Source organism: Leisingera sp. M527 (assembly GCF_025141525.1).
In the GTDB taxonomy this organism is placed as follows: domain Bacteria; phylum Pseudomonadota; class Alphaproteobacteria; order Rhodobacterales; family Rhodobacteraceae; genus Leisingera.
Window position 1 is genome coordinate 1,112,316 of the sequence record NZ_CP081037.1, and the last position, 55,219, is coordinate 1,167,534.

General features: G+C 63.3%; 56 protein-coding genes (2 of these 56 only partly in view). 34 read left to right on the forward strand and 22 right to left on the reverse strand.

Annotated features, from left to right (window positions below):
• Positions 1-400, reverse strand: the start of a protein-coding gene (locus K3555_RS05520; protein WP_260007702.1) for a TraB/GumN family protein. 608 nt of this gene lie to the left of the window's left edge; the window shows 400 of its 1,008 coding nt (coding positions 1-400); the start codon lies at positions 398-400; its stop codon lies beyond the left edge, outside the window.
• A 148-nt stretch (positions 401-548) separates the two neighbouring features.
• Here K3555_RS05520 and K3555_RS05525 point away from each other — a divergent pair, with 148 nt between their 5' ends.
• The 10 genes from K3555_RS05525 to K3555_RS05570 all read left to right on the forward strand — a co-directional run bounded on the left by K3555_RS05525 (position 549) and on the right by K3555_RS05570 (position 10,530).
• A complete protein-coding gene (locus K3555_RS05525) occupies positions 549-1,235 on the forward strand; it encodes a DUF2161 domain-containing phosphodiesterase (RefSeq protein ID WP_260008495.1) in 687 nt (228 codons plus the stop codon).
• A gap of 163 nt (positions 1,236-1,398) precedes the next feature.
• Positions 1,399-2,400 carry an isopenicillin N synthase family oxygenase gene (locus K3555_RS05530; RefSeq protein ID WP_260007703.1) on the forward strand — a complete coding sequence of 334 codons (1,002 nt, stop codon included), beginning with the start codon at positions 1,399-1,401 and terminating at the stop codon, positions 2,398-2,400.
• 185 nt (positions 2,401-2,585) lie between these two features.
• Complete coding sequence (locus tag K3555_RS05535; protein ID WP_027258120.1) at positions 2,586-2,873, forward strand: co-chaperone GroES; 288 nt, start codon at positions 2,586-2,588, stop codon at positions 2,871-2,873.
• Between the two features lie 65 nt (positions 2,874-2,938).
• Positions 2,939-4,591 (forward strand): chaperonin GroEL, encoded by a 1,653-nt coding sequence (groL, locus tag K3555_RS05540; RefSeq protein ID WP_259990879.1) that lies wholly within the window; start codon positions 2,939-2,941, stop codon positions 4,589-4,591.
• Between the two features lie 205 nt (positions 4,592-4,796).
• The gene (locus K3555_RS05545; protein WP_260007704.1) at positions 4,797-5,384 is read left to right on the forward strand and encodes a GNAT family N-acetyltransferase; all 588 of its coding nucleotides are present in this window, start codon (positions 4,797-4,799) and stop codon (positions 5,382-5,384) included.
• Between the two features lie 87 nt (positions 5,385-5,471).
• The gene (locus tag K3555_RS05550; protein WP_260007705.1) at positions 5,472-6,785 is read left to right on the forward strand and encodes an alpha/beta hydrolase; all 1,314 of its coding nucleotides are present in this window, start codon (positions 5,472-5,474) and stop codon (positions 6,783-6,785) included.
• A 129-nt stretch (positions 6,786-6,914) separates the two neighbouring features.
• Entirely contained in the window at positions 6,915-7,799 is an 885-nt protein-coding gene (locus tag K3555_RS05555) for a DMT family transporter (RefSeq protein WP_260007707.1), read from the forward strand.
• Between the two features lie 52 nt (positions 7,800-7,851).
• On the forward strand, positions 7,852-8,616 hold the full coding sequence (locus K3555_RS05560) for an alpha/beta fold hydrolase (protein ID WP_260007708.1): 765 nt from the start codon (positions 7,852-7,854) through the stop codon (positions 8,614-8,616).
• On the forward strand, positions 8,613-9,761 hold the full coding sequence (locus K3555_RS05565; RefSeq protein ID WP_260007709.1) for an alpha-D-ribose 1-methylphosphonate 5-triphosphate diphosphatase: 1,149 nt from the start codon (positions 8,613-8,615) through the stop codon (positions 9,759-9,761). Before K3555_RS05560 ends, K3555_RS05565 begins: the two co-directional genes overlap by 4 nt.
• Before the next feature lie 145 nt (positions 9,762-9,906).
• Positions 9,907-10,530, forward strand: a complete 624-nt coding sequence (locus K3555_RS05570) for an RNA ligase family protein (protein ID WP_260007710.1) — start codon at positions 9,907-9,909, stop codon at positions 10,528-10,530.
• Positions 10,531-10,593: 63 nt separating this feature from the next.
• Here the strand turns inward: K3555_RS05570 and K3555_RS05575 are convergent, their stop codons facing one another.
• Positions 10,594-11,670 (reverse strand): 5-(carboxyamino)imidazole ribonucleotide synthase, encoded by a 1,077-nt coding sequence (locus tag K3555_RS05575; RefSeq protein WP_260007711.1) that lies wholly within the window; start codon positions 11,668-11,670, stop codon positions 10,594-10,596.
• Positions 11,663-12,151: a 5-(carboxyamino)imidazole ribonucleotide mutase gene (gene purE, locus K3555_RS05580; protein ID WP_259997856.1), complete on the reverse strand. Its 489-nt coding sequence runs from the start codon at positions 12,149-12,151 to the stop codon at positions 11,663-11,665. Before purE ends, K3555_RS05575 begins: the two co-directional genes overlap by 8 nt.
• Positions 12,152-12,421: 270 nt before the next feature.
• Between purE and K3555_RS05585 the strand changes: the two genes are divergently transcribed.
• Positions 12,422-12,736, forward strand: a complete 315-nt coding sequence (locus tag K3555_RS05585) for a DUF1272 domain-containing protein (RefSeq protein ID WP_260007712.1) — start codon at positions 12,422-12,424, stop codon at positions 12,734-12,736.
• 39 nt (positions 12,737-12,775) lie between these two features.
• Here the strand turns inward: K3555_RS05585 and K3555_RS05590 are convergent, their stop codons facing one another.
• Complete coding sequence (locus tag K3555_RS05590; protein WP_260007713.1) at positions 12,776-14,059, reverse strand: uracil-xanthine permease family protein; 1,284 nt, start codon at positions 14,057-14,059, stop codon at positions 12,776-12,778.
• A 239-nt stretch (positions 14,060-14,298) separates the two neighbouring features.
• Between K3555_RS05590 and K3555_RS05595 the strand changes: the two genes are divergently transcribed.
• Positions 14,299-16,338, forward strand: coding sequence for an FAD-dependent oxidoreductase (locus K3555_RS05595; RefSeq protein ID WP_311200023.1), 2,040 nt, complete (start codon positions 14,299-14,301; stop codon positions 16,336-16,338).
• Between the two features lie 179 nt (positions 16,339-16,517).
• On the opposite strand, the gene K3555_RS05600 is transcribed toward K3555_RS05595, so the two are convergent.
• Positions 16,518-16,742, reverse strand: a complete 225-nt coding sequence (locus tag K3555_RS05600) for a YdcH family protein (protein ID WP_129370208.1) — start codon at positions 16,740-16,742, stop codon at positions 16,518-16,520.
• Between the two features lie 181 nt (positions 16,743-16,923).
• Here K3555_RS05600 and K3555_RS05605 point away from each other — a divergent pair, with 181 nt between their 5' ends.
• From K3555_RS05605 to K3555_RS05625, 5 genes are all read left to right on the forward strand, one after another.
• Positions 16,924-17,337: an Hsp20 family protein gene (locus tag K3555_RS05605; protein WP_205877370.1), complete on the forward strand. Its 414-nt coding sequence runs from the start codon at positions 16,924-16,926 to the stop codon at positions 17,335-17,337.
• A gap of 5 nt (positions 17,338-17,342) precedes the next feature.
• On the forward strand, positions 17,343-17,567 hold the full coding sequence (locus K3555_RS05610; RefSeq protein WP_129370209.1) for a DUF1150 family protein: 225 nt from the start codon (positions 17,343-17,345) through the stop codon (positions 17,565-17,567).
• Between the two features lie 322 nt (positions 17,568-17,889).
• Positions 17,890-18,831, forward strand: coding sequence for a hypothetical protein (locus K3555_RS05615; RefSeq protein WP_260007714.1), 942 nt, complete (start codon positions 17,890-17,892; stop codon positions 18,829-18,831).
• On the forward strand, positions 18,828-19,712 hold the full coding sequence (locus tag K3555_RS05620; protein ID WP_260007715.1) for a PhzF family phenazine biosynthesis protein: 885 nt from the start codon (positions 18,828-18,830) through the stop codon (positions 19,710-19,712). The genes K3555_RS05615 and K3555_RS05620 overlap by 4 nt, the downstream gene beginning before the upstream one ends.
• A gap of 191 nt (positions 19,713-19,903) precedes the next feature.
• Positions 19,904-21,136 (forward strand): 50S ribosomal protein L11 methyltransferase, encoded by a 1,233-nt coding sequence (locus K3555_RS05625; protein ID WP_409201675.1) that lies wholly within the window; start codon positions 19,904-19,906, stop codon positions 21,134-21,136.
• Between the two features lie 71 nt (positions 21,137-21,207).
• On the opposite strand, the gene K3555_RS05630 is transcribed toward K3555_RS05625, so the two are convergent.
• The 5 genes from K3555_RS05630 to trxB form a co-directional block, all read right to left on the reverse strand.
• Complete coding sequence (locus tag K3555_RS05630) at positions 21,208-23,283, reverse strand: bifunctional sulfate adenylyltransferase/adenylylsulfate kinase (RefSeq protein WP_260007717.1); 2,076 nt, start codon at positions 23,281-23,283, stop codon at positions 21,208-21,210.
• A gap of 220 nt (positions 23,284-23,503) precedes the next feature.
• Positions 23,504-25,183 (reverse strand): adenylate/guanylate cyclase domain-containing protein, encoded by a 1,680-nt coding sequence (locus K3555_RS05635; RefSeq protein ID WP_260007718.1) that lies wholly within the window; start codon positions 25,181-25,183, stop codon positions 23,504-23,506.
• A 75-nt stretch (positions 25,184-25,258) separates the two neighbouring features.
• The gene (locus K3555_RS05640) at positions 25,259-26,317 is read right to left on the reverse strand and encodes a Hint domain-containing protein (protein WP_260007719.1); all 1,059 of its coding nucleotides are present in this window, start codon (positions 26,315-26,317) and stop codon (positions 25,259-25,261) included.
• A gap of 318 nt (positions 26,318-26,635) precedes the next feature.
• Entirely contained in the window at positions 26,636-26,974 is a 339-nt protein-coding gene (locus tag K3555_RS05645) for a ribonuclease E inhibitor RraB (protein WP_259997875.1), read from the reverse strand.
• 6 nt (positions 26,975-26,980) lie between these two features.
• Complete coding sequence (gene trxB, locus K3555_RS05650; RefSeq protein ID WP_259997877.1) at positions 26,981-27,922, reverse strand: thioredoxin-disulfide reductase; 942 nt, start codon at positions 27,920-27,922, stop codon at positions 26,981-26,983.
• Positions 27,923-28,162: 240 nt separating this feature from the next.
• Between trxB and K3555_RS05655 the strand changes: the two genes are divergently transcribed.
• A complete protein-coding gene (locus tag K3555_RS05655; RefSeq protein ID WP_027258143.1) occupies positions 28,163-28,663 on the forward strand; it encodes an Lrp/AsnC family transcriptional regulator in 501 nt (166 codons plus the stop codon).
• 89 nt (positions 28,664-28,752) lie between these two features.
• Here the strand turns inward: K3555_RS05655 and K3555_RS05660 are convergent, their stop codons facing one another.
• From K3555_RS05660 to lgt, 5 genes are all read right to left on the reverse strand, one after another.
• Positions 28,753-29,532, reverse strand: coding sequence for a Hint domain-containing protein (locus K3555_RS05660; protein WP_259990919.1), 780 nt, complete (start codon positions 29,530-29,532; stop codon positions 28,753-28,755).
• A gap of 328 nt (positions 29,533-29,860) precedes the next feature.
• On the reverse strand, positions 29,861-30,007 hold the full coding sequence (locus K3555_RS05665; RefSeq protein WP_260007720.1) for a hypothetical protein: 147 nt from the start codon (positions 30,005-30,007) through the stop codon (positions 29,861-29,863).
• Between the two features lie 289 nt (positions 30,008-30,296).
• Entirely contained in the window at positions 30,297-31,052 is a 756-nt protein-coding gene (gene pgeF, locus K3555_RS05670) for a peptidoglycan editing factor PgeF (protein WP_260007721.1), read from the reverse strand.
• Entirely contained in the window at positions 31,049-32,116 is a 1,068-nt protein-coding gene (locus tag K3555_RS05675) for a class I SAM-dependent methyltransferase (RefSeq protein ID WP_260007722.1), read from the reverse strand. Before K3555_RS05675 ends, pgeF begins: the two co-directional genes overlap by 4 nt.
• Positions 32,113-33,012: a prolipoprotein diacylglyceryl transferase gene (gene lgt, locus K3555_RS05680; protein WP_260007723.1), complete on the reverse strand. Its 900-nt coding sequence runs from the start codon at positions 33,010-33,012 to the stop codon at positions 32,113-32,115. Before lgt ends, K3555_RS05675 begins: the two co-directional genes overlap by 4 nt.
• A 97-nt stretch (positions 33,013-33,109) precedes the next feature.
• Between lgt and K3555_RS05685 the strand changes: the two genes are divergently transcribed.
• Together K3555_RS05685 and K3555_RS05690 are read left to right on the forward strand one after the other, a co-directional pair.
• Positions 33,110-33,355, forward strand: a complete 246-nt coding sequence (locus tag K3555_RS05685; protein ID WP_259990929.1) for an accessory factor UbiK family protein — start codon at positions 33,110-33,112, stop codon at positions 33,353-33,355.
• A 201-nt stretch (positions 33,356-33,556) separates the two neighbouring features.
• Positions 33,557-34,108 carry a 2OG-Fe(II) oxygenase gene (locus tag K3555_RS05690; RefSeq protein WP_259997891.1) on the forward strand — a complete coding sequence of 184 codons (552 nt, stop codon included), beginning with the start codon at positions 33,557-33,559 and terminating at the stop codon, positions 34,106-34,108.
• A 113-nt stretch (positions 34,109-34,221) separates the two neighbouring features.
• Here K3555_RS05690 and K3555_RS05695 read toward each other — a convergent pair whose 3' ends face one another.
• Positions 34,222-34,377, reverse strand: a complete 156-nt coding sequence (locus K3555_RS05695) for a hypothetical protein (protein ID WP_260007724.1) — start codon at positions 34,375-34,377, stop codon at positions 34,222-34,224.
• 399 nt (positions 34,378-34,776) lie between these two features.
• Between K3555_RS05695 and K3555_RS05700 the strand changes: the two genes are divergently transcribed.
• From K3555_RS05700 to K3555_RS05715, 4 genes are read left to right on the forward strand one after another with little or no spacing between them, the layout of a single operon-like run.
• Positions 34,777-35,277 carry a YbjN domain-containing protein gene (locus K3555_RS05700; RefSeq protein WP_129370222.1) on the forward strand — a complete coding sequence of 167 codons (501 nt, stop codon included), beginning with the start codon at positions 34,777-34,779 and terminating at the stop codon, positions 35,275-35,277.
• A gap of 39 nt (positions 35,278-35,316) precedes the next feature.
• Entirely contained in the window at positions 35,317-36,132 is an 816-nt protein-coding gene (gene proC / locus K3555_RS05705) for a pyrroline-5-carboxylate reductase (protein ID WP_260007725.1), read from the forward strand.
• Entirely contained in the window at positions 36,125-36,463 is a 339-nt protein-coding gene (locus K3555_RS05710; protein ID WP_260007726.1) for a tRNA-binding protein, read from the forward strand. Before proC ends, K3555_RS05710 begins: the two co-directional genes overlap by 8 nt.
• A gap of 1 nt (position 36,464) precedes the next feature.
• Complete coding sequence (locus K3555_RS05715; protein ID WP_260007727.1) at positions 36,465-37,418, forward strand: D-glycerate dehydrogenase; 954 nt, start codon at positions 36,465-36,467, stop codon at positions 37,416-37,418.
• 28 nt (positions 37,419-37,446) lie between these two features.
• Here K3555_RS05715 and K3555_RS05720 read toward each other — a convergent pair whose 3' ends face one another.
• Both K3555_RS05720 and K3555_RS05725 read right to left on the reverse strand, forming a co-directional pair.
• Positions 37,447-37,704 (reverse strand): hypothetical protein, encoded by a 258-nt coding sequence (locus K3555_RS05720; protein WP_237456217.1) that lies wholly within the window; start codon positions 37,702-37,704, stop codon positions 37,447-37,449.
• Positions 37,705-37,784: 80 nt separating this feature from the next.
• A complete protein-coding gene (locus tag K3555_RS05725; RefSeq protein WP_259990942.1) occupies positions 37,785-38,387 on the reverse strand; it encodes a thymidine kinase in 603 nt (200 codons plus the stop codon).
• Between the two features lie 373 nt (positions 38,388-38,760).
• On the opposite strand from K3555_RS05725, the gene K3555_RS05730 reads away from it, so the two are divergent.
• The 3 genes from K3555_RS05730 (at position 38,761) to K3555_RS05740 (ending at position 41,306) form a co-directional block, all read left to right on the forward strand.
• On the forward strand, positions 38,761-39,225 hold the full coding sequence (locus K3555_RS05730) for a hypothetical protein (RefSeq protein ID WP_129370227.1): 465 nt from the start codon (positions 38,761-38,763) through the stop codon (positions 39,223-39,225).
• Positions 39,218-39,946 carry an arsenical resistance protein ArsH gene (gene arsH, locus K3555_RS05735; RefSeq protein WP_311200024.1) on the forward strand — a complete coding sequence of 243 codons (729 nt, stop codon included), beginning with the start codon at positions 39,218-39,220 and terminating at the stop codon, positions 39,944-39,946. Before K3555_RS05730 ends, arsH begins: the two co-directional genes overlap by 8 nt.
• A 649-nt stretch (positions 39,947-40,595) precedes the next feature.
• A complete protein-coding gene (locus K3555_RS05740) occupies positions 40,596-41,306 on the forward strand; it encodes a serine protease (RefSeq protein ID WP_260007728.1) in 711 nt (236 codons plus the stop codon).
• Between the two features lie 113 nt (positions 41,307-41,419).
• On the opposite strand, the gene K3555_RS05745 is transcribed toward K3555_RS05740, so the two are convergent.
• Positions 41,420-41,995 (reverse strand): cytochrome P460 family protein, encoded by a 576-nt coding sequence (locus tag K3555_RS05745; protein ID WP_260007729.1) that lies wholly within the window; start codon positions 41,993-41,995, stop codon positions 41,420-41,422.
• A gap of 180 nt (positions 41,996-42,175) precedes the next feature.
• Positions 42,176-45,523, reverse strand: coding sequence for a carbamoyl-phosphate synthase large subunit (gene carB, locus K3555_RS05750; RefSeq protein ID WP_259997898.1), 3,348 nt, complete (start codon positions 45,521-45,523; stop codon positions 42,176-42,178).
• A 199-nt stretch (positions 45,524-45,722) separates the two neighbouring features.
• Here carB and K3555_RS05755 point away from each other — a divergent pair, with 199 nt between their 5' ends.
• From K3555_RS05755 to K3555_RS05775, 5 genes are all read left to right on the forward strand, one after another.
• On the forward strand, positions 45,723-46,928 hold the full coding sequence (locus K3555_RS05755; protein WP_260007730.1) for an aminodeoxychorismate synthase component I: 1,206 nt from the start codon (positions 45,723-45,725) through the stop codon (positions 46,926-46,928).
• Entirely contained in the window at positions 46,871-47,524 is a 654-nt protein-coding gene (locus K3555_RS05760) for an aminotransferase class IV family protein (RefSeq protein WP_260007731.1), read from the forward strand. The genes K3555_RS05755 and K3555_RS05760 overlap by 58 nt, the downstream gene beginning before the upstream one ends.
• 351 nt (positions 47,525-47,875) lie before the next feature.
• Positions 47,876-49,729 carry an aspartate--tRNA ligase gene (gene aspS / locus K3555_RS05765; protein ID WP_260007732.1) on the forward strand — a complete coding sequence of 618 codons (1,854 nt, stop codon included), beginning with the start codon at positions 47,876-47,878 and terminating at the stop codon, positions 49,727-49,729.
• 234 nt (positions 49,730-49,963) lie between these two features.
• Positions 49,964-51,349, forward strand: a complete 1,386-nt coding sequence (locus tag K3555_RS05770) for a DUF1800 family protein (protein WP_260007733.1) — start codon at positions 49,964-49,966, stop codon at positions 51,347-51,349.
• A 15-nt stretch (positions 51,350-51,364) separates the two neighbouring features.
• A complete protein-coding gene (locus tag K3555_RS05775; RefSeq protein WP_260007734.1) occupies positions 51,365-52,573 on the forward strand; it encodes a DUF1501 domain-containing protein in 1,209 nt (402 codons plus the stop codon).
• 570 nt (positions 52,574-53,143) lie between these two features.
• Here the strand turns inward: K3555_RS05775 and K3555_RS05780 are convergent.
• Positions 53,144-53,863: a response regulator gene (locus K3555_RS05780; protein WP_259990959.1), complete on the reverse strand. Its 720-nt coding sequence runs from the start codon at positions 53,861-53,863 to the stop codon at positions 53,144-53,146.
• Positions 53,864-54,039: 176 nt separating this feature from the next.
• Between K3555_RS05780 and mce the strand changes: the two genes are divergently transcribed.
• Positions 54,040-54,444 carry a methylmalonyl-CoA epimerase gene (mce, locus tag K3555_RS05785; RefSeq protein ID WP_134830280.1) on the forward strand — a complete coding sequence of 135 codons (405 nt, stop codon included), beginning with the start codon at positions 54,040-54,042 and terminating at the stop codon, positions 54,442-54,444.
• A 56-nt stretch (positions 54,445-54,500) separates the two neighbouring features.
• Positions 54,501-54,776, forward strand: coding sequence for a DUF1467 family protein (locus tag K3555_RS05790; protein WP_260007735.1), 276 nt, complete (start codon positions 54,501-54,503; stop codon positions 54,774-54,776).
• Between the two features lie 306 nt (positions 54,777-55,082).
• Here K3555_RS05790 and K3555_RS05795 read toward each other — a convergent pair whose 3' ends face one another.
• Positions 55,083-55,219 carry the final stretch of an EI24 domain-containing protein gene (locus tag K3555_RS05795; protein WP_259990964.1) on the reverse strand. It continues 553 nt past the right edge of the window, so only the last 137 of its 690 coding nucleotides appear in the window; the start codon falls outside the window, past its right edge; it ends in the stop codon at positions 55,083-55,085.

Sequence of the window (55,219 nt, forward strand, 5' to 3'; positions counted from 1 at the left end):
GGTGCCGCAATTCCTGGCCTTTGGGCAGCAGGAAACTGCGGGCCAGCTCATCAGGCATCCGGTCCAGGCGTTCCAGATCGGAGTCGGAGGTTTCCAAATAAATGGCGCCTGCTTGCGCCAGCACCGGGCGCAGGGTGCGCATCACCTTGGCCATGCGGGCATCGCCGCCATGCATAGTGCCGATCACATGTATGGTGCGGTTCCCCTTGGTGGCGACCCAGTGGTTGCCGCGCGAATACGGGGTGGCGGCCATCTCGCGCTCCAGCCGTGCCGCGGTGGCGGCGGGCAGATGGTCGCGGTAGTCGATGCCGCGGCAGGCGGCCATGGCGGCAGGGGCCTGCAGGGCCAGGCCAAGTGCCAGCCCAACTGCCAGGGCGCGTGCAAGTGCTATCGGTTTCATTCTAAGCCCTCTCACCGGTTCCGGAACAGCAGCCTGGATGTATGACCCTAGGGTGCGGCGCCGGGGGCGGCAATGCAAAACCCTGCGTCTGGGCCGCAAATCCGTGCCGCGGATTGCCATCGGCGGCGCGACCTGCCAGTCATGGGCGATGGAACGCGAGGATCAGCTGTATGCGCCGGTAAAGGCGCTGCTGGAAGGGCAGGGCTATGAGGTGAAGGGTGAGGTGGGCGCCGCCGATGTGGTGGGTGTCCGCGGCGCGGAGCCAATGGTGATTGTCGAACTGAAGCTGAAGTTTTCGCTGTCGCTGTTTCACCAGGCGGTGGCCCGGCTGGCGGTCACCGACCTTGTCTATATCGCGGTGCCGCGGCCCGGAGGGCGGCAGGCGCGGCGGATGATGAAGGACAATCTGGCGCTGTGCCGGCGGCTGGGACTGGGGCTGATCACGGTGCTGGCGGACGGCCGGGCCGAGGTGCATTGCGACCCCGGCCCTTATGCCCCGCGAAAGTCGAAGAAGAAGCAGGCCCGGCTTTTGCGCGAGTTTCAGACATTGCGCGGCGATCCCAATGCGGGCGGTGCCACCCGGCATGGCATTGTTACGGCCTACCGCCAGGATGCGCTGGCCTGTGCAGCGCATCTGGCCGTTGCGGGCGCCTGCAAGGGGGCCGTTGTTGCCAAAGCCACCGGTGTTGCGCGCGCGACGCAATTGATGGCCAGCAACCATTACGGCTGGTTCGAGCGGGTGGCGACCGGCATCTATCAGCTGACGGATGCGGGCCGTGCGGGACTGGTGCATTGGGCCGGCAGCTGGGAGGATGAGGCGCCGAAAGAGTCATAAAGGTGAATTCTATACTCGCATCTAAACCTAATACCGCCTTTATTGCATCGCTTGTTACGCGGTTCAGATGAATTGAGATCAACTCAGTTGCGATTTTTCCCTGTTGAGCCTGCGCGCCTCTAGACCGATGACAGGCCTAGCTTTGCATGAGGGGGAGACAGCAATGGCACATCAGGACATCGACCGGCTGCAGGACCGGCTGCGGGCGCAGCGGCAATCCTTCGACAAGATCCCGGTGATCGACATCAGCGCGCTGAACAGCGGCGGCAGCCTGTTCGAGGTGGCCAAGGAAATCCGCTGGGCGCTGACCAACGCGGGATTTTTTTACGTCAGGAACCACGGGGTGCCCGAGGCGGTGGTGAACGGCGCCTTTGATGAGACACGGGCGTTCTTTGATCTGCCGCTGGCGGACAAAATGGACCTGCATATCTCCAAATCCGGGCTGGCGTTGCGCGGCTACATCGAGATCTTCGGCGAAAACACCGACCCCAAGAAGACCAAGGACCTGAAGGAATGCTTTGACATCGGGCCGGAATGCCCCGGCGGCACCGCGCCGTTTTTCGGCGCCAACCTGTGGCCGTCGGAGCGGCCTGCATTCGAACGGGCGGTCTATGGCTATCATCAGGAGATGAAAGGCCTGGCAGAACGGCTGATGCGGGCAATTGCGGTCAGCCTGGATCTGGAGGCGGATTTCTTTGTGCCCAGGATGCAGGACCCGATCACCATCCAGCGGCTGCTGCATTACCCGCCGCAAGAGGGGCAGATTGATGAGAGCGTGATGGGCATCGGCGCCCATACAGACTACGGCAGCCTGACAATTCTGACGCAGGATGACGTGGGCGGGTTGCAGGTGATGAACCGTGATGGGGATTGGGTCGAAGGGCCGCCGATTGCCGGGACTTTTGTGATCAACATCGGCGATCTGATCCAGCGGCTGACCAATGATCTGTATCTTGCGAACCTGCACCGGGTGGTGAATGCCTCGGGGCGCGAGCGCTATTCGATCCCGTTCTTCATTGATGCGGATGCAGATGCCGTGATCCAGCCGCTGGACAGCTGCGTCAGCGCGGAAAACCCGGCACGGTATCAGCCGGTGACCTGCGGCGCGCGTAAGTTCAGCCGCTTCAAGGACAGCTTTGCGCATTTGAAAGACAAGGTGGCGTAAGCGGAATTTCCGAAGACAGCAGAGGGCGCGTCGGCGCCCTCATTTTTTTGCTGATTCCGTGTTGACAAGGGAGGGGGGCATTCCTAGCTTCCCCTCGTTAGCACTCAGCAGATGTGAGTGATAACTGCCCTGCCAGGGAGCGGGGCAAAGGATAACAACCTTTGAGCCTTTAAGGAGCTGCAAAGATGGCATTGAAACCGCTTCATGACCGCGTACTGGTGCGTCGCACCGAAAGCGAAGAAAAAACCGCGGGCGGTCTGATCATCCCCGAAAGCGCAAAAGAAAAGCCGAGCGAAGGCCAAGTCGTCTCGACCGGCGAAGGCGCGCGCAAGGACAGCGGCGAGCTGATTGCGATGGCTGTTTCGGCTGGCGACAAGATCCTGTTCGGCAAGTGGTCCGGCACCGAGGTCACCGTCGACGGCGAAGAGCTGCTGATGATGAAAGAAAGCGACATCATGGGGATCATCGAGTAAGCCGCCCGGCTTCTCTGCCCCCCCTATTATCGCTGCCAAACAGAAATTCTCGAGGAGAATGAAATATGTCTGCTAAGGACGTCAAATTCGCAACCGACGCACGCAACCGCATGCTGAACGGTGTCAACATTCTGGCTGACGCCGTGAAAGTGACCCTGGGCCCGAAAGGCCGCAACGTGGTTCTGGACAAATCCTTTGGCGCGCCGCGCATCACCAAAGACGGTGTGTCGGTTGCCAAGGAAATCGAACTGGAAGACAAGTTCGAAAACATGGGCGCCCAGATGGTGAAGGAAGTTGCTTCCCGCACCAACGACGAAGCCGGCGACGGCACCACCACCGCCACCGTGCTGGCCCAGGCCATCGTCAAAGAAGGCCTGAAGCAGGTTGCAGCGGGCCTGAACCCGATGGACCTGAAGCGCGGCATCGACCTGGCGACCTCGACCGTTGTTGCCGGCATCAAAGAGATGGCCCGCGAAGTCAAAGACTCCGCTGAAGTTGCCCAGGTCGGCACCATCTCTGCCAACGGCGAAGCTGAAATCGGCCAGCAGATTGCTGACGCGATGCAGAAAGTCGGCAACGAAGGCGTGATCACCGTCGAAGAAAACAAGGGTCTGGAAACAGAGACCACTGTTGTCGAAGGCATGCAGTTCGACCGCGGCTACCTGTCGCCCTATTTCGTGACCAACGCCGACAAGATGATTGCAGATCTCGAAGACTGCATGATCCTGCTGCACGAAAAGAAACTGTCTTCGCTGCAGGCCATGGTGCCGCTGCTGGAGCAGGTGATCCAGTCGCAGAAGCCGCTGCTGATCATTGCAGAGGACGTCGAAGGCGAAGCGCTGGCAACCCTGGTTGTTAACAAGCTGCGCGGCGGCCTGAAAATTGCTGCTGTCAAGGCACCGGGCTTCGGCGACCGCCGCAAGGCCATGCTGCAGGACATCGCAATCCTGACCGGCGGCCAGGTGATCTCCGAAGATCTGGGCATGAAGCTTGAGTCCGTGACCATGGACATGCTGGGTTCGGCCAAGAAGATCGAAATCACCAAAGACGAAACCACCATCGTCGACGGTGCAGGCCAGAAAGCCGAGATCGAAGCCCGCGTTGGCCAGATCCGCGCTCAGATCGAAGAAACCACATCTGACTACGACCGTGAGAAACTGCAGGAACGCGTTGCCAAACTGGCAGGCGGTGTTGCCGTGATCCGCGTCGGTGGCATGACCGAAGTCGAAGTGAAAGAGCGCAAAGACCGTGTGGACGATGCTCTGAACGCAACCCGCGCAGCTGTGCAGGAAGGCGTGATCGTCGGCGGCGGTGTTGCTCTGGTTCAGGCCGGCAAGGCGCTGGAAGGCCTGGAAGGCGCCAACGCCGACCAGAATGCCGGCATCGTGATCGTGCGCAAAGCGATTGAGGCGCCGCTGCGCCAGATCGCCGAAAACGCCGGTGTTGACGGTGCGGTTGTGGCCGGCAAGGTCCGCGAAAGCTCCGACAAGAACTTTGGCTTCAACGCTCAGACCGAAGAATACGGCGACATGTTCGCCTTCGGTGTGATCGACCCGGCCAAAGTGGCGCGTACCGCTCTGGAAGACGCCGCATCGGTTGCCGGTCTGCTGATCACCACCGAAGCCATGGTTGCCGACAAGCCCGCCAAAGAAGGCGCAGGCGCCGGCGGCGGCATGCCCGACATGGGCGGCATGGGCGGCATGGGCGGCATGATGTAATCACAGATCCCATCGGGATTTGTGATGAGGCGACAGGCGATTGACCGTTAAGGCCAAGCTGCCGGAAGCTGCACCGCTTAAGACTGCAAGAATTTGGGGCTGCCTTTGGGCGGCCCCTTTTTGTTTTGGCGGGTACAGAAGGCCCGCCTTGCGGGCCTGCCTCCGGCGGGAGTATTTGTGCAAAGGTGAACGCGGGAGGATTGGAATGGTTGTCGGGCCGGATACGTTGAACGAGGTGAAGGAAGAGCATTTTGATGAGGTCGAGGCGGTTTTGCTGACCGCCTTTCCCACTGATGCCGAAGCGCGGCTGGTGCGGCAGCTACGGGCGGACGGGGACATGCTGTTTGAGTTCCGCAAGTCCTGGGATGGCAAGATTGGCGGCTACTATGCTTTGAGCCGGATGCAGGCGCCGGAGGGCTGGGCCTGTCTGGCACCGATGGCGGTACGGCCGGAATGGCAGGGCGGCAAGCTGGCCGAGAATAATCCGAATATGGAAGTTGGGGGGACTGAGGACCAACTGTACCGCGGTCCGTGGCGGTTCGGCACCCGGATGCTGCAGGAGCTGGCGCAATGCTATGAAATGCCGACGAAGGCAATTGATGGAAAACTCCCTGAGACCATCGTGGTGCTGGGCAAGCCCTCCTTCTATGGGCGCTATGGCTTCAGCCTGCAGCGGGCGCAAAAGCTCAGCAGCCCCTATCCGCTGGAATACACACTGATCCTGCGGCGGGGCGATGATGTGCCGGTGGCGGAGCTGATCTATCCGCAGGCGTTCCCGGGCGGCTCCGGTTGACACGATATTTTCATTGGCCGGACATATGTTTGCGGGCTAGCCTTCAGAATTGCTGAAGTGGAGCGCGCAACAGGGAGGGACTGGCGGATGGCGATACTGTCAGAGCGTATAGTGGTCCGGCTCTTACTGGCGCTGCTGATTGCGGGCTGCGGGGTGTCGCCGGTGGACCGGCTGGCCAAGCCGCCGAACCTTTACTCAACAGGGCGCAATTACCAGGCGGAGCGGGTTCCAGAGGCGCAGCGCACGGTCGTGCCCAGGCTGCTTTATGTCACCAACCGGTCGCAGCGGTTGAATGGCGACGGGTCGGTCACCTATCTGGCAGAGCGGTCGGATTCGATGGCGTTCGGCACCGCAGAGGTGCAGTTCACACGGGTCGATGACTGGCCGGAATTGGTGGCGCTGACCCATGCAAATACAAGCGGGCGGCTGCCGCGGTTGAAGGTGGCGGGGTTCCGCGACGGGATCCGGTTTTCCAAGACGCCGCTGCCGGCCGAGCGGCGCGGCGGCCGGGTGGTGACCGAGGCGCAGGCGGAAAGAGATTATGCCGCCTATGCCGCAGAATTCCGCAAGACGGTGGCGGCTGAGGTCCGGCGCGCGGGTAGCGGGCGTATTCTGCTGTTTGTGCACGGGTTCAACAATGATTTTGATGAGGCGCTGACCACCCTCGCTAATATCTGGCATTACTCCGGGCGGCGTTCGGTGCCGATGGCGTTTTCCTGGCCTGCGGGCAGTTCCGGCCTGTTCAAGTATTTCCGCGACCGGGAGGCGGGGGATTTTTCGGTCTTTCATCTGAAGGAAACGCTGGATTTGCTGGCTTCGGTTCCGGAGGTGGAGGATATCGACATCGTTGCACATTCCCGCGGTTCGGATGTAGCGGCCACGGCGCTGCGGGAGCTGGTGATCCGCGAGTGCGGGCGGGGCGTGCGCCCCAAGATCACGCTGAAGACCGGCACGCTGGTGCTGGTGGCGCCGGATCTGGATGTGGGCATTGTGCGGCAGCGGCTGATGAGCGAACGGGTCTTTGCGGCCTTTGAGCAGGTCAATGTGTACATCAACCCGGATGATCAAGCGCTGGCCATTGCCTCGATCCTGACCCGGGAGGCGCGGTTCGGGCGGCTGGATGCGTCGGATTTCGCCCCCGGTGAACTGGCCGCGCTGAAGAAGGTGGGGCTGGTGCATTTCATCCGGGTGGAAAGGGCAGGCGGATCGGGCCATTCCTATTTCCGCGACAATCCCGGCGCGATGTCGGACATTGCGCTGGCGCTGCGCACGCGGGCGTTTCCGGGCGGCACGCTGCGCCCCCTGGAGCTGGATCACGACAATATCTGGACCCTGCATCCGGATTACCCGCTGGAGCGGTTGCCGGATTTGGATCTGGACTTTGTTCAGGACCGCCGCTGAAGACCCGCAGGGCGGGCCTGCCTCCGGCGGGAGTATTTTTAGCCAGAAAGAAGCGTGTCTGCCGCCGGGCTGCTGCTGACACGGAAAAATCACTGGCCCGGCAGGCGGCTCCATTGTAGCTGGCATCTTATGCGATTGTTTCTGCTTGTCTCTCTCACCATGCTGGCCTTTGCCGCAAATTCGATCCTGGGCCGGGCCGCAGTTGGCGGCGGCTATATGGATGCCACGGGTTTCGGCCTGTGGCGGCTGGTGTCCGGGGCGCTGACTCTGGCGGCTTTGTGCCGGATCCGGCGGCTGGAGACCTGGAGCCGGGAGCGCATCCTGCGTCCTTCCAGCCTGTGGGGCGGAGCGGCGCTGACGTTGTATATGGCGGGATTTACCTTGGCGTATCAGGATCTTGATGCAGGACTGGGGGCGCTGGTGCTGTTCGGGGTGGTGCAGATGTCCATGTTCCTATGGGGGGCTGTGCGCGGCAGCCGTCCGGGGCCGGCCCAGACCGCCGGGGCGGTGGCGGCCTTTTTCGGGCTGGCCTATGTGGTTTGGCCTGCGGATGGCGCCGGAGTGCCGTTAACCGCGTCTTTGATGATGGCCGCGAGCGGGCTGGGCTGGGGCATCTACAGTCTGTTGGGGCGCGGTGCGCAGGCGCCGCTGGTGTCCACGGCGGTGAATTTCGCCTGGTCCAGCGTGATGATGCTGCCGGTTCTGCTGTTGGCGGGCGGCGGCACGGTGGTGAGCCTGTACGGGGTGTTTTTGGCAGTTTTGTCCGGCGCGGTGACCTCGGGGCTTGGGTATGCGCTGTGGTACCGGGTGCTGCCGCAATTGCTGCCCGCGGTGGCGGCCACCGTGCAGCTGAGCGTGCCGGTGATTGCAATCCTTGCGGGGGCGGTGCTGCTGGGCGAGAGTGTCGGGCTGCGGCTGGTGTTCGGCTCGGTTGCGGTGCTGGGGGGGATTGCGCTGGTGGTGCGGGGCGGGCCGGGGCAGGCCGCGCGGCAGGAGCCGGGCAAGGCCGGCTGAGGGGCTTTCACCACCCGCCGTTTGCGCTTATCTGGTCTCTATGCGTATTTCGATGAAATCCCTGATAGCCGCTGCTGCGGCGCTGCTGCCGCTGCCCGCTGCGGCTGATTGTGTGATCCTGCTGCACGGGCTGGCCCGCAGCGAGACGTCGTTTGTGGTGCTCGGGGAGGTCTTGCAGTCGCGCGGCTACAGCGTTGTGCGGCCCGGCTATGCCTCCACCGAGGAGACCATTCAGGTACTGGCGGAGGAGGCCTTGCCACAGGCCTTTGCTGCCTGCGGCGAAGAGACAGCCCATGTGGTGACCCACTCGATGGGCGGTATCCTGCTGCGCTACTGGCTGCAGGGCAACCATCCGCAGAACCTGGGCCGGGTGGTGATGATGGGCCCGCCGAACCAGGGCAGCGAACTGGTGGATGAACTGGGCGATTGGGAGGTTTTCGGCCTGCTGAACGGCCCTGCGGGCCTGCAGCTTGGCACCGGGGCGGAGAGCCTGCCGAAACAACTGCCGCCGGTTGATTTTCAACTGGGGGTGATTGCGGGCAGCGAGACGCTGAACCCGCTGTTCTCCGCCCTTATACCGGGGGAGGATGACGGCAAGGTCTCGGTCGCAAGCACCAAGGCGGATGGAATGGCGGCGCATCTGACGCTGCCGGTCACCCACACCTATATGATGAACAGCCCGCAGGTGATGGCGCAGACGCTGCATTTCCTGGAGGAAGGGCGGTTTGAGCCGTCGCTGACCTGGCTGGCGGCGGTGGAAGAGATCATCGCTGAGGCTTGCCAGCTGAATGGCGGTTGCGCAGAGGCAGAGAAATGACATTGGAACTGACGCTGCAAGGCGGTGATGTGCTGCGCCCCGGCGGGTTGGAGCGCGGCGGCGAAATTGCCGTCGCAGGCGGCCTGGTATCGGAGACAGCGGCAGGGCGCGTTGCGGACCTGACAGGCTATCTGGTGCTGCCGGGGATCGTGGATCTGCACGGCGACGGGTTTGAGCGCCATTTGGCGCCGCGCCGGGGCGCGATGAAGCAGATGGCCGAAGGTGTCGTCGCGGCGGAGGCGGAGCTGGCCGCCAATGGTATCACCACCGCTGTGATGGCGCAGTTCTATTCCTGGGAAGGCGGCCTGCGCGGTCCGGAGTTTGCCGGTCAGGTGTTTGAGGGTATCAAGGATGTGCGCGGTTCGCTGGTCACGGACCTGTTGCCGCAGCTGCGGTTTGAGATCCACATGCTGGAGGAGTACGCCGGGCTGGCTGCCAAAGTGGCAGACTGGCAGGTGCCTTATGTGGTGTTTAACGACCACCTGCCGCATGACCGGCTGGCACAGGGCAGGAAGCCGCCGCGCCTCACCGGCCAGGCGCTGAAGGCGGGGCGCAACCCGGAGGTTCACTGGCAGATGCTGAAGGACATGCACGCGCGCCGGGATGAGGTGCCGGGCAGGCTGGATGCGCTGTGCCGTGAACTGGCGGCGCTGGACGTGCGCCTTGGCAGCCATGACGACCAAACCGCCGAAGACCGCGCTGTCTGGCGCGGCCGCGGCGCCCGGATTGCCGAGTTTCCGGAAACGCTTGAGGCGGCAGAGGCCGCGCGGGCGGCAGGTGATCCCGTCATTCTCGGCTCGCCCAATGTGGTGCGCGGCGGCTCGCATAAGGGCAATGCCTCCGCCGTTGAGCTGATCGCCATGGGGCTGTGCGATGCGCTGGCGTCGGATTATCACTACCCCAGCCCGCGCCGCGCGGCCTTGATGCTGGAACGCTCTGGCCTGATGGATTTGGGCGATGCCTGGCAGCTGGTCTCGGACGGGCCTGCGCAGGTGCTGGGACTGACTGACCGCGGACGGTTGGAGACGGGCAAGAGGGCTGACATAGTGGTGCTGAACAAGGAAACCCAGCGGGTGGCGGCGACGCTGTCGGGCGGCCGGGTCAGCTATATGTCGGGGGATGTTGCCGTCCGCTTCCTGGCCTGAGGGGGAGCGCCGCGCATCAGGCCGGATGGCCCTCTTTGCGGCGCGTGAAACCGGCGGGGCCGCTTTCACTGCCCTGTCTTGCCGCCTGGGTGCACTGCGGATAGGCTGCGTCGAATGACATTTCCATCAAACGAAATTTTCTGACATGACCCGAAAATACGGCCGCACATTTCACCTGCCGCAATCGCCCGGCGCCGCCAGTGATGACAAGATCATGCTGGATACTTCTGCCCTGCTGGCCGAGCCGGAGGTGATCATCACCGAGAAGATGGATGGGGAAAACACCACGGTCCACAGCGGCGGCTGCCATCCGCGCAGCCCGGATGCGCGGTATCACCCGTCGCGGGACTGGATGAAGGCCTTTGCTGCGGGCATCTCGCCGGGTTTGGCGCAAGGGGAACGGATTGTCGGGGAGTATCTTTATGCACGCCACGCCATCGCCTACGAGGCACTGCCCAGCTATTTCCTGGGGTTCGCCTGGATCTTGAACGGCGTGATTCAGCCTTGGGAAGAAACCCTGGCCCGGTTCGCAGAACTGGGCATTGTGAGCGTGCCGGTGCTGTACCGCGGACCGCCATCCGGGCAGGTGCTGCGCGAGACCATATCCGGCATGGATCTGGAGAGGCAGGAAGGCTGTGTGATCCGGACAGCCAGAGGGTTTGCCGAGACGGACATGCAGAGGCTGCTGGCCAAATACGTTCGCGCCGATCACGTGCAGACTGATGTGCATTGGATGAACGCGGAAATCATTAGAAACGGTCTCATCTGAGACCGCCGCCTGTTTCTTTCTGGTCTTAAATACTCCCGGGGTTTGGGGCAGCGCCCCAATCCTTCAGTCCTGCGCTTTCACCACCCGGTTCACATGACCCATCTTGCGGCCTGGCTTGGCTTCGGCCTTACCGTAGAGGTGGAGGGCGCAATCGGGTTCTTTTGCGAGCTCGGGGATGCGGTCCACATCATCTCCGATCAGGTTTTCCATCACCACGTCGGAATGGCGCCGGCCGTCGCCCAGCGGCCAGCCCGCGACGGCGCGGATGTGCTGTTCGAACTGATCGACGGTGCAGCCGTTCTGGGTCCAGTGGCCGGAATTGTGGACGCGCGGGGCAATCTCGTTGACGATCAGGCCTTGCGGCGTCACGAACAGCTCCACCCCCAGAACGCCGACATAATCGAGCGCGTTCAGGATCTTGCCGGCCATCAGCACGGCGTCCATGCGCTGGCCTTTGCTGAGGCGCGCAGGCACGGTGGTGCTGTGCAGGATGCCGTCGCGGTGGACGTTCTCGCCTGGATCGAAACAGGCGATCTCACCGCTCACACCGCGGGCGGCGATGACCGAGACCTCGTGGGTGAAAGTTACAAACCCTTCGAGGACCGACGGCGCGCCTGCCATGGCAGCGAGCGCCCCGGCAGCGTCTTCAGGCGCCTTGATGCGGGCCTGGCCCTTGCCGTCATAGCCGAAACGGCGGGTCTTCAGAATCGAGGGCGCGCCGATCTCAGCCAGGGCGGCGTCGAGGCCGGCCTGGTCGGTGATGCCGGCGAAAGGGGCGGTTGTGAGGCCGAGGTCGCGCAGGAAGTTTTTCTCGGTCAGCCGGTCCTGGCTGATGCGCAGCGCTTCGCGGCCCGGACGGATCGGCCTTTGCGACTCCAGCAGGTCCAACGCCGAAGTGGGGATGTTCTCGAACTCATAGGTGATCACATCGACGGCAGCGGCAAAGGCGGCCAGCGCCTCAGCGTCTTCATAACCGGCGGTGGTCACCTGATCGGCGACATGGCCTGCGGGCGGGTTGGCGCCTGGTTCAAAGATATGCGTCTTGAAGCCGAGGCGGGAGGCTGCGACCGAGAGCATCCGGCCAAGCTGGCCGCCGCCGAGAATGCCGATGGTGGCGCCGGGCTGCAGGGCTTCAGTCATCGGAGGGCTCCTCGGGGATGGAGGCGGAGAGCGCCTCGCGCCAATCATCCAGGCGCTGGGCAAGATCTGCGTCCTGCAGCGCCAGGATGCCTGCGGCCATCAGACCTGCGTTGGCAGCACCGGCGGCGCCGATGGCCATGGTGGCAACCGGGAAGCCCTTGGGCATCTGCACGATGGAATACAGCGAGTCGACGCCTGAAAGGGCGCGGGTTTGCACCGGCACGCCCACAACGGGGACGCGGGTTTTGGAGGCGACCATGCCGGGCAGATGGGCAGCACCGCCGGCACCTGCGATGATCACCTGCAACCCGCGGTCCGCCGCGGATTTGCCGTAGCTCCACAGCCGGTCCGGGGTGCGGTGGGCGGAGACGATTTTGGCCTCATACTCAACACCCAGTTCATCCAGGATAGTGGCGGCTTCCTTCATGGTAGGCCAGTCGGATTGGCTGCCCATGATGATGCCTACTTTGATGTCGGCCATGGCTTGGTGGCTCCTGTCGCGGCTTGTGGAGCGCGCACTATAGGGAAACTGGGGTTTGGCGCAATCCGGCTTGTCGCGGAAAACGGGCGGAATTGCCCCGTTTCAGGGGCTCTGGCGCTTTGCCGCAGGCGGCAAGCTCCCGCCCGCGCGTGGATGCAGGCAAGCTGCACCGCCTTGCGGTTGGGCGTGGCGCCGCGCGGCGGCGCGGCGCGGCAGGCTTGTGCAGGGCCGGAACCGGGGGCAGGGTGGCGGCCTGACAAGGAGAGCACGATGCTGGAGCTACGCCCCAATTGCGAGCTGTGTGACAAGGATCTGCCGCCGGATGCACCGGACGCGCGGATCTGCAGTTATGAATGCACCTATTGCGCGGACTGTGCAGGGCAGGTGCTGCACAATGTCTGCCCCACCTGCGGTGGTGGCTTTGCGCCGCGGCCGATCCGGCCCGGGAAGGCCTGGCGGGCAGAGCTAAAGCTGGGGCTGGGCAACCATCCGGCCTCGGCAGAACGGGTGCATTCGAAGTTCACCCGCGAGGATATAACCAGGCACGTGGCACGGATCCGGGATGTAAAACCGGAGGAGCGGTGAGGGGAGCCGCCGGGCAGGCGGCTCCGGTTGTTTTCGGGATTAGTCCCGCTGTTTCGGCAGGATCAGGTTCAGCGCGAGGCCTGCAACGCCGGAGAGGCCGATGCCCGCGAGTGTAAAGCCTTCGCCGAATTGCAGCGTCAGCCCGCCGAGGCCGATGATCAGCACGGTGGAGATGATCACCATGTTGCGGGCCTCGGACAGGGCGTCGCCCAGCTTGGCCAGCACGCTGAGGCCGACCACGGTGACCATGCCGAAAAGCAGGATCATGATGCCGCCCATCACCGGCATCGGGATGGTGGCAAGCGCTCCCGACAGCTTGCCCGCGAAGGAGAGCGCGATGGCGAAGAGCGCTGCCCAGGTCATGATCGCCGGGTTGAAGGCACGGGTCAGGGTGACGGCGCCGGTGACCTCGGAATAGGTGGTGTTGGGCGGGCCGCCTAAGATACCCGCGGCGGCAGTGGCCAGGCCGTCGCCCAGCATGGTGTTCTGGATGCCGGGTTTCTCCATGTAGTCGCGCTTGGTCACATTGGAGATCGCCATGATGTCGCCGAAATGTTCAATCGCGGGCGCAATGGCGACGGGCAGAATGAACAGGATGGCGGCCAGATTGAACTCGGGCGCGACGAAATCCGGGACCGCGAACCAGGCGGCGCTGGCCAGCGGAGCGGTATCCACCAGGTTTTGCCCGGTGACGGAGCCGAGGACCAGCGCGGCGCCATAGCCGGCAGCGACGCCGGCCAGGATCGGCACCACGCGCATGATCCCACGGCCCAGAATAGCGGTCAGCATGGTGGTGCCGAGGGCAACAGCGGCAAGCAGAAGGGCAGTGTTTTTCGGCATCACCTGGGTGTCGCCGGCCAGGCCGGTGGCCATGTTGACCGCCACCGGCGCCAGCGACAGGCCGATCACCATGATCACCGGGCCGACCACCACGGGCGGCAGCAGCCGGTGCATGAAGCCCGCGCCAAAGGCGCGGATGGCAAAGCTGAGCACCACATACAGCAGGCCCGCCGCCGCCAGCCCGCCGGTGGTCGCCGCCATGCCCCAGGTCTGCACGCCGTAGATGATCGGCGCGATGAAGGCAAAGGAGGACGCCAGGAACACCGGCACCTGGCCGCGGGTGACGATCTGGAAGATCAGCGTTCCAAGTCCTGCGGTGAACAGGGCGACGCTGGGGTCCAGCCCGGTCAAAAGCGGCACCAGCACTAGCGCGCCGAAGGCGACAAACAGCATCTGGGCGCCGGTCAGCGCCTGTTTCGGGGAGAATTTGTAGTCGGTGTCCTGGGCTTCAGGCACCGGAGTGCGGTCGCTGGTGGCGGTCATGGTGATGCTCGTTCATTGGTTCAGCTGCTTGTGCGGAGGGGGCACCGGAATGGAGGCCGGGCACAAAATCCGGCTGCTGGTAAACGGAAAATCCGGCTTTGACCATCCGGTCAGACGGAGATTCCGCCAACCGCGGGCAAGGTGTCGCAACGGGGCCGGGAAATTGCCGGTTTTCTGCAAGCCGGATGGTGACCGGACCGGGCCTGCTGCACGTGGCAGCATTAAGTGGACCGCGACCTATGACCTTGGACAATGACCCTCTCCTTCAGCCGCTGCAAATCCGGCATCTAAGCTTGCGCAACCGGATCATGAGCACAGCCCATGCGCCGTCGTTCCAGGAGGGCGGCCATCCGCGCGACCGCTACCGGCTGTATCATGAAGAGAAGGCGCGCGGCGGCATTGCGCTGACGATGATCGGCGGCTCGACCAATATCGCGCCGGACAGCCCATCGGTCTTCGGGCAGCTCTATGCAGGCAATGACAGCATCATCCCGTGGTTCAAGAAACTGACCGATGGGGTGCGCAAGCATGGCGCGGCGGTGATGTGCCAGATCACCCATATGGGCCGGCGTACTGCCTGGGATGACGGGCACTGGCTGCCGGTGCTGGGGCCGTCGGGGCGGCGGGAACGGGCGCATCGGGCTTTTCCAAAGGTGATGGAGCAGGAGGATATCTCCCGTATTATCAACGATTTTGCCGCCGCGGCACTGCGCTGCCGGGAAGGCGGGTTCGATGGGATTGAGCTGCTGTCGCACTCACATCTGCTGGGGCAGTTCCTGTCGCCGCTGGTGAACACCCGCGAGGATGACTACGGCGGTTCACTCGATAACCGGCTGCGGCTGACACTGCAGGTGCTGGAGACGGTGCGCGCGGCGGTGGGGCCGGATCTGATCCTGGGGATGCGGGTCACGGGGGATGAGCTGGCGGAGGGCGGGCTGAGTGCCGCGGAATGCATCGCGGCGGCGCAGAAGATTGCCGCCACCGGCGCGGTGGATTTCCTGAACGTGCTGGCGGGCGCGCCTTATGATGACCTCGGCCTCGCGGGCTGGGTGGCGCCGATGGGGATGCCCGCGGCGCCGGATCTGAATGTGGCGGGCGCGATCCGCGCGGCTGTGGATCTGCCGGTGTTCCATGCCGGGGGCGTGGCCGATATTGCTACCGCCCGCCATGCCATCCGCGAAGGCCAGGCCGATATGATCGGCATGACGCGGGCGCATATGGCCGATCCCCATCTGGTGGCAAAGCTGCAGCGCGGCGAGGAGGAGCGTATCCGTCCCTGCGTGGCGCTGGGCTATTGCGTGGACCGGGTGAACCAGGGCAAGCCCGCGGTCTGCGGCCATAACGCCGCAACCGGGCGCGAGGCCGTGATGCCGCATGTGATCGGCGCGGCGCCGGAGTTGCGCAAGGTGGTGGTGATCGGCGGCGGCCCGGCGGGGCTGGAGGCGGCACGTGTTGCGGCAGAGCGCGGCCACAGGGTGGTGCTGCTTGAGGCGGGCGGGCGGCTTGGCGGGCAGATCGTCTTGGCGGCCAAGGGCATGACCCGGCGCCAGATTTGGGGTGTAGCGGACTGGCTGATCTCGGAGGTGGAGCGGCTGGGTGTGGAGGTGCGGCTGAATACTTACGCCGAGGCAGGCGACGTGCTGGCCGAAAACCCGGACGCAGTGATCGTGGCCACCGGCGGCTGGCCGGAGCGCCGGGAGATCCCCGGCGGTGATCTGATCACCTCCAGCTGGGAGGTGCTGGGCGGCGAGGCGCGGGTTGCGGGCGCGGTGCTGCTGCTGGATGAATGCGGCGATCACGCGGCCCTGGTCTGCGCGGATGCAATGGCCAAGGCCGGCTGCAAGGTGACGCTGGTCACGCCTGACCGGATGGCAGCGCATGATCTGGGGCCGGTCAATTCGGCAGTGGTGCTGCGTGATCTGGCGCGGCAGGGCGTCACGTTTGAGTGCTTTCTGGAGGTGGTTGCCGTGGCTACGGCAGGCAGCCGTAAATGCATCACCCTGCGCCATGTCCTGACCGGGGAAGTGACCGAGCGTGTGGCGGATCATGTGGTCAGCGAACATGGCATCACTCCGGCGGATGAACTTTACCATGCGCTGAAGCCGCTGTCGCGCAACTTGGGTCAGTTGGACCACCAGGCAATGATTGCCGGAACCAGCCCTTTTACCGCTATCAATCCGCAGGGCAGCTTCTGGCTGGCGCGGGCCGGTGATGCGGTGTCAGGGCGTAATATGCACGCCGCCATCTATGATGCGCTGAGACTCTGCAAGGATCTGTAACCTGCAATCAAGCGGAACCGCAGCGCGCCGTCAGGCGCGCTGCCACGCCCAACACCTTCCGGCGCAGCCGGCTGCGCGGATAAGGGGGCGGGAGGCCCAGTTGAAACTGTTAAGGCACTGCGTTCTGCAGTTTTGGTCCGGCGGTTTGGGCGCGGGCCTGCCTGGTGCCGGCGGCACTGTCAGGCGATAATATCCGGGGTCAGCCGGTCTTCGATCAAGGCGATCTTGTCCTTGAGGATGAGCTTTTGTTTCTTCAGGCGGCGGATTGTCAGCTGGTCGCTGGTCGGGCGCTCTTCCAGCGCGCCGATTGCTTCGTCCAGATCACGGTGCTGCCTGCGGAAAACCTCCAGCTCAACCTTGAGGACTTCATCTGTCTTCATCGACACATCTGTGGGTGCGTTCATTGGCGACTCAGTAAAGCTTAGGAATGAAGTGAGGCTGAAGATACTTCCTTAACCGCTTTTCCGCTAGACCTATGGGCACATGCTCTTGTGAAACCAGCAAGAACTTCCCATATTCTTCTGGAAGCGGCCGCCTGTTACGGGGCCGCGCGCATCCGTCGCTTTGGCATAAAGGACGAACACCGTGTCGAAACTTACCTTGGGCTCTTACCCGCATATGCTGGGGTTCGAGCAGCTGGAACGCCTGCTGGAACGCTCGGCGAAATCGGGCAACGAAGGCTATCCTCCCTATAATATCGAACAGACTTCCGACCATTCCTACCGCATCACCCTGGCCGTGGCCGGGTTCGCCGAAGAGGACCTGGCGATAACCGTCGAGGACCGCCAGCTGGTGATCCGCGGCCGCCAGCGCGACGACAGCGAGGGACGGGTGTTCCTGCACCGCGGCATCGCGGCGCGCCAGTTTCAGCGCATGTATGTGCTGGCCGATGGCGTCGAAGTGGGCGAGGCGGTGATGGAAAACGGGTTGCTGCATGTGGATCTGACCCGTGCCCGGCCCGAAACCGTGGTTCAGACGATCAACATCAAAAAGGGGTAAGAGCAATGCATACACCGTTTGATTTCAGCCAGGGCGCAGACCGGACCGTTTATGTAAAGGCGGTTGCGGTGGCAGATCTTCCCAAAGACGTGCAGGACAGCGCGGGCGGCCATGCGCAGCTTTATGCGGTGCATGACGCGGAAGGCGGCCAGCTGGCGCTGGTGGCCGATCGGCATCTGGCCTATGTGCTGGCGCGGCAGAACGACATGACACCGGTTTCGGTGCATTGACGTCCGGGTAACCGGGGCGCATCCACCCGAAAGCGCTTGATTTTTCCAACAGCAGGCTCCCATTTTGGGGGCCTGAATTGTTTTGAGGCCACCCCTGATGTTTTCGTTGCAAGGAGACCTTTTCATGTGCCTGAGACTCCGGCTGTTTGCCGCCGCGCTGGGTTTTGCCGTGCTGGCAGCCCCGGCTGCTGCTGACCCATTTGTGGAATGCGTGCAACGGCAGCTGGCCGGGTTGGGGTTGGAACCAGGGTCCGCCGATGGGCTTATGGGACCCAAAACCCGCCAGGCCTGGCGGCAAATGAAAGAGGAACAGGGAGAAAGAATGCCGGTTGCCCTGCAATCCCTGCCACCGCTGAGCAGGGCGGAGGCAGTCCATTGGTGCCGCGAGCTGCCAGTGCTGCGGTATTCTTTGAAACAGTATTTGCCTAGCCGCCAAGCTCCGGTGGTTCAGGCTCAGGACAGTCTGGTCGAAGCGGCGCTGCTGATCAACCATCGCAATGTTATGACCTTTTTGACCCGTGACATGGGGATGCCGATGGCGACCCGGCCTGGCATCGCAGCGGCCGGCAGTGCCAGCGCCATGACCCGGCAGATGAAGCAACTGGTCCGGAAGCTTGGCTGGCGTCCGGTGAGGTTCACGAAACCGATCCAGAGTGCGTGCAATATTGAGCGCGGGTACTCGGCCAAGGCATTTCCGGGGATGTTCTTTATTTGTTGGGCGCAAGAGAGTGCCTACGATGAGGATTGGCTAAAAAGCAGCTATCGCTGGCTTGGTCCTGTCATCGCCCATGAGTATGTGCACTTATGGCAGGCAGAGGTTTCTGGAGAATATGGATTGCGCAAGTGGCATCCTGCTGTCTGGGGCAAGGAAGGCGTTTTGTGGCTGGATGAAGGTGTCGCAGAGCTGGTGCGCGAAAAATTTCTGGATGCTTATGGCTATGCAAAGCCGGAGCGGATGGAGGTGCTTCGCTGGAAAGCCAGAGCTTCGGGGAGCAGGCTTCGAGACCTTCGTGAAGAGAGAAGAAACCTGTCCTATGTGGCCTATGACCTGGCACATTTTGCGGCGCGGGTGCTGGCTGTGCGCCACGGGGAAGACGTGGTATTTGGTTATTGGCGGAAACAGGGGGAGGGCCTGTCCTGGCGGCGCGCGTTTGAGGAGAGTTTCGGGTTGCCGGTTGAACAGTTCGAAGATGAAATCGGGGAAATGCTTGGGCTGGGAGATGCCCGTCTCAGCAAGGAAACTTCCAAAGGGAAGAAACTATGAACAGGTTTGATTTCGACTGGGTGGACGCCTTTTCAGGCCGCGCGTTCGGCGGCAACGGATGTGCGGTGGTGCATGGCGGCGCGCATCTGCCCGAGGCTGTCTGCACCGCTTTCGTGCGGGAGACCTCGCTGGTGGAATGCACCTTTACCGGCCCGTCCGAGGCGGCGGATGTGAAGGTGCGCTATTTCCTGGCCAGCCGCGAGATCCCCTTTGCCGGCCATCCGACCATTGCCACGGTGGCGGCGATGCGGGACCGGGGGCTGGTGGCCGGGGACAGCATCACGCTGGAAACCGGGGCGGGGATTGTGCCGGTGACGCTGGAGGGTGACCTGATTTCGATGACCCAGGTGGCGCCCCAATTCGGCCCCTTTGCCGATCCTGCGCTGGTGGCGGCGGCGGTGTCGCTGCCGGTGGAGGCGATCGTGGGCCGCCCGCAGAAGGTCTCGACCGGGCTGCCGTTCTGCGTGACGGTCCTGCGCGACCGTGCGGCCCTGGAGGCGGCAGAGCTGAACCTGGAGGCGCTGGCTTTGCTGGGTAATTCCCTGGGTACCGATGGCATCGACATGATGGAGCCGTTTCTGGTGGTGCTGGAGGGCGCGACAGAGGCCGGTGATACGTTTTCGCGCCTGCTTATGGCGCCGCCGAGCCCGCCGGAGGACCCGTTCACCGGGTCCGCGACCGGCGCCATGGCGTCGTATCTGTGGCGTCACGGGCTGATGGAAAGGTCTGAGTTTACCGCCGAGCAGGGCCATGGCCTTGGCCGGCCCGGCCAGGCACGGGTGGCGCGGATCGGGTCTGCGGATGCGATTGAGGGCGTACAGGTGGCGGGCGAAGGCTTTGTGCTGATGCGCGGCATGGTGGATTTGCCGGACAGCGTTTAGGTTTCAGGGGATCTGCGGCAGCGTCCTGGCAGATCGTGCTGCGGGCAATAGGGTAATTTGAACGCGGAGGGCGCGGGGGCTGCTTTTGTCCAAGGGGGCGGCGGCCCGCGCTTTTCCTTTACCGAATTTTAGAGGCGCATGGCGGATAGTCTCAAAAAACCGCATTTGCCTCAAAATAGGGAAAGTAAGAATTGCTTCAAAATCAGACGCCCCAACCGCCTCAATTGCGCCGGCATCCGGACACGCAAGAAGCAGAGAGACTGGTCCGGCTGGCAAAATCCGAATCCCTGGGCGATGGCGGCATCCGGACCTCGCAGATCCTATCGGACGCGCTGGCGGCAGACCCCTGCCACCACGAAGCGCAGGTGCTGCAGGAGCGGCTGCATCAGGCGTTTGTGCCGCGCTGGCATTTCCCGATGCTCGCCGACAAGGCCCGCAACCAGGCCTATGCCCAGGCCATCGCGGCCAAGGTGCGGCCGGGCGATGTGGTGCTGGATATCGGCTGCGGTGCGGGTCTGACGGCAATGCTGGCAGCACGGGCCGGGGCAAAACATGTCTACACTTGCGAGCAGCAACCGCTGATTGCCGAGGCCGCAACCCGTGTCATCGCGCAGAACGGTCTGAGCGGCCGCATAACGGTCATTCCGAAATGGTCCCACGATATTGTCATAGGCAAGGATATGCCGGAGCAAGCGGATGTGGTGATCTCAGAGATCGTCGATACAGTTTTGCTGGGCGAGGGAGCGCTGGCGACACTGACCCATGCCATGGGCGCGCTGGCCAAGCCCGGGGCGCGGGCGGTGCCTGAACGGGGGCGGCTAATGGCGCAGCCGGTGGAAAGCGGTGATTTGCTGGACCTTTGGCGTCCGCAGGAGGCAGAAGGGTTTGATCTGAGCGCCTTTCACCCATTTGCGCGCATGGCCCAGCTGACGCCGAATGATCTGGAAACCTGTGCGCTGCGGCCTTTGGGGATGGCAACGGACCTGTTTCACTTTGATTTCACCCGGCCGGACATTAACCCGGCGCGGGGTGCCAAGGATCTCGTCTGTGCCGGCGCCGGCACCATACATGCGGTCTTTGTCAGTTTTGAGATGGAACTGGCCCCCGGCATTCTGGTGGCAAACGGTTTGCAGTCCGGCGGCCATTGGGGGCGGACGGCGTTTCTGCTGGATCAGCCGGTGATTGCGGAGGCCGGCGCGCAGTTGCGGGTGACCGCGCAGCATGACGCGTCGCAGCTGAGCCTGTCGGTGCACGGATTGGCACCCCGCGCCGGGGATGCGGAATCCGCTGCCCTGTGGATGACCGGGGCACGCGAAGGCGGGTACACTCTGCGTGTCCGCGACCGGCTTTCTCCAGTGGAAAGCGCGGTCTGGGCTCCGCAGATTGCCAAAGGTTCCGGCAATCAGGCGCAGTCTTTCCACTAAGCAGGCTGACGGGAAACGGAAGCGGCCCGCCAAATGGCGGGCCGCTTTCTTGTTTCTTTAGGCTGTCCGGATCAGCCGGAGATCAGACCCATGCTTTCCAGCTTGAGCAGCACCTGGTGGGCGCAGTTGTCGACGTCGACGTTTTCAGTCTCGACCGACAGTTCGGGGTTCTGCGGCACGTCGTAGGGGTCGGAAATGCCGGTGAACTCCTTGATCTTGCCTTCACGCGCCAGTTTGTACAGGCCCTTGCGGTCGCGGCGTTCGCATTCCTCGATCGTGGTGGCAACATGCACTTCGACAAAGGCGCCGAAGCTTTCCACGTCTTCGCGCACGGCGCGGCGGGTGGTGGCATAAGGCGCGATCGGGGCACAGATTGCGATGCCGCCGTTCTTGGTGATCTCAGACGCCACATAGCCGATGCGGCGGATGTTGAGATCGCGGTGCTCTTTCGAGAAGCCCAGCTCAGACGACAGGTTTTTCCGCACGATGTCGCCATCCAGCAGAGTCACGGGACGGCCGCCCATTTCCATCAGCTTGACCATCAGCGCGTTGGCAATGGTGGATTTGCCGGAGCCGGAGAAGCCGGTGAAGAACACGGTGAAACCCTGCTTGGAACGCGGCGGCTTGGTGCGGCGCAGTTCCTTGACCACCTCGGGGAAGGAGAACCACTCGGGGATTTCCAGGCCTTCGGCCAGGCGGCGGCGCAGTTCGGTGCCGGAGATGTTCAGGATGGTGACGTTGTCGCGGTCGGCGATTTCGTCGTTCGGCTCGTACTGGGCGCGCTCCTGCACATAGACCATATGCTTGAAATCAACCATTTCGCAGCCGATTTCGGACTGGTTGGCGCGGTACAGCTCCTGGGCGTCGTAGGGGCCGTAGAAGTCTTCACCAGCCGAGTTTTTGCCGGGGCCTGCGTGGTCGCGGCCAACGATGAAATGGGTGCAGCCGTGGTTGGCGCGGATCAGACCGTGCCAGACAGCCTCGCGCGGGCCGGCCATGCGCATTGCCAGGTTCAACAGCGACATCGAGGTGGTGGCGGCCGGGTATTTGTCCAGCACCGCCTCGTAGCAGCGCACGCGGGTGAAGTGGTCGACGTCGCCCGGTTTGGTCATGCCGACAACCGGGTGGATCAGCAGGTTGGCCTGGGCTTCCTTGGCGGCGCGGAAGGTCAGCTCCTGGTGGGCGCGGTGCAGCGGGTTGCGGGTCTGAAACGCAACCACTTTGCGCCAGCCGACTTTGCGGAAATAGGCGCGCAGCTCGTTCGGGGTGTCGCGGCGGCCGCGGAAGTCATAATGCACGGGCTGCTGGATGCCGGTGACCGGACCGCCGAGATAGATCTTGCCGGCCTGGTTGTGCAGGTAGTTGACAGCCGGGTGCGCATCGTCGTCGGCGCCGAACACCTTTTCCGCTTCGCGCGATTTGTTCGGCTCCCAGCGGTCAGTGACGGTCATGGTGCCCAGGATCACGCCTTCCTGGTCGCGCAGGGCAATGTCCTGGCCGATTTCGATGCTGCCGGCAAAATCTTCGGACACATCCAGGTTGACCGGCATCGGCCACAGAGAGCCGTCGGCCAGGCGCATGTTTTCGACAACACCGTTGTAGTCGTCTTCCGACAGGAAACCTTTGAGCGGGTTGAAACCGCCGTTCATCAAAAGTTCCAGGTCGCAGATCTGGCGCGGGGACAGGTCCCAGCTGGTCAGGCCGGCTGCTTCGACCTTCAGTTTCTGCGCGCTTTCGTAGGAAACATAGAGCTCTGGAATGGGAGCCAGGTTGCTTTGCATAGGATGAGTCCTGTGTTTGAGAGGGGGCAGGCCGCTTGCCGCGCCTGTAAGTTCCGCGTGCAGCGCGTTGTATTCTGCGAGCTTGCGGGCGAGGAATTGATCGGTGAGGCGCATTTTTTCCACCGCGCCCCGGGTGGTCAGCGAATAGGCAAACCGCTGGCGCTTGTCAGGGCCGGAACGGCTGCTGATGGTGATCAGCCCGGTTTCTGCGGCGCTGCGCAATTGCGTGTTCAGCCCGCCTAGCGAAATTCCGAGCGCCGCAGCCGTGGCCCGCTGCGATGCATCCGGCGCCGCATCAAGCTGGCGCAGGAGCCGGAAGAGCAGATCTTCCTCGTCCGGGGTGGATATGGTCTGGGTTTCTGGCACGGCTCAACGGATCAAAGTGTGTTCACGCGTGAACGCATTGCATGGTTTGTCCGCAAAGCAAAGTGCAAATTCCGAAGGATTGGCGATTTTCTGCTGCGTTGTTTTGCTGCAACGGGGCAGGGCGGGCGGCAGATTATCCGCCTTCGGCTGGCCGATACGGGCAGTCTGTCCGGCAGGGCAGACAGTGAAGGACAGGTGTTTTGCGCAGGGCGCGGCGGGCTTAACGCTGTTCTGCGGCCAGGGTCCGCGGCAGAGCAGCAGCAAAGGCCACGGGCAGGGCCCGGAGCGGTTCGGCAACGCCGCGCAGCTCAAAGGTCTCAAGCGCCAGATGGCCGGAATCGTATCCGGCTGCCTCCAGCACGCGGGCCGAAATCAGCAGTTCGACGCCCAGTTCCTTGGTCTTGGCCTCCAGCCGGCTGGCGGTGTTGACACTGCCGCCGATGATGGTGCGCGGAGCATGGCCGGCGCTGCCGATTTCGCCCAGAACCAGCTCGCCCAGGTGGATGCCGATACCAATGCGGATCTCGGGTTCGCCATCCGCTGCCAGCTGGGCATTGAAGTCCTGCAGCGCATGGCCGATGGCGGTGGCGGCGTCCAATGCCGCCCGGGCCGAGCGGGCGGGGGAGCGGGCCTCGAACAAGGCCAGCAGGCCGTCGCCAAGGTATTTGTCCACGGTGCCGCCCGCGCCAGTGACGGCGGGCACGATAGCGTCAAAGAAGCGATTGAGCAGGAACACCACATCATAGGGCAGCTGGCCGGCGGTGCGGGCGGTAAATCCGCGCATATCCAGAAACAGAATGGCAAGCTGCTGCTCACTGCCCTGGCTGGCATGGGCGCGGCCCTTTTGCCCGTCGGGGCGGAACATGCGGGTGACGGTCAGCGGCGCCTCTGGCCGGATCTGGCAGGCCAGCCGCATGTTGGCGGGGGCCTTGACCCGTTCCAGGCTGCGGGCCTCCGGCGGGGCGGGCGGCGGCAGGTGATCGCCGCCTTCGTCCACCACCACCCGGCAAGTGGTGCAGCGCCCCTTGCCGCCGCAGAGCGAAGTATGCTGGATCCCGTTGGCCTGGGACATCTGCAGCAGGGTAAGGCCGCGCTCGGCGCGAATTTCGGGACCGAAGGCATAGCGGATCTGCACCGCCCGGCGGCGGCGCAGCAGCCGGGCCAGAAGATGGGCCGCCGCAGTCAGCCCCGAAAGGATGAGGAAACCGGTGAACCAGCGGCTGTCTGTCTGGAACAGTTCGGCAAAAACCTCGCGGCTGGGCCAGTTGAAATCCGCCATCAGTTCGGCACGCCGGCTGCCTTCGACAAACAGGTCATAAATACGGCGGCCTTCGGTCAGGAGGCCGGCCAGGGCAAAGCCGGGAATAAAGACCGCCAGCCCGGCCATCCAGGGGACTAATGGCCGCCACCAGCGGGTGAGGCGCAGCCAGTAGTGCAGGCCCATGCAGCCGTGGATCCATACCGCCAGCAGCAGCGCGCTTTGCTGCCAGACCTCGGGCGAGGCCCACATCAGCACGATCTGATAGGGGTATTCATCATTGACGCCGTAGATTTCGTGCGAATAGCGGGTGAATACCAGATGGCTGAGCAGCTGCAGCGGGATCAGCAGGCCCAGCAGGGTTTGCAACCCCTCGCCAAAACGCATCCTGAGGCTGCGGCGGCGGGCCAGGTTCCACAGGGCAAGGCCCGCGTGCAGGATCAGCGAGGCATAAAGGACCAGGCTGCCAGCCAGGCTGCGGGTGATCAGCTGGCGGATGTCCTGGAAGTCATCCATCCATTCGGGCGACAACAGCCCCAGGCCGATGTTTATGAAATGGAAGAAGGCATAGGTAAGCAGCACCAGCCCGGTGATGATCCGGGTGCGGCTGATCCAATTGCCTTGCCAGAGTGCGCTTGCCACCCCGGTCCTCCTGTTTCGCGGTTTCCGGGGTGCAGACTGCGGCGGGCGGGCGCGCCGGTCAAGGCAGCACGGCGTTTACGCCAGGGGCCGGTCTGCCAGCAGGCGGCTTTCCTTTTGTTTCAAAACACTGCGGGCGGCAGGGTAGCTGCTGCCGTCGTCCAGTGCGAGACCGGGGAACAGCTCCAGGATTTCCTGCCGGGCGGCGGCACCGCCGCCGTCCAGAAGCTGGCTGCCAGGCTGGAAACTTTCGGTCCAGAGACCATTGGAGAACACCGCCTGATGGCGCTCGAACAGCAGGTGCACATAGGTGGTCCGGGAAACCGGCTGCCGGGTCACGCCGGGATGCGCCTGCAGGTGGGCGGCGGCAGAGAGCACTTCGGGTTCCTCAAACAGCATCTGGCAGGCGGCACCTTTCAGCAGCAGCCGGTGCTGCGGCGAGATCCAAAGGTCCTGGGCCGGCTGGCCGGGGCCAAAGGCATCGGCCGCAACCCGCACTGGCTGCAGATGCGGGCAGGCATGCATCCAGTCAGGCCCGACCTGACGGATGCCAACCCAAAGAACCGGTTGAAAACCGTTGTCGCGGGTCAGCACCCGGTCGCCGGGGCGCAGCCGTTCCACCGGGCGCAAGCCCTGATCGGTGCAGATGGCGGTGCCGGTCACGAAACAAGGCACAAAGCTGTCGTATTGGGAGGAGCCGGTATTGCTGCCGGAGGTTTTCTGGTACCGCGCGCCGTCCTTCAGCGGGGTATCGGTGGAAAACCCCCAGACATCCTGTGTGACGCCGTTCCGGGAAAACACGGTGATGGTGATGACCGGGCCGAACGGATTGCCGCCGGCATCAAGCTGTTGCACGTAGTGGTGCGATTCGGCCTCGACCGGGGTGCCGCTGGCCACCATGGAGCCGCCATCGACGATGGTATGGCCGCCTGACTGGTCATCCTCCATCGTATCAGCATCGCCGGCAGTGTCGTCGAGAGTGACCTGTTCAATGGCGTAGCTGGAATCATAGGTAAAGATCGTGTCGGCCGGGGTGTCCGAATTGTTGATGATCGAACTGCCCGCAGTCATATGGGGGGAGCCGTCATCGACGGTAAAAGCGGCCGCATTGAACGCGCTTAAAGTTCGTATCGCCATTTCGGCCCCCCGGCAGAACGATCTGATGTGCAGTCGCTTTCGCGAGGGTTTTGCGGTGTTTTGTCTAATGCCGGGTTAAGGCGCCGCAGAAAGGCGGATGAATTTTTTCTGATGCCTGTTTGGCTAAGTGCAGCCGCGTGTGAAGTTCTGTTTAAATAATGTATTTCAGAGGCTTGACTGATTGGTGGTGGCCTGCGGCGAACCAGCGCAGAGGCGCAGGCGGCCCCGCCGCATGGCTGCGTGGGGCCTGCGGTCCTGATTGCCGGCCAAAGGTAAAACAAAACGGGCTGGCTGAGTTTCAACCTTGTGCAGGCAGGCTCAGCCCTCCAGCCCCCAGCCGTCCGGTGCGAACCCGTGGGACAGGGCTGCGCGGGTGGCCACTTCCTCGCCGATCCAGATGCCGGTGGCGGAAATGATCTGCTCCGGCAGTGTGGCGATCAGATAGGGCGCGCCGTCTTCGCTGTCCTCTGCGCTGACCCAGCTGCAGCTGTAGCCCTCGCGGCTGAGTTCCTCGGCCAGGGGCTGCCAGTCGGCGCCGTCGCGGGCGGGGACAAAGAAGTAATCAACGTCCGCCGCCTCGGGCAGGCCGTGTTCGGCCTGCAGATCGTTGAATGCCGCAACAGTTCCGGCCCGCTGGGTTTCGAAATCATGCGGCATCCGGGATCAGTCCTGCTCAGCCAGGAAACGTTCGGCGTCGAGTGCTGCCATACAGCCCATGCCGGCCGACGTCACCGCCTGGCGGTACTTGTGGTCGGTGAGGTCCCCCGCGGCAAAAACACCGGGAACCGAGGTCTCAGTCGAGCCGGGTTTGACCTGGACATAACCGCCGTTGTGCAGCTCCAGCACATCCTTGACCAGTTCATTTGCGGGCGCGTGGCCGATGGCGACAAAGACGCCTTTGCAGGGGATTTCCTTTAACTCGCCGGTTTGGACGTTCTTGACCACGATGCCCTCAACCCCCAGCGGGTTTTCGGTGCCCACGACCTCTTCCAGCGTGTGGAACCACAGCGGCTCGATCTTGTCGTTCTTCATCAGGCGGTCGATCAGGATCTTCTCGGCGCGCAGCTCATCCCGGCGGTGAACCAGGGTCACCTTGGAGGCGAAATTGGTCAGAAACAGCGCCTCTTCCACGGCGGTGTTGCCGCCGCCGATCACCACGATCTCCTGACCGCGGTAAAAAAAGCCGTCGCAGGTGGCGCAAGCGGAGACGCCGAAGCCCTTGAATTTTTCTTCCGATTCCAGACCCAGCCATTTGGCACGGGCACCTGTCGCCAGGATCACCGCATCGGCAGTGAAGGTTGTGCCGCTGTCGGCCTTGGCCACAAACGGGCGCGCGGAAGTGTCGAGCGAGGTGATATAGTCGCCGATGACCTCACAGCCCATCGCCTGGGCGTGCTCCTGCATCTTGATCATCAGGTCGGGGCCCTGCACCTCGGTGAAGCCGGGGTAATTCTCGACCTCGGTGGTGGTGGTCAGCTGGCCGCCGGGCTCAATGCCCTGAACCAGAACCGGCTCCAGCATGGCACGGGCGGCATAAACCCCTGCGGTATAGCCTGCAGGCCCGGAGCCGATGATCAGAACCTTAGTGTGGCGCGTCTCGCTCATGTGTGTTCCCCACGTAATGCAGCCTGGCGGGCGTGCCGCCGTCAGGCAATGCATATAGCGGCAGGGGCCGCGGGCTTAAACCCCCTAGGCTTGGCATGCGGCAGGGTGCAAATTTGCCGGGGAGGCGCGCATTGCGGCTTGCGCCTTTGGGGCGCAAAGAATATTGCGCGGCGATGAAACATTATTGCGCGGCCCGGCGGCGGTGCTATAAGAAATGCAAATTCCACAGGAGCATTGAACATGGTCACAACCCGCCTTGATCCGATTGATCGCAAGATTTTGTCGGAGCTTCAGGCCGATGGGCGGATGACCAATGTGGAGCTGGCCAAGCGGGTCGGCATTTCGGCGCCGCCCTGTCTGCGCCGGGTGCGCGCATTGGAGGAGGCCGGGCTGATTCACGGCTACCACGCCGATGTGAATTCCCGCGAGCTGGGGTTCGAGGTGCAGGTCTTTGCCATGGTGGGGCTGGAAAGCCAGGCCGAGGTGGAGCTGAGCGCGTTCGAGGAGAAATGCCGCAGCTGGCCGCTGGTGCGCGAGTGCCACATGCTGAACGGCGAGGTGGATTTTATCCTGAAATGCGTTTCTCCGGATCTGAGCACCTTCCAAAGCTTCCTGACCGGCGATCTGCTGACCACGCCGAATGTGGCCAGCGTCAAGACCTCGCTGGTGATCCGCGGTGCCAAGGATGAACCGGGCGTGCCGTTTGAGGTGCTGGAAGAGCGGCTGGCCCGCGAGGCATAAGGCGCGAACACGCAGCGGTTTGACATGAAAAAGCCGGGCATAGGCGTGCCCGGCTTAGGTGCATATGCGGGGCTGGGCGCCCCTTCAGCTTACAGAATGGCCGGGCTGGACCTGTTGCTGCCGGCCCTGGAATAAGCCAGCGGGCCAAAGTCCCGGATGCTGTCGGCATGGGCAAACATGTTCAGAAACAATGTCTTGATCGCGTAACTGGCCAGTTTCAGCGCATCCGGTCCTGGATGGTAGGTCTCAAATTCCAGCCCGCCGATGGTGATTGCTGCGTGGCGCGGCAGGCAGAGGTGGTACATGTCCACCGGCGTCGGCGGGGCGGTTTCAAAGATGCTCATACCGTCCTGAAACTCCGCAACCGGGGTCAGCAGCTGTCCGCTGTCCGCGCTCTGCAGATGCGGCGGGGTGCGCAGCAGCCGTGCTGCAGGTCCGGCCACAAGGCTGGAGGCCGGTTTTTGCAGGCCCAGGCTGTCGGCCATGAAACTGGTCAGGCGGTGGCTGCGGCCGCGGCTGCCGGGGCGTGCGGGTAGAATGCTGGTGCGGCCGATCCAGACCAGCGGCTGACTGCCGCCGCCCTGGGTCAGGATGTCATCGCCGGGCAACAGGTCTTCGATGGCAACCGGGCCGTTGGCGGTTTCAACCAATGAGCCGCGGGAAAATGCGCAAAAGGCGTCTTCGAACAACGGCAGGGCAGGCGCAATGTGGCGGGTTTCGGAAATCGCACCGCTGGGCAGGAGGCTGCTGACCTCATAGCGCCGCAATTGCGGCTTGGTTGCACTGCGCAGCGCTGCCGGATCCTGCAGGAACGCATTGGCTTCAATTGCATTGGCTGCAGCTTTCTGCAGCGAGTGGGCGATGGTCATGCTGCCACCTTTCCTTTCAAACTGCCCGTTTGCATCGGCCCCCACCGGCAACACAGACGTGCTTGAACGTTATGTATGTGCTCTAAATGGCGGGATTTAATTCTAATTGTCAAAAAATCTGAAGCAAACTGGTTAACATCAGGCCGGTCCTGAAACCGTTGCGGGCGGGTTCCGGCGGCAGGCCGGAACGGAGTTAAGACGATTCGGCTAAGGAAGCGTCAAGCGGCCGCTGGAGTTTGCATAGACCGGTTGGATGCCCTGACGGCGGCTGGCCGGGCTGGCGCGTTTGCACCAGGGGGGGCCGCCGGCAGGGCACCCGTCCCCGGCGTTAACCCAGTTTCTGCTTTGCGGCCTGGCTGCGGGGCTGGCTGCAGGTCTGGCCATCGCGGCGGCGCGCAGCGGCCCAAGGCAGAGTCACGGTCTCGCTCTTGGCGGAGCGGATGATGGAGGCAATAAAACGCTTGTTCATCTTCATGGTCTGGTCTGTCCTTCGCCCGGCAGCCGGCCTGGATGCGGGGCCGCTGCTGTTTGTGTTTTTCTGATCTGTTTATGGGTAACATTTGCGCCGCGAATATGACCGGATACGGGCAATTTTACCCTGGCACCGCAGCGGCGCACGGCAGGGGGTCGCCTGGTGAGGTTTTGGTTAAGATATTGGAAAGGCTGAAAAGATTTCCATCTTGCTGCGGGGATGCCGCAGCGGAAGGTAAGGAATGCGGCGGAATTTAATAAAATTCGCCACAATTTCCCTGGTTAACGGGGCCTTAAAGCCGGATGCAGGAGATCAGGCGGCCGTAGTCGGCCTCTTTCGCGTGGGTCGCGCGGCGGTAGGAGTAGAATTTCTCAGGCTCGGAGTAAGTGCAGTGACGGGTCCATTCGGCCACGCCTGCGCCGGCCTGGCGCAGCTTGTGCAGGCCCAGGCCCGGCAGGTCGAACAGGTAGCGGCCGCCTTCGCCATTGGCAAAGAACCGGGCGTAGCCGTCGTCCTGCATCACGAAATCTTCAAAGAACTCCGGGCCGACCTCGTAAGCGCGCTGCGAGATCGCGGGGCCGATCACTGCCGCCGTGTCCTCGCGCCGGGCGCCGAGGCCCTCCATCGCGTCCAGCGTGGCCTCCAGCACCCCGTCCAGAGTGCCGCGCCAGCCCGCATGGGCGGCGCCGATGACCCCAGCCTCCGGGTCGCAAAACAGCACCGGCTGGCAGTCAGCGGTCAGAATGGACAGCGCCAAACCCGGTATATTGGTGACCATGGCATCGGCGCGGGGGCGCTCCTGCGAGGGTTCTGTGACCACCAGCACATCGGCGCTGTGGACCTGATGCACGGCGCTGAGGTTTCCGGCGGGCACCTCCATCGCGGCGGCCACGCGGGCGCGGTTGATCTGCACTGCTTCGCGCTGATCGGTAGAGCCCAGGCCGCAGTTCAGCCCGTGGTAGATACCCGAGGAGGCGCCGCCTCTGCGGGTGAAAAAGCCGTGCCGCACCGGGCCAAGCAGATCGGACGTGAGAATTTCAAGCGTCATGGGTTCAATCCTGGCAAAGGAGCGGCCGTCGAGGGATAGAGGCCGAGCACTTTGAACAGGTTTCCCATTTCATCGGGGTGCGTCAACCGCCGATGTGCGGCGATCAGGGAGTCCAGCGGCTCCCCCTGCAGCGGCGCGGCCAGGGCGCGGGCGCGGTCAGTGATGCCGAGACGCTCCAGAAACACTTCCTGCGGGGTGAGGCGTGTATAGGCGCAACCGGCGGTTTTGGCGGCTGTTGCCAGCACCTCGAAATCCACATGGGCGGTCAGGTCGGCCTCGCCGGGGGCCTGCAGCGGATCAGCGGGTTTATGCGCGCGCAAGGCTTGCAGGGTATCGCCAAGGGCGCGCCAGTCGCCATAATCCACGATCAGAGCCGCGCCGCCATGGGCAGCGATTCGGGATGCGATGGCCTGGGTGATAGGGGCGGCGGCGTCGCAGATCTCAACCAGATCGCCCTCCTGGGTGTCTGGCAGGCGGTGATCCAGGGCGGGCTGCGGCGCGGCGGGGCTGAGGCCGAAGGCCAGCCTGCCGTCTGTCAGGCCGATGCGGCGTTCGCTCCAGTGACCGCCGCTGCGGATGAATTGGCGGATGGGCAGGGCGTCATAGAATTCGTTGGCCACCAGCAGCAGTGGCTGGTCCGGCAGGTCGTCCGCAGAGTTCAGCCATTCGGGGGCGTATGCCTCCAGTGTATTGGCTTGGGTGCTGCGCAGCTTTGGTGAAGCCTCGATCAGTTTGATTTGCATCGCCGCATGGAACCCCGGCACGCCGCGGGTGGCGCGCAGCAGATCCGCCATCAGGGTGCCGCGGCCCGGTCCCAGTTCAGCAAGCGTGAACGGGGCCGGGGCGCCTTGGTCAAGCCAGCATTGGGCCAGGACAAGGCCGATCAGCTCGCCGAACATCTGGCTGATTTCCGGCGCGGTGGTGAAATCCCCCTGTGCGCCCAGCGGGTCACGGGTGGTGTAATAGCCATACTGCGGGTGCAGCAGGCACTCCCCCATATAGGCGGCAACAGACATCGGGCCATCCGCCTGGATGCGGGCGGCAAGGTGATCTGCCAGGCTCATGCCGGGCTCCGGGCGGCATGGCGGGCGCGCAGCAGGAACCAGAGGCCGATGGCGATCATCGGCAGCGACAGCGCCTGACCCTGGGTGATCCCGAATCCGTCCATATGCCAAGCAAACCCCAGCGGGTTGCCGGGAGAGACGAACTGCGCATCCGGCTGGCGGAAGAACTCAACTATGAAACGGGCGAGGCCGTAGCCCGCGAGGAACACGCCCAGCAGGCGGCCCGGGGTGTGAAACGCATTGCGGCGCCAGGCGAGGTACAAGAGCAGGGCGCCGAGGATCAGCCCCTCCATCAGTGCCTCATACAGCTGCGAGGGGTGGCGGGCGCAGAGTTCCCCCAGCGCCTGGCCGCAGTCCTGTGCGGTGGGGCCGGGGAAGGCGACGCCCCAGGGCAGATCGGTGGGACGGCCCCAAAGCTCGGCATTGATGAAGTTGGCCAGCCGTCCCAGCAGCAGGCCCGGCGCCACTGTATGGGCAACCAGATCGGCGATCTGCAGTTTCGGGATATTGTGGCGCGCGGCATAGATCAGCGTCGCCAGAACCACGCCGAGCAGGCCGCCGTGAAAGGCCATGCCGCCCTGCCAGATCTTCAGGATTTCGGCGGGGTTCGCCAGATAATAGGCGGGCTGGTAGAACAGCACAAAGCCCAAGCGCCCGCCCAGGATCACGCCGAGGATGATCCAGGTCAGCAGATCCTCGACCTGCTCGGGCCGCATCGGCGGCTGCTGCGCGGGCCACAGCGCGGGGCGGCGCAGGGCGGCCACCGCCAGCCGCCAGGCAATGACGATGCCTGCAATGTAGGCCAGCGCATACCAGCGCAGGGCGAACTCAAATGAGCCGAGGGAGATCGAGAAAATCTCGGGCGAAAGGTCGGGGAATTGGATCATGGCCTGCATATGCGTCTGAATGCCTCTGGTCTTCGGGGGAAGTCAACGGCTTGCAGCCGCGCGCCCGCTTCCCCATATAGGAGTCAGCCCCGAGACGGAGAAGAGCATGCAGACCCGCAACAAGATCCTGGACGATATTTCCCAGCTGATGACCAATGCGATGGGCGTGGCCCAGGGCGCCAAGGACGAGGCGGACACCGCGCTGAAAAGCATGATCGACCGCTGGCTGGCGGACCGTGATTTTGTCACCCGCGAGGAGTTTGACGCGGTGCGCGCCATGGCACAGAAAGCGCGCGAAGAGAATGAGGCGCTGAAGGCGCGGTTGGATGCGCTGGAGACCGCGCAGAAATAACCGGGCGGCGCTGGCCTGAGAATGAGCCTGCTGCGGCGAGATGCTGCGGCGGGTTTTTTTGTGCCATGGTGTGAGCGCATGGCAGCTTTGCGGTGCCGCAGGGGAAAATACGTCGCTTTCCGCATACCAGGTCGAAAACCGCGCAGTGTTTGCTGCTGCGGTCTGCGCATGCTGCCGCTGCTGCAACAAAAGGATGGTGGCATGGTGTCGGTTTATTCAGTTCCCAATGCGTTCAGTACACAGGAATGTGCGGAGATTTTGCGGAAGGTGAAGGACGAGCCGGACAGCGAAGCACGGCTGGTGGGACGGGCCCGGGATCACAACCTGCGCCGGGCCAGTGTCGTCTGGCTGGACGATGTGCCGGGGACCGGCTGGGTGATGGAACGGCTGATCTCGCTGGTGCGCCGGGCCAACAAGGAACGCTTCGGGTTTGATGTCCGTGAGTTCGGCGAGAGCCCGCAGACAGCCAGTTACAAGGCGCACGACGGCGGCCATTTCGCCTGGCATTCGGACATCGGCGACGGGCCGGTGGCGGGTAAGCGCAAGCTGACCTTGACTGTCCAGCTGAGCAAGCCGGGTGCCTATGACGGCGGCGATCTGGAGATTATGCCGGGGGCCCATGTGGTGGCCGCCAGCCGGGCGCAGGGCAGTGCCGCAGTATTCCCCAGCTTCCTGTTGCATCAGGTGACGCCGGTTACCCGCGGCGAACGCCAGTCGCTGACCGTCTGGGCGCATGGGCCCGCGTTTAGGTAAACATTCGGCCGGGCCGCGGGTGAAGCGGTTATTGATGCTTCGCGTTCTGCGGCCCGGTCATATTGGATACAGAAATCCGGCGGCGTTTTCACGATACACCGCGTGCGGCGCGATCAGACTGCAATGATCCAGACAGCAATCAGGCTGACGGTCAGGTAGACAAGCGTATTGACCATCCAGCGTATCAGGCCGGCTTCGCCCTCCGGGTCGACGCCCATGCGTTCACAGACTTTGGTTCCAGGCCATAGAAAAGCTTCTGACAGTGTCATAGGGCGGCTCCTAGATGGGTAAGCGGGGTGCATTGGAAGACACGTAGATGATAAAATACGCATTGTAAATGCTTAATTAATGCTGTGGGCTGGAAGCGCCGGTATGACCCGCGCATTGGTGTCAGGATGACAACCGGTGAATGACCTAGCCGGAGACGGTGCAGGAAGCGGTTTCAATGCCGGGCTGCAAATGCTACGCAGGGGCCGGCATCTAGGGGGCTGTGGATAGTTCATCCACAAGTTATTGCAGATATCCCCAAAATAAAGGTTGCCAGATCATCAATTCAGCCCCACCATATCTTGTATGGGAGCGGGGATGCGTCCCCGGCCCGTAGCAAAGTACGCTAGCTATAGGGAGACTCTGCGCCCGGTAAGCTAGGCAAAGAGAGAGGTGGCAAAATGGCACTATCCGAGCTTCACTTGGAAGAAGACATCCACCCCATCGACATCGTCGAGCATTTGGCGTCGCATCATGATTGGGACTTTGACCGGGTTGGCGATGATCAGATTGCCATGTCGGTCGAAGGGCAGTGGCGCACCTATTCGCTGACGCTGGCCTGGTCGGGCTATGAGGAATGCCTGCGGCTGGTCTGCAGCTTTGAGATGGAACCGCCGGAGGCTGAGCTGCCGCGGCTGTATGAGCTGATCAACAGCATGAACGATCAGTGCTGGGAAGGCTCCTTTACCTATTGGGCGGATCACAAGCTGATGCTGTTCCGCTATGGGCTGATGCTGTCCGGCGGCCAGATGGCCAGCCCGCAGCAGATTGATGCGATGCTGAAAGCTGCGGTAGCCAATGCCGAGCGCTATTACCCGGCGATCCAGCTGGCGGTCTGGGGAAAGCGCAGCACCCAGGACGCGATGCAGGTCGCCATTGCAGAGGCATACGGGCGGGCGTAAACCTTGCCCTGAACCTGGGATTTAGGGGAGGGGCTTAAGATGGATATGCAAGAGATTGCCGCGCGCGGGCTGGTGCTGCTGGGCTGCGGCAAGATGGGATCGGCGATGCTGGCCGGATGGCTGGAGGGCGGATTGCCCGCGGCGTCGGTCTGGGTGATTGACCCGCATCCTTCGGACTGGCTGCAGGGCACCGGCGTTCAGATCAACGCAGAACTGCCCGCGGCGCCGGGCATCGTGCTGATTGCCGTCAAGCCGCAGATGATGGGCGCGGCGCTTCCCACGCTGCAAAGCTACGGCAACGGCGCCACCCTGTTCATTTCCGTGGCCGCCGGCACTTCGATCGCAACCTTTGAGGATGTTCTGGGCGCGCAATCGCCGATCGTGCGGGCGATGCCGAATACACCGGCAGCAGTCGGGCGCGGTATCACTGCGATTATTGGCAATACCCATACCAGCGATGAGGATCTGGACCGTGCCGCGGGGCTGCTGCAAGCCGTTGGGCAGGTTGTGCGGCTGGACAACGAGGGCCAGATGGATGCCGTCACCGGCGTCAGTGGCTCGGGCCCCGCCTATGTGTTCCACCTGATCGAGACTTTGGCAGTCGCGGGCGAGGCGCAGGGGCTGCCGGCGGAACTGGCAATGCAGCTGGCCAAGGCGACTGTTGCGGGCGCCGGTGCGCTGGCGGAGGCGGCAGGGGAAAGCCCCGGCCAGCTGCGCATCAATGTGACCAGCCCGAACGGCACCACCCAGGCAGCTTTGGAGGTTCTGATGGATGATGATGATGGCTTCCCGGCGCTGCTGAACCGGGCTGTGGCTGCGGCCACGGAACGTTCAAAGGAGTTGTCGCGTGGCTGAGATCACTTTTGACGAGTTCCTGAAGGTCGACGTCCGCGCCGGTGAAATCATCCGTGCAGAGCCGTTTCTCGAGGCGCGTAAGCCGGCAATCAAGCTTTGGGTCGATTTCGGGCCGGAAATCGGCGTAAAAAAGAGCTCAGCGCAGATTACGGCGCATTACATGCCGGAAACGCTGGTGGGCAAGCAGGTTCTGGCCGTCGTAAACTTCCCGCCGCGGCAGATCGGCACGTTCATGTCAGAGATCCTGGTTCTGGGCCTGCCGGATGAAAACGGAGAGATATTCCTGGCCGGGCCTGATGGAAAGGTCCCGCTGGGCGGGAGGATGCACTGAGATGAAAATCTGGATTGCGCGGCCGATGACGGCAGCGGTCACGGCACGGGCGCGGGAGGCGTTTGGTGATCTGGAAATCCGTGAAACCAACGCAGTGATGAATGAGGCGGAGATGCTGCGCGCGCTCCAGGAATTCGACATCGTCGTGCCGACGCTGGGCGACAAGTTCACGGCTGAGATCTTTGCCAAGGCGGGCACGCCCCGCTGCAAGCTCTTGGCCAACTTCGGTGTTGGCTACAACCATATCGACGTGGCGGCCGCGCGCGCCGCGGGTGTCGAGGTGACCAACACGCCGGGGGCAGTGACTGACGCCACCGCCGATATTGCGATGACGCTGATCCTGATGTCGGCGCGCCGTGCCTCGGAAGGCGAGCGGATGCTGCGCCAGGGTAATTGGGCAGGCTGGCACCCGACCCAGATGCTGGGGCTGCATGCCACCGGCAAGCGGGTTGGAATCGCGGGCATGGGCCGTATCGGCCAGGCGATTGCGCGGCGCTGCCATTTCGGCTTTGGCATGGATGTGTCTTATGTGGCGCGTTCAGCGAAGGATCTGGACTTTCCAGCGGACCGGGCCGGCAGCCTGATTGATCTGGCAGGGCAGGTGGATTTCCTGGTGGTGGCGGTGCCGGGCGGCGCCGAGACCACGCATCTGATCAACGCCGAGGTTCTGGGTGCGATGCAATCCCATGCGCATCTGATCAATATCGCCCGCGGCGAGGTGGTCGAGGAGGCGGCGCTGATCAACGCGCTGCAGAACCGCCAAATCGGCGGTGCCGGGCTGGATGTATATGAGTTCGAACCCAAGGTGCCGCAGGCGCTGATCGATCTGGATAACGCCACTCTGCTGCCGCATCTGGGCACCGCCACCGAGGAAGTGCGCAGCGATATGGGCCATATGGCGCTGGACAATGTCGCAGCCTATCTGAGTGGCGCGGTGCTGCCCAACCGGGTCTGAAACATGTCAGCCTGAGCCGTGCCCCGGCTCAGGCGTCTTTGGGCTTGTCCCGGCGGTGGTCCCAGGCGGGATCGTCGCGCTTGATCCTGCGGGTGGCATAGGTGCCTGCCGGCCAGGCCAGGATTGCACCAATGGCGGCGCAGACCAGAATGGCCCTGACTGAGTAATACCCCAGCACAAATGCGGTGATGACGGCTGCTCCGGCGATGCAGGCGCCAATCATGATGGACAGGTGAAAGCGCAGCTTGCCGGCCAGCGGGTCGCCCAGAGGGGCGTGGTTTGTCATGACGGCCTCCTTTGGAAGTGGTCCAAAGGAGTATAGCACAAATCGCGGCGGATTGTTTCAGCCGGATTGTTCGGGACGGCTTACTCTGCCGTCTTACCGCTGCGCAGATCGCCTGCCGCCTCGCGCCAGTGGCGGCGGCACAGCGAAACATAGGTCTCATTGCCGCCGATCTGCACCTGGTCGCCCTCGGTCAGCACCCGGCCCTGATTGTCCTGGCGGACCACCATGGTGGCTTTCTTGCCACAGTGGCAGATGGTGCGCACCTCGCGCATTTCATCCGCCAGCGCCAGCAGGGTAGCGGAGCCGGGGAACAGCTTGCCCTGGAAATCCACCCTGAGGCCGTAGGCCAGCACCGGCACCCGCAGGTCATCGACAACGCGGGCCAGCTGCCAGACCTGATCGGGCGTCAGGAACTGCGCTTCATCCACAAAGATCGCCGCCACCGGGCCGCGCGCCAGACGCTGTTCAATGCGGCCATAAAGGTCGTCGCCCGCGGCAAACATATCCGCCGCTTCGCCGATGCCGATGCGCGAGGCGATTCTGCCGGTCCCGGCGCGGTCATCCAGCCGGGCGGTCAGCAGGTAGGTATCCATATGGTTTTCGCGGTAGTTATGCGACGCCTGCAAAAGCACCGTCGATTTTCCCGCGTTCATGGTGGAGTAGTTGAAATAGAGCTTGGCCATGGGGCCGGGGTTTATCCGTCCCGGCCTGCGGGGAAAACCGGATTCGTGTTGGTTTTTCGGGGTGGAGGCAAAGCCGTGCCGGGAAGGCTCACCGGGGCGGGTATGGCCAGGGAGGAACAAATCCCTAAAACGGCCACGCCGAATGCCCCGGAGAGCCCAAGTGCCGGGCAGACCAATTACCCAAACCGCCGAACGTCACTCACCCCGTTCCGCATTGCACTGGACAACAGATGCCAATTGCATCATTCCACTCGCTAAATCCCTGAAAACCTGAGGGATGGATAAGGTATCGCAATTCCTCTACAAGTCAGAAATGGGAAATTAACCGGTTCGTTCCCCCATGGGGGCGGCGGTCAAGCCAGGTAGGATATAAATGGCTGAAATCGGGTCGTATCTGAAGAAACACACCGAAGCGCTGGTCAAGGATGTCGGCATCGAAGCCGCCTGCCAGATCACGGGGAAGTCCAAGGCAACACTGGGGCGCTATTACTCGGACAATGCCGAACACACGGACCGGTTCATGCCGGTGGATGCAGTGGCCAAGCTGGAAAGTGCTGCGTCCTATCCGCATGTGACCTCGGCGCTGGCGGAGCTGAAGAACATCACCCTGTCTTACAACGGCAACGGCTCTGCCGAGGAGACCGGGCGCAGCGGCGGTGTGAATGCGGATGTGATTGCGCTGAGCCAGCGGTTTGCCCAGCTGATGAGCGAATACCAGGAAGCGATGGAAGATGGCATTATCACCGTGAACGAGGCCAAGCGGCTGCTCAGGGAAACGGTGCTGTTGCAGCAGGTTCTGCTGGATATGAAGCTGCACCTGGAGGAAGACAGTGCCTGAGACCGGTGACGGGGGCTGCCTGCCTGCCATTGTAGAAGCTGAGCTGCATCCAATTGATGTGGACGCGCTGGCGGCACCTGGCGATCCGCGCCACGCGCCGCGCATTCTGCTGCTGTACGGCTCCCTGCGCGAGGTGAGCTATTCCCGCAAGGCGGCTGAGGAGGCGGCGCAGGTGCTGCGCGCCCTGGGCTGCGAGACGCGGATCTTTGATCCCTCCGGCTTACCGTTGCCTGATGATACAGGTGCTGCGGAGCACCCCAAGGTGGCAGAGCTGCGCGAGCTGGCAGTCTGGTCCGAGGGCATGGTCTGGTCCAGCCCGGAGCGCCATGGCGCGATGACCGGCATCATGAAGCTGCAGATCGACTGGCTGCCGCTGTCGCTGCAGGGCGGCATCCGCACCACGCAAGGCAAGACGCTGGCGGTAATGCAGGTCTCGGGCGGCTCGCAAAGCTTTAACGCAGTCAACCAGATGCGGATCCTGGGCCGCTGGATGCGGATGGTGACGATTCCGAACCAAAGCTCGATTCCCAGGGCCTGGCTGGAGTTCGGAGAGGGCGGGCGCCTGCCCGAAGGCCCGTTCTACCGACGTCTGGTGGATGTGATGGAAGAGCTGGTGAAATTCACCTGGCTGGTGCGGGGCCGCAAGGCATATCTGACCGACCGCTATTCGGAGCGGCTGGAGAGCGCCGAAGAAGTGCATCAGCGGGTCTCGCAGAAGTAGCCTTGGCGGGGCGGCGCCCCTTGCACACAGCAGAAAACACAATCCCAAGCCCCGGCACTCCCGCCGGGGCTTTTTGTTTCAGATCAGCGGTATCACCGGCACGTCGCAAGCAGCCAGGGTCAGAAGGGCGGACAGAAACAGCGTCAGGCGCATTCAACGGCTCCAGTGTCAGCAATCGGGGCCGGGCCACCTTGCAGCGGCAATTCTGCCGCTGCAAGTCTTAACGATTGCAGGCAATGCGGTTATTGGAAAACACACTTCCCGCAATGGGTGTGGTGCGCAGTTAAGCAATTGGGCGGCCTTCAACCCGGTGTTTAGGCAATTGTTAAGGCTCATTTCCGCCGTAATTGAGCCGCGAAGTTACCGCCAAGGCTGGGTTTTGCGCGAAAACAGGGGGAATCCCGAATTTTTGTCCTAACGAAACCCGGCGGATTTTCTCTTGTTTTTAAAGGGTTTTTTCGAAAATCGCAGGGGTCCGTTAAGAAAATAAGGGGTTTGAGTGCCTCTGCCCAGACAGAACTGCCTCGCGTTAAGGTTTTGTTAATTCTGTCTCATTCTGCCCATGTTTCCGCCTGCGCGGCACCGCAGCAAGCCGCATTCCAGCCTCAGGGCTCACCGACCATAGCAGTGTGGGAACATGGAGTGGGTTATGAGACGATTACTGGCAATTGCAGCTTCCGTATTCATCGGCATAAGCGCCGGACCCGGTTCAGCCGGGCAGCCTGCGCCTGCGCAGTCGGTGCAAGGATGGGAGGCGGTAGGACGCCTGAACATAGGCGGCAGGGCCATGTGCACAGCCAGTCTGATCGCACCGGATCTGGTGCTGACGGCGGCCCATTGCATGTATGACATCCGCAATGGCCGGGCCGTGAACCCGCGGAGTATCAAATTTGAGGCAGGGCTGAACGGCCGCCGCGCCAAGGCGTCGCGCCAAGTGGTCAAGGCTGTTGTCCATCCGGGCTACCGGCATGGCCGGACCGGACAGTTTCAGACCGGAACAGACATTGCTGTGCTGCGCCTGGACAGCCCGATCAGTGTAAATGTGATCCGCCCGCTGGTGTTGGCCGCGGCGCCGGAGCGCGGCATGCGGGTGGATGTGATGTCTTACTCGCACCGCAATGCGACCTCGCCCCGGCTGCAAAGCGCCTGCCAGGTGATTGCGGCGCGGCAAAGCTCGCTGATCACCACCTGCCGGGTCGATTTCGGGGCGTCCGGTTCACCCGTGCTGCAGAAGCGTCCGGGCAGGGCGCCGCAGCTGGTCTCGGTGATCTCTTCCAAGGCCCGGATGGGGGGCAGAGGGGTGTCGCTGGCCGCACCGCTGGGGGATGCGCTGCAGGCGCTGATGCGGCAGGCGGGGTGACCGCAGCCGCCGCTGCGGCCCTATAGCCTGCTGCTGAATAAGAGCGGCAGGACGCGAAGCAGCCCCGTTTGGTTCCCCGGGGCTGTTTCCTTTTGCAGCACGCCGTCCTGCGGTTACTGGCTGCTGAGGCGGACCTCTTCCAACGGATAGGCCAGGCTGTCCTGGTCCTCCCAATTCATGTGGCAGCCTGCGCAAAAGCTTTGCTTGATCTTCATTTCCTTGCCGCTTGGCAGAAGGGCTGCATAGAGCCAGTCACCGGCCTCGGGCGCGCCGCCATCGGCCAGCTTGGTCATGATGAACAGTGGACCGGGAACGGCATTGCCCTTCTTGACCTTGAAACTTTCCTTGGCCAGAACCGACCCCGCGGGCATCACAAAGCCTTCTTCGGCGAACTTCAGGTATTGTTCAGCGGCAATGCCGTTTGCAAAGGTCTGCAGGAACCGCTCGCCATGCGGGCCGGCAAGGGCCGGGCGGGTTGATGTCACCTGCCAGGAGCGGAAGTCAGACCCCGTTGGATCGCCGTTCTTAGCGTAGCCTTCGGCCATTTTGGCCTCGATGCATTCGTAGATCTTAACAACGGCCTCTGCTGCCAGTTCAGAGGGATCGCCATCCACAGGGCAGTCCTGGGCAATTGCGCCGGCCGGTACAAGCGCCAAAAGTCCTGCGGCAATCTTTGTCGGTAGTTTCATGGCCTTTCTCCCTGAGTTGCAAAGCTGCGGGTCGTGTTGTGGCGTTCACGGTCGCACATTTCCGGAATTTGCCGGGTCACAACTCTACACGGCTGTGTGAAAGCACAGCACGCAAAGGAAAAGCCCCGGGCGTTGCCGGGGCTTTAAAACATAGCGTTGAAACGTCCGGGCAGAGGGCGCTTAGCCCTGCAGCGACTTCACTTCGACGTCCCCTTCGGCCTGGGCTTTGATTGCCCGTGCAGCGGCATTGGCGCCGGCTGCGGTGGTGAAGTAGGGGATCTTGTCATAAAGCGCGACAGAGCGCATTTCCTTGCTGTCTTCAACGGCTTGCGCGCCCTCAGTCGTGTTCATCAGCAGCTGGACGCCGCCGTCCTTGAGCATGTCCACAACGTGGGGGCGGCCTTCATAGACCTTGTTCACCAGCTCGCACGCCACGCCTTGGGCCTCCAGCCAGGTCTGGGTGCCGCGGGTGGCGACCAGGGTAAAGCCCTGCTCTACCAGGATCTGCGCCGCTTCCAGCATCAGCCGGCCCTTGTCGGCATCCTTGATCGAGACGAAAGCGCGGCCCTGGGACGGCAGCACCATGCCGGCCCCCATCTGCGCCTTGAGGAAGGCGCGGGCAAAGGAACGGTCCCAGCCCATGACTTCACCGGTGGAACGCATTTCCGGGCCAAGGATGGTATCGACGCCGGGGAAGCGGGCAAAGGGCAGCACCGCTTCCTTGACCGAGAACCAGGGCATATCCGGGTCGGCCAGGGTCATCGGGTCGGCCATCGGCGTGTTCACGTCATAGCCCGCGTCCGGCTTATAAGGCGCGCGCATCGGGAAGTTCGACAGCGGCTCGCCGGCCATCACACGGGCCGAGATCGAGGCAATGGCGCTGTCGGTGGCCTTGGCCACAAACGGCACCGTGCGCGACGCGCGCGGGTTCACCTCGATCAGGTAGATTTCCTCTTCGCCGGCGTCATTGGGTTTGATCGCAAACTGGATGTTCATCAGGCCAACCACATTCAGCGCTTTGGCCAATGCGAATGTCTGTTCCTTGATCTGTTCGATCACCGGTTTGTCGAGCGAGTAGGGCGGCAGGCTGCAGGCGCTGTCGCCGGAGTGCACGCCGGCCTCCTCAATGTGCTGCATGATGCCTGCCACATGCACGTCTTTGCCGTCGCAGATCGCGTCCACGTCCAACTCAACCGCGCCGGCCAGGTAGCTGTCGAGCAGCACCGGGCTGTCGCCGGAGACCACCACCGCCTCGGCGATGTAGCGCTTCAGCTGGTCCATGTCGCGGACGATTTCCATCGCCCGGCCACCCAGCACATAAGACGGGCGGATCACCAGCGGGAAACCGATTTTCCCTGCGATTTCCAGCGCTTGCGCGTCGGTGGAGGCGATGCCGTTGTTCGGCTGCTTAAGGCCCAGATTGTTGACCAGCGCCTGGAAGCGTTCGCGGTCTTCGGCCAGGTCGATGGCGTCGGGCGAGGTGCCGAGGATCGGGATGCCTTCCTCTTCCAGCGCGTTTGCCAGCTTCAGCGGTGTCTGGCCGCCGAACTGAACGATGACGCCGTGCAGGGTGCCGTTGTCCTGCTCGACCCGCAGGATTTCCATCACATGTTCAAACGTCAGCGGTTCGAAATACAACCGGTCCGAGGTGTCATAGTCGGTCGACACGGTCTCAGGGTTGCAGTTGATCATGATGGTCTCATAGCCTGCGTCGGTCAGCGCAAAGCAGGCGTGGCAGCAGCAGTAGTCGAACTCGATGCCCTGGCCGATCCGGTTCGGGCCGCCGCCGAGGATGACCACTTTCTTGCGGTCAGAGGGGCGCGCCTCGCATTCCACGTCGCCAAAGGCGGGCGCTTCATAGGTCGAGTACATGTAGGGGGTTTGGGCTTCGAATTCGGCGGCGCAGGTGTCGATCCGCTTGAATACAGCGTTGACGCCGGCGGCGCGGCGGGCCTTGCGGATCTCGGTCTCTTTCCGGCCGGTCAGCTTGGCAAGGCGGGCATCGGTGAAGCCCAGCATCTTGAGCGCGCGCAGGCCTTTTTCGTCGGTGGGCAGGCCGCCGTCGCGGACTTCATCTTCGGCCTCGACGATTTCGCGGATGCGGGCCAGGAACCAGGGGTCGAATTTGGTGACGCCAAAGATTTCATCATCCGTCAGCCCGTGGCGCATCGCCTGGGCGATGGTGCGCATCCGGTCGGGGGTCTGCAGGCTGATCGCCTTGAACACCGCGGCTTTGTCGGGCGCGCCGGGGATCTCCACCTCATCAAAGCCGGTGAGGCCGGATTCCATCGACGCCAGCGCTTTTTGCAATGACTCATGGATGGTGCGGCCGATCGCCATGGCCTCGCCCACCGATTTCATCGCGGTGGTCAGGTAGGGTTCAGAGCCGGGGAATTTCTCAAACGCGAATTTCGGGATTTTTGTCACGACATAGTCGATGCTCGGCTCGAACGATGCCGGCGTCACCTTGGTGATGTCATTGTCCAGCTCGTCCAGGGTGTAACCCACCGCCAGCTTGGCCGCGATCTTGGCAATCGGGAAGCCGGTCGCCTTGGACGCCAGCGCGGACGACCGCGACACCCGCGGGTTCATCTCGATCACCACCATACGGCCGTCGGCGGGGTTCACCGCCCATTGCACGTTGGAGCCGCCGGTTTCCACGCCGATCTCGCGCAACACGTTGATCGAGTGGGTGCGCATGATCTGGTATTCTTTGTCGGTCAGCGTCAGCGCCGGGGCCACGGTGATCGAATCGCCAGTGTGGACGCCCATCGGGTCGATGTTCTCAATCGAGCAGACGATGATCGCATTGTCCGCCTTGTCGCGGACCACTTCCATTTCGAACTCTTTCCAGCCCAGCAGGCTTTCATCGACCAGGATCTGGTTCACCGGGGACGCGTCCATGCCGGTGCGGCAGAAGTGGATGTAATCTTCTCGGTTGTACGCAACGCCGCCGCCGGTGCCGCCCATGGTAAAGGCCGGGCGGATGATCGCGGGCAGGCCGATGTCGTCCAGTGCCTCCAGCGCGATGCGGATACCTTCGTCCAGGTCCGCTTTGCCGTCTTCCAGCTTGGGTGCGGTGACGATTGTGGCGCGCGGGTTCTCAATCCCGAGGCGGTCCATCGCTTCGCGGAACAGCTTGCGGTCTTCAGCCATTTCAATGGCATCGCGGGTGGCGCCGATCATCTCGACGCCGAATTCCTCCAGCACGCCCATTTCTTCCAGCGCCAGCGAAGTGTTGAGTCCAGTCTGCCCGCCCATGGTCGGCAGCAGCGCGTCAGGGCGTTCTTTCTCGATGATCTTGGCGACCACTTCCGGGGTAATCGGTTCGATATAGGTGGCATCGGCCAGGCCCGGATCGGTCATGATGGTGGCGGGGTTGGAGTTCACCAGGATCACCCGGTAACCCTCTTCGCGCAAGGCTTTGCAGGCCTGGGCGCCGGAGTAGTCGAACTCGCAGGCTTGCCCGATGACGATCGGACCGGCTCCGATGATCATGATCGACTGGATGTCGGTTCTTTTGGGCATGGCCATATTCCTTTGATTGACGTGCGGGCAGCTTTGAATCAGGGGCACTGGCGAGTGCCCAAATTGTCCTGCGTTATAGGGACCGCGCTGAAAGGTTCAAGGGGGATCGGAAACGGAATTGGAAATGCCGCATCCACCCCTTTTGTTCGCATAGCGAACGGATATATGTGGAGGCCAAGACCTCGGGGAGTCAATTCCGGTGCGTATTCGCTTTGATCAGGGGCCCAAGGGGGCCGGCACATGTTTCGACCAGCCGCTGCGCGTGATCCGCGCGGACGGGGCCGAAGAGGTGCCTGCTGCGCTGGCGGCGCTGGATGCGGCGCGGGGCGCGGGGCATTGGCTGGCGGGCTATGCCTCTTATGAGCTGGGCTACGCGCTAGAGCCGAAGCTGGCGGGGCGGATGCCAAAGGCGCGGCGGGTGCCGCTGATCTGCTTTGGGGTTTATGACGAACCGCTGCCGCAAGACGCAGAGGGCAGCGCCCGGCCCTGGGAGGGAGCGAAAGCGCCCTCCCGAGGGGAGGGCCGGGCGCTGCCTGGCCTTCAGCCGGACGGCGCAGGTTTGGAAGGCATTACCCCGCGCTGGACCTCTGAGCGCTACACTGAGGCGTTCACTGAGGTGAACCGCAATATCGGCAAGGGCGACATCTATCAGGCCAACCTGACCTTTCCGATTGATGCAGATGCCTGTGGCACCGCCGAGGAACTCTATGCCGCCTTGCAGGCCAAACAGGCGGTGGGCCATGGCGTGCTGGTCGAACAGGACGGCCTGCCGGACCTCTTGTCGCGCTCGCCGGAGCTGTTTTTCCGCACGGATGCGGAGGGCATGATTGAGACCCGCCCGATGAAAGGCACCCAGCCGCGCAGCGATGACCCGGTTGAGGACGCCCGCCGCCGCGATTTCCTGCGCCAGGATGAAAAGAACCGCGCCGAGAACCTGATGATCGTGGATCTGTTGCGCAACGATATCTCCCGCGTGGCGCAGACCGGATCGGTGCATGTGCCGGAGCTGTTTGCCGTCGAAAGCTATGCCACGGTGCACCAGATGGTTTCCACGGTGCGGGCAAAGCTGCGGCCTGATGCCGGGCTGGCAGAGGTTTTTGCGGCGCTGTTTCCCTGCGGCTCCATAACCGGCGCGCCCAAGATCCGGTCGATGGAGATCCTGGCGGATCTGGAACCCTGGCCGCGTGATATCTATTGCGGCACTATCGGCTGGGCGGCACCGGACGGGTCGTCGGAATTCAACGTGGCGATCCGCACGCTGATGCTGGAAAAGGGCCGCGCGACGCTAAACGTTGGCGGCGGCGTGGTCTGGGACAGCACCGCGGAGTCTGAATATGAGGAAGCGCTATGGAAAGCCCGGTTCGCCCGCGTGACACCCTCCAGAACGATCCCGCTTTCCGCCTGATCGAGACGCTGGGCTGGCACCCGGGAGAGGGCTTCCGGCATCTGGAACAGCATCTGGCCCGGATGACGCGCAGCGCGGCTGAATTTGGCATTCCCTTTGAGCCAGAGAAGGCGCGGCGTGTGCTGGTGGCGGCTGCTGGCGACATACCGCTGCGCTGCCGCCTCACTTTGGACGCGGGCGGGCAGCTGGAGCTGACGGCGCCGCCGCTGGGCAGCAGCCCTGCGGAATGGCGGTTGGGCATCGCTGAAGTAAGGCTGGATCCGGCGGATGTCTGGCTGCAGCACAAGACCACCCGCCGCGCGCTTTATGACGCCGCACGGGCAAAGCTGCCGGACGGCATGGATGAGCTGCTGTTTCTGAACCAGCGCGGGGAGCTGTGCGAGGGCACCATCACCAATTTGTTTGTCACCCGCCCGGACGGGCAGGTGGTGACGCCGCCGCTGACCTGCGGTCTGCTGCCGGGCATTCTGCGGCAAGTGCTGCTGGAACGGGGCGATTGCTGCGAGGCGGTTCTTGGCTTGCAGGATCTGAAGGAGGCGCGGGCCGTCCGCATGGGCAATTCGCTGCGCGGTTTGATCCCGGCAAGGTTGGTCTGAGGGGGGGGCGCTCCCGCAGACAAGAGCCCCCTGCCTGGCGCCAGCGAGCCATTGCCCTTTGGGCCCGGCAGCGCACCTTTGGTGCGCTGCGCGCCGCGCCGCAGGCGGGGCGCCCTGCCCAACGCTTGCCGCCCTGTCGCGTCAGCGATGGGGCGGGGAAGGGGCGGGAGCCTGTCTGCACAGAGCGCAGCCTGCGGAAAGGGAGGGTGGGAGGCGCTGAAATTGCCCTGTTTGCTTGACAACCACGCTGCAAACTTGTGTACCACCCCGGACGAATTCCGCGCTTATCAGGCGCATCTCCCGAATGACGGTCCACCCGGACAGACGACCCGAGACACGAAAGGTCCCGCCATGCACGCCTATCGCAGCCACACCTGCGCCGAACTGAACAAATCCAACGTCGGTGATACCGTCCGCCTGTCGGGCTGGGTTCACCGTGTGCGCGACCACGGCGGATTGCTGTTCATCGACCTGCGCGACCACTACGGCGTCACGCAAGTTATGGCCGACCCGGACAGCCCGGTCTTTGCCGAGATTGAAAAGGTTCGCAGCGAGTGGTGCATCCGCATTGACGGAAACGTCAAGGCGCGCGATGAGGCCCTGGTGAACGCCAAAATCCCGACCGGCGAGATCGAAGTCTTCATCCGTGATATCGAAGTGCTTGGTAAATCAGAAGAGCTGCCGCTGATGGTGTTTGGCGAGCAGGAATACCCGGAAGAAACCCGCTTGCGCTACCGCTATCTGGACCTGCGCCGCGAGAAGATGCAGCGCAACATGCTGCTGCGTTCGAACATGGTCGCCTCAATCCGCAAGCGCATGTGGGACAAGGGCTTCAACGAGTACCAGACCCCGATCATCACCGCCTCCAGCCCCGAAGGCGCGCGTGACTTCCTGGTGCCGTCGCGTCTGCATCCGGGCAAGTTCTACGCGCTGCCGCAGGCGCCGCAGCAGTTCAAGCAGCTGATGATGGTCTCGGGTTTTGACAAATATTTCCAGATCGCGCCCTGTTTCCGCGATGAGGACCCGCGCGCCGACCGCTCGCCCACCGATTTCTATCAGCTCGACCTGGAGATGTCCTTTGTCACCCAGCAGGATGTGTTCGACACCATCCAGCCGGTGATGCAGGGCGTGTTTGAGGAATTCGGGAAGGGCCGCAAGGTCGACAGCGAATGGCCGCAGATTTCCTATAAGGATGCCGCCAAATGGTACGGCACCGACAAGCCGGACCTGCGCAACCCGATCAAGATGCAGGATTGCTCCGAGCATTTCCGTGGCTCCGGCTTTGCCATCTTCGCCAGCCTGCTGGAGAACGAAGGCACCGAAATCCGCGCAATCCCGGCGCCGACCGGCGGCAGCCGCAAGTTCTGCGACCGGATGAACAAATTCGCCCAGGGTGAAGGCCTGCCGGGCATGGGCTATATCTTCTGGCGCAAGCAATCGGCGGATTCCATCGCTCAGGAGCGCGGGATCACCGTTAAAGACGTCAACGCCATGATCAAATCGGGCGAGATTGTCCTTGGCAATGAGGCGGCGGGCCCGCTGGCCAAGAACATCGGCCCCGAGCGCACCGAGGCGATCCGCCAGCAGCTGGACCTGGGCGTCGGCGATGCGGCCTTCTTCCTTGGCGGCAAGCCGAAGGCGTTTGAAAGCGTTGCAGGCCGCGCCCGCACCGTGATCGGCGAAGAGCTGGGCCTTACCGACAAAGACCGCTTTGCCTTCTGCTGGATCGTGGACTTCCCGATCTACGAGAAGGACGAGGAAACCGGCAAGATCGATTTCGAGCACAACCCCTTCTCGATGCCGCAGGGCGGCATGGACGCGCTGCTGTCCGATCCGCTGGCCGTCAAGGGCTACCAATACGACCTTGCCTGCAACGGCTATGAGCTGGTCTCGGGCGCGATCCGGAACCACAAGCCGGAGATCATGTTCAAGGCCTTCGAGATTGCCGGCTATGGCAAGGATGAGGTCGAGAAGCGCTTTGGCGGCATGGTCAACGCCTTCCAATACGGCGCCCCGCCGCACGGTGGCTGCGCGGCTGGCATCGACCGTATGGTGATGCTGCTGGCGGATGAAGCCAACATCCGCGAGGTCATCATGTTCCCGATGAACCAGCGCGCCGAGGACCTGATGATGTCGGCCCCCTCCGAGCCGATGAGCGATCAGCTGATGGAACTGGGCCTGCGCGTGATCCCGCAGGATCAGTAAACCGCATTTTGATGTCGAAAGAAGGCCCGGGCGACTGTCCGGGCTTTTTTCGTTGGGGCGAAGGCGGGATTTTTGCAGAGTAACGGTGGTCCGAAAATCTGCAGAACAGGCGACGGAACGCGCGGAGATCTGCGTATCACTTGAAAATCAGCTGTGGACCCGGGCGTGGATGATCTAATCTGCAACCAAGCCAGGCCGTCCGGGGAGATCAGGCCGTCCAGGGAGAACAGGGCGATGCAGTTTGACGGAGAATTGGCGGAGATCCGCTTTGGGGCAGGGTTGTCGCCGCAGGTGCCGCCGCCAGCTTCGGCAGAGGCAATGCTGAGCCGCCTGCAAGGCGCCGATGAGATGGCTCTTAGATTTCCGGTCAGCGGTTTTGACCAAGCCTTTGCGCGCGCCAAGGATTTCCGGCGGCTGAGGCGGAACCGCAAACGTTTGGAAGGCGGGCAAGGGTACGAGGCCGCTGACAAGGCCTTTAAAGCCTACCGCCGCGCGCATAATACGGCCCGCTATAAGTGGCAAGGCCAAAGACTGCTGCGTCACGTCTTTACCCGCGATGCCTTTCGCGAACGGCTGGTGCTGTTCTGGGCCGATCATTTTACCGCGCAAGGTAAAAACGGTGCGCTGCGCATTCTGGCCGCACCCTATGCCGAGAGTGTCATCCGGCCGCATGTGGCGGGCCGTTTCGAGGATATGCTGATCGCCGCAGCCACCAGCCCCTTGATGCTGCATTACCTGGATCAGAACCGCTCGGCCGGGCCGGGCAGCCGGGCGGTGAAGCGGCGCAAGCGGTTGAGCGGGCTGAATGAAAACCTCGCCCGCGAAGTGCTGGAACTGCATACGCTGGGTGTCGATGGGCCCTATGGCCAGGCGGATGTGCGGCAATTGGCCGAGCTGTTCACCGGCTTGACCGCCGCGCAGGACAAGGGCTTTGTGTTCCGCCCCGGAATGGCGGAGCCGGGGGCGGAAACCGTGCTGGGGCAGACCTATGGCGGCGGCAAGCCGGAGCTGGGCCAGGTGCTGGCGGCATTGCGTGATCTGGCACGCCATCCTGCCACTGCGCAGCATCTGGCGTGGAAGCTTGCGGTGCATTTCACCTCTGATCAGCCGGAGCCGGGGTTGGTGTCGCATCTGGCGGCACGCTATCAGGACAGCGGCGGCGATCTGATGCAGGTCTATGCCGCACTGCTGGAACACCCCGCGGCCTGGCAGCCGGATTTGCAAAATGTTAAACCGCCGTTTGATTATGTGGCTTCTGCCTGCCGCGCACTTGCGGTGCCTGAGGCGCGGTTTTCCGCATTGAAGCCAGGGCAGCTGAACCGGCTGCTGCTGGCACCGCTGACGCCGATGGGGCAACGCTGGGAATTCTCCGGCGGGCCGGATGGCTGGCCGGAAGAGGATATGTCCTGGATCACGCCGCAAGCGCTGGCCGCGCGGCTGCGCTGGGCAATGGCAGCGCCGCGGCGGCTGGCGCGGCCGCTGCCGGATCCGCGTGTCTTTGCCATTGCGGCGCTGGGCCGGTTTGCCAATGAACGGGTCCGGTTTGCGGCCCGCGCCGCTGAAACCCAGACCGAGGCGGTCGGGCTGATCCTGACCTCTCCGGCCTTTCAGCGCCGCTAACAGGAGGTTTGCTTCATGCAGCTGACACGCCGATCCCTGCTGACCCGTTCTGCCATGCTGGGCTGTTCTCTGGCGGCCAGCCCGCTGGTCACGCCAGTCAGCTTTGCCGCGGCCCCCTGGGACACGCGGCTGGTGGTGATCATTCTGCGCGGCGGCATGGATGCGCTGGATGCGGTGCAGCCTTACGGCGACCCCGCATTGGCCGGCTTGCGGCAGACCCTGTCGGGCGGACCGCAGGCCGGGGCGGCCGATCTTGACGGGTTCTATGCGCTGCATCCAGGCTTGGCGCCGTTGCTGCCGTTGTGGCGTGCAGGTGAATTGGGGTTTGTGCAGGCGGTGTCCACCCCCTACCGCGACCGGCGCAGCCATTTTGATGGCCAGGACATTCTGGAAGCGGGCACCGCGGCATTGGGCGACGCAAGAGGCGGCTGGCTGAACCGTCTGCTGCAGCAGATGCCCGGCGTGGAGGCGCGCACCGCCTTTGCCATTGGTCAGGAGCGGATGCTGCTGCTGGACGGGGCTGCGCCGGTCTCGCAATGGGCGCCGGGGGCGGGGCTGGCGCTGAGCCCGCAGGCCGAGCGGCTGGCGGGCTTGCTGATGGAAGAGGATCCGCTGTTCCACAGGGCATTGAATGAGGCGCTGGAGCTGACCCGGCAGGATCTGTCTTTGGGGTCCGAAGATGCCGGCGGCGGGGACAGCGGCATGATGCAGGCGGCACCGAAGGGGAGAGCACATACCGAGATTGCCGCTTATGCTGCGGAGCAGCTGCGCGGCGATACCAGGATTGCGGCGTTTTCGATCAATGGCTGGGATACGCATTACCGCCAGGCAAACGGCCTGAAGTCCGCGCTGGGGCGGCTGTCGGAGACCGTCCTGAAGCTGCGCAGCGGCCTGGGGGACGGGATCTGGGGCAAGACGGCGGTGGCGGCTGTGACCGAGTTCGGGCGCACTGTGCGCGAGAACGGCACTGGCGGCACTGATCATGGCACCGGCGGTGCGATGCTGCTGGCAGGCGGGGCGATCCGCGGCGGCAGGGTGCTGGGGCGCTGGCCGGGACTGGCGGAGGCTGATCTTTATGACCGCCGGGATCTGATGCCGACAGCGGATGTGCGCCAGCATCTTGCCTGGCTGATGCATGGATTGGCAGGTGCCCGGAGAAGCGATCTGGAAACAAGCGTGTTTCCAGGGCTGGCGATGGCAAAGGATCCCGGTTTGCTATTGTAAGAGCCGTGGTTCTCCCGCCCGCTCAACCCGTTCAGGGAACGGTCTGAGCCGTTGGGCCCGGCACCGCCTGAAAGGCGGTGCCGGGCCTAAGGCCGCCAAGCGGTGCGGCGCAAGCCGCTGAGCTGCGGGCGCGGGAGAACACCCGAAGTAAGTGCGGTATGGGGGAGATTTGCTGATCTGGCTTAACAAGACGCCGATTGCCGCCTGGCTGGTCCGCAGACGCTTAGCAGGCTGGCGTTTCCCAAACTGCAAACAGCGCGTTGCTGTCCGCCGGGGGAAACACATCCTCCGGCTGGGTTCAACTGGACAAGCGGAGTACCGTCAGCTTTCCGCAGAAGGAGTGCAGGCGGCTACGACACCAGTGGCAGGCCACCCTGTCCAATCGGATGCGGCCAAGACCGGCAGGCGGCTATGGTGGCACGCAGGGCCTACTGATTGCGTGATGAAAGGATCAATGCGCGGCTGCCAGTGCCCCCGCGGTTGCGTCGGATAGCGCGGGCTTCCAGGCGGGTTTGGCCGTAAAGCACAATGACGAGCGTGGCGAGGGCGATGAGAAAAGCTTCGGCCATGTCAGATCGCCGCGCGGCGTTCCAGCCGTTCCTGTACAAGGCCGGCCAGGGTTGCAGCATCCTGGGTCAGCGGTTTGCCCTTGCGCCGGGAACGGGCCAGGCGGTCGGCGGCCTCGGCAAGCGGGTTGTCGCCGGCGCTGCGGGCAACGCCGCCCAGAAACTGCGCCAGATATGCCAGGGTCTTTTCTTCCTGGTTCATGTTCAGCACATCGGCGGCATGGGCCATGTCATCGCGGTAGGCAAGGAAATCGGGTTCCACTGTTTCGTCATCCAGCGCGCGCGGGCCGGACAGTTGGCGGTCGGGCGGTAGATTTGACAGGATTTTCTGCTGGAAAGCGGCAAGCGAGGTAATCGGTTTCTCCAGAAAACCACCAGCCCCTGCTTCAAGCGCGGCCTCTTCAAGCGTTGGATCGCCCGAGGTGGCCAGGATCACGCCGGGGCGCGGGCTGGCCTCTGCCAGTTCGCGGATCAGATCGAGGCCGGAACCATCCGGCAGGCCGACATCGGCAATCAGCACCGATGGGCGGTAGACCTGCAGATGGCGGCGGGCGGATTTCAGGCAATCGGCCCGGCGGATGCGGGCACCGCTGCGCAGACAGAGCAGGCGCAGCGCCTCGCAGGCAAAGCGGCTGTCCTCGACCACCAGGATAGTCAGCCCCAATAGCGGGCGCCGGGTGGTGGGCAGGCGTTGAGCGGCAGCAAACAGTTCCGAATCGTCCATAACGTATCCTCCTTGCGGGATATGCTCCGACGCTAGGGATTCGAGGCTAATTACTCGTTAACAGCGCGTGCTCTGCTGTTGTGGCAGGCTGCCGTGCGGATTGGCGCACTTGCCGCGGCGCAGCGTCCATCCCATAAGCGGGGCGGAGGAATGTCTGTGAGAGGAGCACATCCGATATGATTGGCCGCTTGAACCATGTTGCCATTGCCGTCCCCGACCTGGAGGCCGCATCCGCCCAGTACCGCAATGCACTGGGCGCCAAAGTGGGCGAGCCGCAGGACGAGCCGGATCACGGCGTCACTGTGGTGTTTATCGAATTGCCCAATACCAAGATCGAGCTGCTGTATCCCTTAGGAGAGAATTCGCCGATCAACGGCTTCCTTGAGAAGAACCCGGCCGGCGGCATCCACCATGTCTGCTATGAGGTGGAGGACATCCTGGCGGCACGTGACCACCTGCTGGCCGAAGGCGCCCGGGTGCTGGGGTCAGGCGAGCCGAAGACCGGCGCCCACGGCAAGCCGGTGCTGTTCCTGCACCCCAAGGATTTCAACGGCTGCCTGGTGGAACTCGAAGAAGTTTGACGTTATGAGCACCCTGCCCCGGATCCGGGGCAGGGCAAAAACGGAAGGCCAGAGCTATGGGCGTTACATCTGCAATCGTGCTTTATGCAGTAATCTGGTTTCTGACCTTTCTGGTGATCATCCCGATCCGGCTGGAGACCCAGGGCGACAAGGGCGATGTGGTGCCCGGCACCCACGCGGGCGCGCCGGAAAAGCATTTTCTGAAGCAGAAGGCCTGGATCACCACCGGCGTGGCTGCGGTGATTTGGGGCATTACTGCCGGGATTATCCTGTCCGAGCTGATCAGCGTGCGTGATTTCGACTGGATGGGAATGCTGCCTGAGCGGGACTGAACCGCGGGTATCTGTTTCAACAGCACAGGCTCTCCCGCCCGGCTGGGACGCATTGAAATGCGCCGCAGCCCGTTGGGCATGGCGCCGCGCGGATGCGCGGCGCGGTGGCGGCCAGCCCATGCCGGGCTGGAGCAGGCTGCAACGCATTGTGAAAATAGGAAGTGTTATCGCTGAGAAGCGCTTGAAAGGCAGGTCTGCCTCTCAAGACGCCGTTTCCTTTTTTTTACCCGCGGCAACCGCATCAAGGCCGGCGCTGCCGCGCGGCGGCTGCGCAGGCCTTGACCCGGCTGCCGCGGGGGCGGCTGCCTATCTGCGGGACAGCGCGTGGTAGATATGGGTGAAAGTGGCGGCGCCCAGGATCGGGATCACCAGGTTCACCAGCGGCACCGAAAGCGGCATCGCCATCAGCGTGCCGGCGGCCCAGATCGTGGTGGCATGTTTGC

Bases quoted from the DNA above. Each gene is read 5' to 3' on its own strand.
- K3555_RS05615 (WP_260007714.1), top strand. From the start codon at position 17,890: ATGCCGGTTGCCCTGCAATCCCTGCCACCGCTGAGCAGGGCGGAGGCA.
- K3555_RS05730 (WP_129370227.1), top strand. From the start codon at position 38,761: ATGGCTGAAATCGGGTCGTATCTGAAGAAACACACCGAAGCGCTGGTC.
- K3555_RS05585 (WP_260007712.1), top strand. From the start codon at position 12,422: ATGCTGGAGCTACGCCCCAATTGCGAGCTGTGTGACAAGGATCTGCCG.
- K3555_RS05740 (WP_260007728.1), top strand. From the start codon at position 40,596: ATGAGACGATTACTGGCAATTGCAGCTTCCGTATTCATCGGCATAAGC.
- proC (WP_260007725.1), top strand. From the start codon at position 35,317: ATGGATATGCAAGAGATTGCCGCGCGCGGGCTGGTGCTGCTGGGCTGC.
- K3555_RS05575 (WP_260007711.1), bottom strand. From the start codon at position 11,670: ATGACTGAAGCCCTGCAGCCCGGCGCCACCATCGGCATTCTCGGCGGC.
- K3555_RS05780 (WP_259990959.1), bottom strand. From the start codon at position 53,863: ATGGACGATTCGGAACTGTTTGCTGCCGCTCAACGCCTGCCCACCACC.
- K3555_RS05610 (WP_129370209.1), top strand. From the start codon at position 17,343: ATGCATACACCGTTTGATTTCAGCCAGGGCGCAGACCGGACCGTTTAT.
- K3555_RS05620 (WP_260007715.1), top strand. From the start codon at position 18,828: ATGAACAGGTTTGATTTCGACTGGGTGGACGCCTTTTCAGGCCGCGCG.
- K3555_RS05565 (WP_260007709.1), top strand. From the start codon at position 8,613: ATGACATTGGAACTGACGCTGCAAGGCGGTGATGTGCTGCGCCCCGGC.
- K3555_RS05545 (WP_260007704.1), top strand. From the start codon at position 4,797: ATGGTTGTCGGGCCGGATACGTTGAACGAGGTGAAGGAAGAGCATTTT.
- lgt (WP_260007723.1), bottom strand. From the start codon at position 33,012: ATGCAGGCCATGATCCAATTCCCCGACCTTTCGCCCGAGATTTTCTCG.
- K3555_RS05665 (WP_260007720.1), bottom strand. From the start codon at position 30,007: ATGAAGATGAACAAGCGTTTTATTGCCTCCATCATCCGCTCCGCCAAG.
- K3555_RS05770 (WP_260007733.1), top strand. From the start codon at position 49,964: ATGCAGTTTGACGGAGAATTGGCGGAGATCCGCTTTGGGGCAGGGTTG.
- aspS (WP_260007732.1), top strand. From the start codon at position 47,876: ATGCACGCCTATCGCAGCCACACCTGCGCCGAACTGAACAAATCCAAC.
- K3555_RS05695 (WP_260007724.1), bottom strand. From the start codon at position 34,377: ATGACACTGTCAGAAGCTTTTCTATGGCCTGGAACCAAAGTCTGTGAA.
- K3555_RS05640 (WP_260007719.1), bottom strand. From the start codon at position 26,317: ATGGCGATACGAACTTTAAGCGCGTTCAATGCGGCCGCTTTTACCGTC.
- K3555_RS05690 (WP_259997891.1), top strand. From the start codon at position 33,557: ATGGTGTCGGTTTATTCAGTTCCCAATGCGTTCAGTACACAGGAATGT.
- carB (WP_259997898.1), bottom strand. From the start codon at position 45,523: ATGCCCAAAAGAACCGACATCCAGTCGATCATGATCATCGGAGCCGGT.
- K3555_RS05760 (WP_260007731.1), top strand. From the start codon at position 46,871: ATGGAAAGCCCGGTTCGCCCGCGTGACACCCTCCAGAACGATCCCGCT.
- K3555_RS05525 (WP_260008495.1), top strand. From the start codon at position 549: ATGGAACGCGAGGATCAGCTGTATGCGCCGGTAAAGGCGCTGCTGGAA.
- K3555_RS05775 (WP_260007734.1), top strand. From the start codon at position 51,365: ATGCAGCTGACACGCCGATCCCTGCTGACCCGTTCTGCCATGCTGGGC.
- K3555_RS05535 (WP_027258120.1), top strand. From the start codon at position 2,586: ATGGCATTGAAACCGCTTCATGACCGCGTACTGGTGCGTCGCACCGAA.
- K3555_RS05555 (WP_260007707.1), top strand. From the start codon at position 6,915: ATGCGATTGTTTCTGCTTGTCTCTCTCACCATGCTGGCCTTTGCCGCA.
- purE (WP_259997856.1), bottom strand. From the start codon at position 12,151: ATGGCCGACATCAAAGTAGGCATCATCATGGGCAGCCAATCCGACTGG.
- K3555_RS05675 (WP_260007722.1), bottom strand. From the start codon at position 32,116: ATGAGCCTGGCAGATCACCTTGCCGCCCGCATCCAGGCGGATGGCCCG.
- K3555_RS05655 (WP_027258143.1), top strand. From the start codon at position 28,163: ATGGTCACAACCCGCCTTGATCCGATTGATCGCAAGATTTTGTCGGAG.
- K3555_RS05700 (WP_129370222.1), top strand. From the start codon at position 34,777: ATGGCACTATCCGAGCTTCACTTGGAAGAAGACATCCACCCCATCGAC.
- K3555_RS05595 (WP_311200023.1), top strand. From the start codon at position 14,299: ATGACCTTGGACAATGACCCTCTCCTTCAGCCGCTGCAAATCCGGCAT.
- K3555_RS05715 (WP_260007727.1), top strand. From the start codon at position 36,465: ATGAAAATCTGGATTGCGCGGCCGATGACGGCAGCGGTCACGGCACGG.
- K3555_RS05685 (WP_259990929.1), top strand. From the start codon at position 33,110: ATGCAGACCCGCAACAAGATCCTGGACGATATTTCCCAGCTGATGACC.
- K3555_RS05720 (WP_237456217.1), bottom strand. From the start codon at position 37,704: ATGACAAACCACGCCCCTCTGGGCGACCCGCTGGCCGGCAAGCTGCGC.
- trxB (WP_259997877.1), bottom strand. From the start codon at position 27,922: ATGAGCGAGACGCGCCACACTAAGGTTCTGATCATCGGCTCCGGGCCT.
- K3555_RS05600 (WP_129370208.1), bottom strand. From the start codon at position 16,742: ATGAACGCACCCACAGATGTGTCGATGAAGACAGATGAAGTCCTCAAG.
- K3555_RS05725 (WP_259990942.1), bottom strand. From the start codon at position 38,387: ATGGCCAAGCTCTATTTCAACTACTCCACCATGAACGCGGGAAAATCG.
- K3555_RS05550 (WP_260007705.1), top strand. From the start codon at position 5,472: ATGGCGATACTGTCAGAGCGTATAGTGGTCCGGCTCTTACTGGCGCTG.
- K3555_RS05645 (WP_259997875.1), bottom strand. From the start codon at position 26,974: ATGCCGCATGATTTCGAAACCCAGCGGGCCGGAACTGTTGCGGCATTC.
- K3555_RS05530 (WP_260007703.1), top strand. From the start codon at position 1,399: ATGGCACATCAGGACATCGACCGGCTGCAGGACCGGCTGCGGGCGCAG.
- K3555_RS05570 (WP_260007710.1), top strand. From the start codon at position 9,907: ATGACCCGAAAATACGGCCGCACATTTCACCTGCCGCAATCGCCCGGC.
- pgeF (WP_260007721.1), bottom strand. From the start codon at position 31,052: ATGACGCTTGAAATTCTCACGTCCGATCTGCTTGGCCCGGTGCGGCAC.
- K3555_RS05790 (WP_260007735.1), top strand. From the start codon at position 54,501: ATGGGCGTTACATCTGCAATCGTGCTTTATGCAGTAATCTGGTTTCTG.
- K3555_RS05590 (WP_260007713.1), bottom strand. From the start codon at position 14,059: ATGACCGCCACCAGCGACCGCACTCCGGTGCCTGAAGCCCAGGACACC.
- K3555_RS05660 (WP_259990919.1), bottom strand. From the start codon at position 29,532: ATGACCATCGCCCACTCGCTGCAGAAAGCTGCAGCCAATGCAATTGAA.
- K3555_RS05745 (WP_260007729.1), bottom strand. From the start codon at position 41,995: ATGAAACTACCGACAAAGATTGCCGCAGGACTTTTGGCGCTTGTACCG.
- K3555_RS05560 (WP_260007708.1), top strand. From the start codon at position 7,852: ATGAAATCCCTGATAGCCGCTGCTGCGGCGCTGCTGCCGCTGCCCGCT.
- groL (WP_259990879.1), top strand. From the start codon at position 2,939: ATGTCTGCTAAGGACGTCAAATTCGCAACCGACGCACGCAACCGCATG.
- mce (WP_134830280.1), top strand. From the start codon at position 54,040: ATGATTGGCCGCTTGAACCATGTTGCCATTGCCGTCCCCGACCTGGAG.